Here is a 56688-nt window from a genome sequence, read left to right as displayed (position 1 = left end):
TGATTTGAGCGTCAATCTTCCGACTAGCGAGCGCCTTCATGGATCATTCCGTCCCGGTCACCCCGCCCACTCCCCACCGCGCGTTGTTCGCCAGACGCCCCCACCCGTACTACATCATCGCCGCCGACTACCGGCGCAACTCCGCCGGCATCCGCGTCCTGCACATGCTCTGCGATGCGCTGATCCGCTCCGGCCACGAGGCCTACATCTACGCCCAGGTGATGAGCCCGGAGCTGATGACCCCGCGCCTCACCGACTTGGTGGTGGAGCTGCACAAGACCGCTGGCGTCGAGCCCATCGTGATCTACCCGGAGATCGTCGACGGCAACCCGCTGGATGCCAACGTGGTGGTGCGCTACCTGCTGAACAAGCCAGGCTTCATCCAGGGCAGCGGGGTGTACGGCCCGGACGACCTGCTGTTCGCCTACGCCAAGGGCCTGCTGCAGTACTGCGCCGACCCGCGCAACGTGCTGTACCTGCCTGCGGTGGACCTGCGGGTATTCCAGCCGCCCAAGGACCCGGCGACCCGCATCCCGGGCAAGGTCTGCTACTACCTGGGCCGCCGCGGCCATGCCGAGATCGACCCGGCGCTGTTGCCGCCGGACGCGGTGCAGATCACCCCGCAGTGGCCGGATTCCTGGGAAGGGCTGGCAGAATTGTTCCAGCAGTGCGAGTACCTCTATTGCGGCGAGGCCTCGGGCCTGGTGGTGGAAGCCGCGCTGTGCGGCTGCCTCGGGGTGATCGTGCCCAACACCGCCGCGCCGCACCTCATCGCGCCCGACGAGACCGGCATGTACGGCCTGGCCTGGGGGCTCGCTGCGCATGAACTCCAGCGCGCCCGGGAAACCCTGCCGCTGCTGCGGGAAAAGCTGGAAAGCGAGGCACGGGCGTTCTGGCCGCAGCTGGACCATTTCATCGAGACCACCCAGGCTGCGGCTGCCGAGTACGCCCGCCACGGCAAGCAGATGCGCTTCCAGCGCAATCTCCAGCGCTGGCTGGCGTCCCGGGAGCCGTCGGCGGACCAGCAGCGGCTGATCGAGCGCCACCTGCTGCGCCCCGGCGACGCGCCGCGGATCGGCATCCTGCTGCCGGCCCGCGCCGAGGACGCCACGGCATTGGCCGATACCCTGGAGAGCCTGGAGCAGAGCCATTACTCGCCCACCGTGCACCTGCTGGCCGGGCCCGGCCTGGCGATTCCCGCGAGCCCTCTGGCGATCCGCGTGATCCCCTGGGATGGCGCGGACCCGCTGCCGGCGCTCAACGTCGCGGCGGCCTCCAGCGAGGACGAGTGGCTGATGGTTGCCCGTGCCGGTGATCGCTTTACCCCCAGCGGCCTGCAACTGGTCGCGGTGGAGCTCACCCAGGCGCCGGATTGCCGGGCGGTGTTCGCCGACGAATTCCATCGCGGTGGCGAAGGCTTCGTCGGCGCGGCGTTCCGCCCGGGATTCAACCTCGACCTGCTGCTGAGTTTCCCCGGCGCCCACGCCCGCCACTGGCTGTTCCGCCGCGACCTGCTGACAGGCCTGGGCGGCTTCGACGCGGACTACGGCGAAGCGGCCGAACTGGACGTGATCCTGCGCCTGGTGGAGCAGGGCGGCCTGGTGGGGCTGGGCCACGTGGACGAGGTGCTGCTCAACACCGAGGCGCCGCGCCTGGTGGACAGCCCGGCCGAGCGCCGCGCCATCCAGCGCCACCTGGACGCACGCGGCTATCAGGCCGACGTGCTCAGCGAGCGGCCCGGCCGCTACCGCATCGACTACCACCACGGCGATACGCCGCTGGTATCCGTCCTGGTGGTCGCCGATAAGCCCCTGGCGGCCTTGCGGCAGTGCGTCGAGAGCGTCCTGGAGAAAACCGAGTACCCCTGCTTCGAGCTGCTCCTGGTTGATCCGGGCGAAGCGGCCGACGGCACCCGGGAGGCGGACCGGGACGAATGGCTGGGCGGCATCGCCGGGCTGGGCAGCGACCAGGTACGGGTCGTGGCCGCCGGCGAGGGTCCGTCCTTCTCCGCCGCGGTGAACCAGGGCGCCCGCGAGGCGCGGGGCGACTACCTGGTGCTGCTGACGGGGGACGGCATCGTGCTCCACGGGCACTGGCTGCAGCAACTGGTCAACCATGCTCAGCGGCCCGAGGTGGGGATCGTCGGTGGCAAGGTGCTGACGTCCGATGGCCGCGTGCAGCAGGCCGGCCTAGTCCTGGGGCTCAATGGCCCGGTGGGCCGGCCCTTCGTCGGCGAGCCGCTGGAAACCCCGGGCTACATGCAGCGGCTGGAAGTGGACCAGGACTACAGCGCGGTGAGCACCAGCTGCCTGGTCATCCGCCGCAGCCTGTTCGACCAGTTGGGCGGCCTGGACACCGCGCTGACCGACGAGCGCCGCGATGCGGACCTGTGCCTGCGGGCGCGGGATGCCGGCTTTCTCACGGTCTGGACACCCTATTGCGTGGTGGTTACCGAGGCCGGGCTGCGCCAGGAGTCGCCGGACGACTGGTCCGACGAGACCCGCGAACGCATGGAGCGGGAAGGCGCGCTGATGTACCAGCGCTGGCTGCCCCTGCTGGCCAGCGACCCGGCCTATAACCGCAACCTGTCGCTGCTGGGCAGCGGCTTCGACTTCGACCACGGCCGGGACCGCAGCTGGGACCCGCTGCCCATCGCCGGGCTGCCGCGGGTACTGGCTTACCCGGCGGACCATTTCGGCTGCGGCCACTACCGGGTCATCCAGCCGCTGAAGGCCCTGCAGGCCGAGGGTTTGGCCCAGGGGCGGATCAGCGACCGCTACCACACCATCGTCGAACTGGAGCGCTTCCAGCCGGATGTCCTGCTGCTGCAGCGGCAGATCGGCGACGAGAACATCAAGGGCATCGCCGAGGCCGGCGAGTTCTCCCGGGCCTTCAAGGTGTTCGAGCTGGACGATTACCTGCCCAACCTGCCACTGAAGAGCGTTCACCGGGCGACCATGCCCAAGGACATCGTCAAGTCCCTGCGCCGCGCGTTGGCCCTGAGCGATCGCCTGGTAGTGTCCACCGAGGCGCTGGCGGAAAGCTTCTCCGACCTGCACCCGATGATCCGCGTCGTCCACAACACCCTGCCGGTGCCCTGGTGGGGGCACCTGCAAAGCCAGCGCGGCGTGGGCCCGCGGCCGCGGGTCGGCTGGGGCGGCGGCGCCAGCCACACCGGCGATCTCGAGCTGATCTTCGACGTGGTGCGGGACCTGGCCGACCGGGTGGACTGGGTGTTCTTCGGCATGTGCCCGCCCAAACTGCGGCCTTACGTGAAGGAGTACCACGAAGGCGTGTCCATCGAGGCCTACCCGGCCAAGCTCGCCAGCCTCAACCTGGACCTGGCCCTGGCGCCGCTCGAACAGAACCTGTTCAACGAGTGCAAGAGCAACCTGCGGCTCCTGGAATATGGCGCCTGCGCCTACCCGGTGGTGTGCAGCGACGTGCGCTGCTTCCGCGGCGACCTGCCGGTGACCCGGGTGAAGAACCGCTTCAAGGAGTGGATGGACGCGATCCAGGCCCATCTCGCCGACCCCGAGGCATCCGCCCGCCAGGGCCTCGCGCTACGCGAGGCGGTGTACCGGGACTGGATGCTTGCCGGCGAAAACCTGCAACGCTGGCGGCGCGGCTGGCTGCCGGATTAAGAGAGCGTCGGAACGGTGGCGCCAGAAATCAGAAGATTTACGGTCTGGAACTAAAGTTGTGTGGTTTCGGGTCGATAGTCTTGGACGACGGTTTTCACCGCTTCGCTTGTCAAGGCGGGACGGTGAAAAAAATCTCCCAGGAGCCCTAAAGGTCCCTGGGAGAACGCCGATAAAGACTACGAATGCGAACTCTAGGTGCGCCTGAGCAACAGGCCCGGGGTCGCAAGCTCAGGCAACCAGCTCGGTCCTTCGGAGGACATCATCATGGCCTTGACAGTCAACACGAACATCTCCTCGCTGAACACTCAGCGCAACCTGACTACCTCGTCGAACTCGCTGGCCACCTCGCTGCAGCGCCTGTCCACCGGTAGCCGTATCAACAGTGCCAAGGACGACGCGGCCGGTCTGCAGATCTCCAACCGTCTGTCCAACCAGATCAGCGGCCTGAACATCGCTTCGCGCAACGCCAACGACGGTATCTCCCTGGCGCAAACCGCTGAAGGTGCTCTGCAGCAGTCCACCAACATCCTGCAGCGGATCCGTGACCTGTCCATCCAGTCGGCCAACGGTTCCAACAGCGACACCGACCGTGCCGCGCTGCAAAAAGAAGTGTCTGCCCAGCAGGCCGAGCTGACCCGTATCGCCGATACCACCACCTTCGGTGGTCGCAAGCTGCTGGACGGTTCCTTCGGTACTTCGAGCTTCCAAGTGGGTTCCAATGCCTATGAAACCATCGACGTCAGCCTGAAGGATGCGTCCTCCACCGCCATCGGTTCCTATCAACTGGGTTCCGCCAGCGGCGCATCGTCCGGTTCGGTTGCCGGTAGCGTGACCACTGCTTCGGGCGCGCTGTTCAGCGGTGCCAGCGGCGTGACCGTGACCGGTGGCGGCAAGACCCAGAGCGTCGACCTGACCTCGGCCACCAGCGCCAAGGATGCTGCCAAGCTGCTCGATGGTTCCGTGCAGGGCCTGAGCGCTACCGCGCGCACCGTGTTCACCGCGTCGGTTTCCGGCTCGGCGTCCGGTACGCCGATCGACCTGACCATCAAGGTGGGCGATCGTGACGAAATCAACCTGTCGGGCATCACCTCGACTTCCGATCTGGCTGATCAGCTGAACTCCAACGCGTCCAAGCTCGGCCTCACCGCCAACCTGGACAGCAAAGGCACGCTGACCATCACTTCCAGCTCGGGCGAGAACGTCCAGATTGGTGGTGGCGGTGCGACCAGCGTGAGCGTGGCGGTGCAAGGTGCCGACGGCAAAGCGATGACCAGCGGTGCAGCCCTGTCCTCGGGTACCAACACCATCGTCGGGACCGTGCAGCTGAACTCGTCGTCCTCCTACTCGGTTTCCGGTGCCACCGAACTGTTCGGTAACAGCGCAGCGACCAAGAACACCGTCGACAAAGTGGACATCTCCACTGCTGCCGGTGCTCAGTCCGCCATCGCGGTGATCGACCAGGCCTTGGCGGGGATCGACTCACAAAGGGCGGACCTCGGTGCGGTACAGAACCGGTTCACCAACACCATCGACAACTTGACCAACATCGCGCAGAACGCGGACGCCGCTCGTAGTCGGATCAAAGACACCGACTTCGCAGCAGAAACCGCTACCCTGTCGAAAAACCAAGTGCTGCAACAAGCTGGCACGGCGATCCTGGCCCAGGCCAACCAGTTGCCGCAGTCGGTCCTGAGCCTCCTGAGATAAGGGCTCGCGACTCGCCTGAAGCCAAGGGGGAAGGGGAAACTCTTCCCCCTCTTTTGGTCATTCTGAGGTAGAAGAAAATGGACGTTGCGAATATCACCGGTCTCTCTACGTTCAAGGCCTCGACTCCGACGTTACCCGTTGCGACCGGCCTTTCGCTGACGCCCGGCCAGACGGATGCCGGCCTCAAGTCACAGGATGGATCGTCCAAGCGCGATGCGTCCCAGGAAGAAGTGAAGGGCGCCGTCGCCGATATCCAGTCGTTCGTACAGAACGTCAACCGCTACCTCGCCTTCAACGTGGACGAGTCCAGTGGCGATATCGTCGTGAAGGTCATGGATGCCGATTCCGGACAGTTGATCCGACAGATTCCCTCGGAAGAGGTCCTCCGGCTCGCGGAGCGTCTCGATGACGTTCGCAGCCTGATGTTCGAAACAAAAGCTTGATTGGCACGCTTATTGATGTTTTCGTCCTACGACGCCAGTGACGGCTGACGAAGACAAAATCCTGACGGAGGTGAATCATGGCTGGTATCAGTGGATTGGGTGGCTCGGGCATCGACATCGACAGCATCGTGTCGGCGTCCGTAGCGGCCGAGAAGGCGCCCAAGTACAACCAGATCACCAAGGTCCAGTCGCAATCCACCACCAAGCTGACGGCCCTGGGTACGCTCAAGAGCGCTATCAGCACGTTCCAGACCGCGCTCTCCGCGCTCAACAGCCCGAGTTCGTTCCTCGCTCGGACTGCCACGTCGTCCAACACGACGTCATTGACCGCCGATGCCACTCAGAGCGCCGTGGCGGGCTCCTACAAGATCCAGGTCAGCCAACTGGCTTCCAGCAGCAAGGTGGCCTTGAGCGCCGTTGCGTCCAGCGCGACCAAATTCAACGAAGGCACGCTGAAGATCGACGTGGGCGGCACCGAGGCCATCAGCGTCGCGGTGGACAGCACTAACAACACCCTGGCTGGCATGCGCGATGCCATCAACAAGCAGGGCAGTTCCCAAGGCATCACCGCCACCATCGTGACCGACAGCCAGGGCGCACGCCTGGTGCTGAGCAGCAACAAGATGGGCGAGGGCAAGGACATCACGGTCACCGGCACCAGCACTTCGGGCACCGATACTTCACTGGAAAGCCTGACGTTCCCCGGTACCACGCCGACGGCGCCCAATGCCGGCGACTACGCCTCCACCGATGACTACAACGCCGCCAAGGCCAGCTACGATGCAGCGGTGGCGAAAGGGGGCAAGACGTTGTCCTCCGCCCAGAGTGCCAAGTTGACCATCGACGGGCTGCCGGTGGTGAGCGACAGCAACACGGTCACCACTGCACTGGACGGCGTGAGCCTCAACCTGAAGGCCACCACGGCGGAGAACACTCCGTTGACGCTGACCGTTGCCCAGGACACCGGCACCGTCAAAACCAACGTGCAGAAGTTCGTGGACGCCTACAACGCCATGATCGACGTGGTGAATACACAGACCAAGGTGACCACGGTCGCCAATAGCACCCCCGTGGTCGGCGCACTGGTGGGTGACGCCACTGCGCGTACCCTGGTCAGCACCGTGCGTAACGAACTGGTGGCCTCCCAAGGCAAGGGGACCTTCACTGCACTGGCTCAGTTGGGCATTACTACCAAGGCCGATGGCAAGCTATCCCTGGACAGCGACAAGCTCGATGCTGCGATCAGCAAGGACTTCGCTGGGGTGGCCAGCTATTTCACCGGCGACAACGGCCTGGCCAGCCGGCTGACCGACAAGCTTTCACCGTTCACTTCCACAAACGGGGTGATCGATCAGCGCACCACCATTCTGCAGAATAATCTCAAGAGCGCCGATGCGGAGCTCAAGGACCTGAACACGCGCATGACGGCCCTCAGCGCGCGGCTCTACGAAAAGTACAACACCATGGACTCGTTGATCTCCAAGCTGACGTCGACCTCGTCCAGCCTGGCATCCTCCCTCGCGGCACTGCCAGGCGTCGTGAAAAGCTAATCCGCCAGGGACTTCACCCGACGCGAGCCGGCACTTTTGCCGCCTCGCGTTTTCTCATTTTTACCGATCGTCACTTTCCGTGAATCTTCCAAAAAACCCTTAAAGCTCCTCACGGTACGGCCGATATCTGGAATATCGAAATTGCAGCGGCCAACCACAAGGGGCGGGAAATGAGCGCGATGATGGCTATCAAGCAATACCAACAAGTTGGTGTACAGGCGCAGGTCGCCGAAGCCACCCCGCACCGGTTGATCCAGATGCTCATGCAGGGCGGTCTGGAACGTCTGGCCCAGGCACAAGGTGCCCTGCAACGCGGTCAGGGCGCCCTGAAAGGCGAGCTGATCGGCAAGTCCATCAGCATCATCGGTGGCCTGCGCGAAGCGCTGGACCTGGGCAAAGGTGGCGAGCTGGCTGCCAACCTCGATGCTCTGTACGACTACATGATCGCTCGTCTGCTGGAAGCCAACCGGGTCAACGATCCCGCTCTGCTCGAAGAAGTCTCGGGCTTGCTGCGCGAAGTGAAGACCGGCTGGGATGGGATCGCATCGTGAGCCTTGGGAGCCTTCGGATGGACACCTCTGTGCAACACATTGAAGAAACGCGCCTTGCCCTCACCGAGGCCCTGGACCGCTCCGACTGGGATCGCATCGGTGATCTCGACCAGCTCTGCCGGCGCCAAGTGGAAGATGCACTGGTCGCCAGCGCCGGGCAGGAAGAAGCCCTGCGCACGCAGCTGGAAATGCTGATGGACGTGTATCGGCAGCTCACTAAGGCCTGCATCGATGCCCGGGAAGAAGTCGCCAGCGAACTGGTGGCACTGCAAAAAGCCAGTCACGGCGCCAAGGTTTACCAACTCTTCGGCTGATCGGGGCGCCCGCCCCGAGGCCTGCGTTGTTCCGCCACGGGCAAATCCCCGTCATAAAATTGACTAATCGCAAACTTTTGACTTTACTGGTGGCCTATTACTGGCGTTCACCGAGGTTCGGTTGAACGTGATTGCCCCAAGGGCGACCGGCTGCGAGTCCGAGTTACGATGTGGCGTGAAACCAAACTCCTTCTGATCGATGACGACAGCGAGCGCCGCCGCGAGCTGACGATCATCTTCAATTTCCTCGGCGAAGATCACCTGTCGTGTTCCAGCAGCGACTGGCAGACCCAAGCCGCCGCCCTCAGCTCGAGCCGTGACATCCTCGCGGTGCTGCTGGGCGACGTCACCCTCAAGGGGGGGCAGGCGGAGGTGCTCAAGCAACTGGCGGCCTGGGACGAATTCCTGCCACTGTTGCTGATCGGCGAGCCGGCTTCCTCGGACTGGCCGGAGGACGTACGTCGACGCATCCTAGGCAACCTGGTCATCCCGCCCAGCTACAGCAAGCTGCTGGATCTGCTCCACCGTGCCCAGGTCTACCGCGAGATGTACGACCAGGCCCGGGAGCGGGGTCGCCAGCGCGAGCCCAACCTGTTCCGCAGCCTGGTGGGCACCAGCCGTGCGATCCAGCAGGTCCGGCAGATGATGCAGCAGGTGGCCGATACCGACGCCAGCGTGCTGATCCTCGGCGAGTCGGGCACCGGCAAGGAAGTGGTCGCCCGTAACCTCCATTACCACTCCAAGCGCCGCGAGGGACCCTTCGTACCGGTCAACTGCGGCGCGATCCCGGCGGAATTGCTGGAGAGCGAGCTGTTCGGCCATGAGAAGGGCGCCTTCACCGGCGCCATCACCAGTCGGGCCGGGCGTTTCGAACTGGCCAACGGCGGCACGCTGTTCCTCGACGAGATTGGCGACATGCCGCTGCCGATGCAGGTCAAGCTGCTGCGGGTACTGCAGGAGCGCACCTTCGAGCGGGTCGGCAGCAACAAGACCCAGAACGTCGACGTGCGGATCATCGCGGCCACCCACAAGAACCTGGAGAAGATGATCGAGGAGGGCAGTTTCCGCGAGGACCTGTATTACCGCCTCAACGTATTCCCCATCGAGATGGCGCCGCTCCGGGAGCGCAGCGAAGACATCCCGCTGCTGATCAACGAATTGATCTCCCGCATGGAGCACGAGAAGCGCGGCTCGATCCGCTTCAACTCCGCCGCCATCTTTTCGCTGTGCCAGCACGACTGGGCCGGCAACGTGCGCGAACTCGCCAACCTGGTGGAGCGCATGGCGATCATGCACCCCTATGGGGTGATCGGCGTGACCGAGCTGCCAGGGAAATTCCGGCACATCGAGGATGAGGACGAGCAGCTGGCCGCCACCCTCCGGGAGGAACTGGAGGAGCGCACCGTCATCACCTCGAGCCTGGCCAGCACGGTCAGCGCCAACACCGCGATGCTGCCCCCCGAGGGGCTCGACCTAAAGGACTACCTGGGCAACCTCGAGCAGGGGTTGATCCAGCAGGCCCTGGACGACGCCAATGGCGTGGTGGCCCGAGCAGCCGAGCGTCTGCGCATCCGCCGCACCACCCTGGTGGAGAAGATGCGCAAGTACGGCATGAGCCGCCGGGATGACGAGGAGGGCGCCGGCGAATGAGCCGGCGTCTTGACGCCCCCGCATTTGGTATTATGCAATCCGTTGAAAAATAAGGACTTTAATTCTAGGCACGGCGCTTGCTAAGTCTCTCGCATCCCGACCGTCTTCTGACGTTCGCCGCGAGAGAGAATCATGAAGCAAGCCGCCAAGCCCATGTCCGCCGACCGCAGCGCCGCCGACGACTCCGCCTCCAACGGGCTGGAACATACCCTGGCGTTGTTCAACCAGATGTCTACCCAGCTCAGCGAGTCCTACAACTTGCTGGAAGCGCGGGTGAGCGAGTTGAAGGGGCAACTGGCGCTGGTCAGCGCGCAGCGCATGCAGGAGCTTGCGGAAAAGGAACGCCTGGCCCATCGCCTGCAGAGCCTGCTGGACCTGCTGCCCGGTGGCGTGATCGTCCTGGACGGGCAGGGGGTGGTGCGCGAAGCCAACCCGGTTGCCCGGCACCTGCTGGGCCAGCCCCTGGTCGGCATGCTCTGGCGTCAGGTGATCGCCCGCTGCTTCTCGCCCCGTGAGGATGATGGTCACGAAATTTCTCTCAAGGATGGTCGTCGGCTGTCCATCGCCACCCGCTCCCTGCATGGCGAACCCGGGCAACTGGTGCTTCTTACCGACCTCACGGAAACCCGCCGCCTGCAGGACCAGCTGTCGCGAAGCGAACGCCTGTCGGCCCTCGGCCGCATGATGGCTTCCCTGGCCCACCAGATACGCACGCCGCTGTCCGCCGCGCTGCTGTATGCCAGTCATCTCCACGAACAGGCCCTGCCGGTGGAACAACAGCAGCGCTTCGCCGGTCGCTTGAAGGAGCGCCTGCACGACTTGGAACACCAGGTGCGCGACATGCTGGTATTCGCACGAGGCGAACTGCCCCTGCCGGATCGTCTGTCGCCGAGGCTCTGGTTCGAAGCTCTGCGCCGGGCCGCCGAACCCCACGTGAGCGGCCTGTCGATTCGCTGGCAGTGCGACGTCCACCAGGGTGAACTGCTGTGCAACCGGGACACATTGGTGGGCGCCGTGCTGAACCTGGTCCACAACGCGATCCAGGCGGCCGGGCGCGAGGTTAGGCTCAAGGTCCACCTGTACGGGCGCGGTAATGAGCTGCGGCTGTGCGTGAGCGACGACGGCCCCGGCATCGAGCCGCAGACCCTGGCCCGCCTGGGCGAGCCGTTCTTCACCACCCGTACCGCCGGCACCGGCCTGGGCGTCGCCGTGGTGAAGGCCGTCGCCCGGGCCCACCAGGGCGACCTGCAACTGCGTTCGCGAGTCGGACGCGGCACCTGTGCCATCCTGACGCTGCCGCTGCTGCCCGCGGTGGACGCGTCGGCCAACCAGGAGTGACAACCATGGCTGCCAACGTTCTGCTGGTGGAAGACGATCACGCGCTGCGCGAGGCGCTGGCCGATACCCTGTGCCTCGCGGGCCACCGCTTCCAGGCCGTGGCCTCCGCGGAAGCGGCCTTGGAGGCGCTGTCCAAGGCCAGCTTCAGCCTGGTGGTCAGCGACGTGAACATGCCCGGGATGGACGGACATCGCCTGCTGGCCGCGGTGCGCGCGCGTCATCCCCACCTGCCGGTGCTGCTGATGACTGCCCACGGCACCGTGGAACGGGCGGTGGATGCGATCCGTCAGGGCGCGGCGGATTACCTGGTCAAGCCTTTCGAGCCGCGGACCCTGCTGGAACTGGTGGACCGCCACGCCCTGGGCCGCCTGGGCGAGGAGGAGGGCCCGGTGGCCGCCGACCCCTCCAGCCGGCACCTGCTGGAGCTGGCGGCCCGGGTTGCCCGCAGCGACTCCACCGTGCTGATTTCCGGCGAGTCCGGCACTGGCAAGGAGGTGCTGGCCCGCTACATCCACCAGCAATCCGCGCGGGCGGACAAGCCCTTCATCGCCATCAATTGCGCGGCGATCCCGGACAACATGCTGGAGGCCACCCTGTTCGGCCACGAGAAGGGGGCCTTCACCGGCGCCATCGCGGCCCAGCCCGGCAAGTTCGAACTGGCCGATGGCGGCACGCTGCTGCTGGACGAGATTTCCGAGATGCCCCTGGGCTTGCAGGCCAAGCTGCTCAGGGTGTTGCAGGAGCGCGAGGTGGAACGGGTCGGGGCGCGCAAGCCCATTGCCCTGGATATCCGGGTGCTGGCCACCACCAACCGTGACCTGGCCGGGGAGGTCGCCGCCGGCCGCTTCCGTGAAGACCTCTACTACCGGCTGTCGGTGTTCCCCCTGGCCTGGCGCGCCTTGCGCGAGCGGCCGGCGGACATCCTGCCTCTGGCCGAGCGCCTGCTGGCCAAGCATGCCCGCAAGATGAACCACGGCTCGGTGCAGTTCTCCGAGGCGGCGCGGGCCAGCCTGGTGGCTTATCCCTGGCCGGGCAACGTGCGCGAGCTGGACAACGCGATCCAGCGGGCGCTGATCCTCCAGCAGGGCGGTTCGATCCAGCCGGAGGACCTGTGCCTGGGGACACCCATCGGCCTGTCGCCGCCGGCCGTTTCCCCGCCCCGCAGTACCGCGGCGGTACCGGTGGCGACGCCGCCCTTGCCGGTGGCCGACGCCGGTGCGCTCGGGGAAGACATGCGCCGCCACGAGTTCCAGATGATCATCGATACCCTGCGGGCCGAGCGGGGGCGGCGCAAGGAAGCGGCCGAACGCCTGGGCATCAGCCCGCGGACGCTGCGCTACAAGCTTGCGCAGATGCGCGATGCCGGCCTGGACGTGGAGGCCTATCTCTACGCCAGTTGAGTTTCCCCGCCCCGGGTGCCGTCCGGCGCCCGGCGGTCTCGCCCGGGTCTTGGCGTGGCCACCCTTCGATACACCGCGCCCTCATCGTCCCCGACGCGCCAGAGCCCACGGCTGGCGCGGCCTGGCGGCTATCACGCCCTCGCATTCCCTGATTGGCACCCTAGTTGCAAATACCCTTGCAAACACCGCGTATCGTCAAAAAACCGCGGTCAGCTGGAGGCAAAGGGTCATGAGCCAGGGTGTCGAATTCAATCGCCTGATGTTGGAAATGCGTGCCATGCAGATGGATGCCCTGGCGCGTCCGAAGCCCGCCGCGCCCAGCACGCCCGAGGTGAGTGCGCCGAACTTCGCCGAGATGCTCGGCCAGGCCGTGAACAAGGTGAACGAGACCCAGCAGGTGGCTGGCCAGTTGGCCAACGCCTTCGAGATCGGCCAAAGCGGCGTCGATCTCACCGACGTGATGATCGCGTCGCAGAAAGCCAGCGTGTCGTTCCAGGCCGTGACCCAGGTGCGCAACAAGCTGGTCCAGGCCTATCAAGACATCATGCAGATGCCGGTTTGAGGTGAGGTGAGAAAATGGCCGAAGCCGCTGTAGCCACCAACGTTCCCGTCACCACCGGGGATGCCGACCAGCCGAAGAAGCCGCTGTTCGGGCTGGCGTTCCTGGAAAACCTCTCCGAGATGTCGATGCTGCGGCAGATCGGCCTGCTGGTCGGCCTCGCCGCCAGCGTGGCCATCGGCTTCGCCGTGGTGCTCTGGTCCCAGCAGCCGGATTACCGCCCGCTCTATGGCAGCCTTGCCGGGATGGACGCCAACCAGGTGATGGACGCCCTGACCATGGCCGACATCCCCTACAAGATCGAGCCCAACACCGGCGCACTGCTGGTGAAGTCCGAGGACGTGGCGCGGGCACGGCTGAAGCTGGCCGGCGCCGGCATCGCCCCCACCGACGGCAACGTCGGCTTCGAAATCCTCGACAAGGAACCGGCGCTGGGCACCAGCCAGTTCATGGAAGCGGCGAATTACCGGCGCGGCCTGGAAGGCGAGCTGGCCCGCACCATTTCCAGCCTGAACAACGTCAAGGGTGCCCGTGTGCACCTGGCCATCCCGAAGAGCTCGGTATTCGTTCGCGACGAGCGCAAGCCCAGCGCCTCGGTCCTGGTGGAGCTGTACCCCGGGCGCAACCTTGAGCCCAGCCAGGTAATGGCCATCGTCAACCTGGTGGCCTCCAGCGTGCCCGAGCTGAACAAGGCCCAGGTGGCCGTGGTGGACCAGAAGGGCAACCTGCTGTCCGACCAGCAGGAACTGTCCGAACTGACCATGGCCGGCAAGCAATACGACTACACCCGGCGCATGGAAGGCCTGCTCACCCAGCGCGTACACAGCATTTTGCAACCGGTGCTGGGCAACGGCCGCTACAAGGCGGAAGTGTCCGCCGACGTGGATTTCAGCGCGGTGGAGTCCACCGCCGAGATGTTCAACCCGGACCAGCCGGCGCTGCGCAGCGAGCAGAAGGTCAGCGAGGAGCGGCAGAACGGCCAGGGCCCGCAAGGTGTACCGGGGGCTCTGTCGAACCAGCCGCCGGGCGCCGCCAGCGCGCCGCAGCAGGCCGCAGCCGCCGCTGCGCCGGCGGGTGTAGCCCCCGGCCAGCCGATCCTCAACGATGCTGGCCAGCAGATCATCGACCCGGCCACCGGCAAGCCGCTGCTGGCGCCGTACCCCAGCGACAAGCGCGAGCAGGCCACCCGCAACTTCGAGCTGGACCGGTCCATCAGCTACACCAAGCAGCAGCAGGGTCGCCTGCGCCGGCTGTCGGTGGCGGTGGTGCTGGACGACCAGGTCAAGCTGGGCACCAACGGCGAAACCAGCCACGTGCCCTGGACCGCTGACGAGATCGCCCGCTTCACCCGCCTGGTGCAGGACGCGGTGGGCTTCGATGCCAGCCGCGGGGACAGCGTCAGCGTGATCAACACGCCATTCATCGGAGACAGCAGCGAACCTGTCGACGAAATCGCGTTCTACCAGCAGCCTTGGTTCTGGGACCTGCTGAAACAGGGGCTGGGCGCGCTGTTCATCCTGATCCTGGTGCTGTTCGTGCTGCGTCCGGCGTTGAACAACATCACCGGCGGTGGCAAGGGTCGCGAACTGGCCGGTGGCCGTGGCAGCGACGTGGAACTGGGCGAGATGGGCGGCCTGGAAGGCGAGCTGTCCGATGACCGGGTCAGCCTTGGCGGGGCCCAGAGCATCATGCTCCCCAGCCCCAGCGAGGGGTATGATGCACAACTGAACGCCATCAAGAGTCTGGTGGCGGACGATCCGGGCCGTGTGGCCCAAGTAGTCAAAGACTGGATCAACGCCGATGAGTGACAACCGTGCTCCCGCCAAGCTGACCCGGGTCGACAAGGCCGCCATCCTCCTGCTCTCCCTGGGCGAGACGGACGCGGCCCAAGTGCTGCGCCACCTCGGGCCCAAGGAAGTGCAGAAGGTCGGCGTGGCGATGGCACAGATGCGCAACATCCACCGCGAGCAGGTGGAGCAGGTCATGGGCGAGTTCGTCGAGATCGTCGGCGACCAGACCAGCCTTGGCGTCGGCGCCGACGGCTACATCCGCAAGATGCTCACCCAGGCCCTGGGCGAGGACAAGGCAGGCAACCTCATCGACCGCATCCTGCTGGGCGGCAGCACCAGCGGCCTCGACAGCCTCAAGTGGATGGAGCCGCGGGCGGTGGCGGACGTGATCCGCTACGAGCACCCGCAGATCCAGGCCATCGTCGTCGCCTACCTCGATCCGGACCAGGCCGGCGAGGTCCTGAGCCACTTCGATCACAAGGTGCGCCTGGACATCATCCTGCGGGTCTCCTCCCTCAACACCGTGCAGCCGGCGGCGCTGAAGGAACTCAACCAGATCCTCGAGAAGCAGTTCTCCGGCAGCGCCAACACCACCCGCGCCACCATGGGCGGCGTCAAGCGCGCGGCGGACATCATGAACTACCTCGACAGCTCCGTCGAAGGCGCGCTGATGGATTCCATCCGCGAAGTGGACGAAGACCTCTCCTCGCAGATCGAAGACCTCATGTTCGTCTTCGACAACCTGGCGGAGGTGGACGACCGCGGTATCCAGGCGCTGCTGCGGGAAGTGTCGTCGGACGTACTGGTGATCGCCCTCAAGGGGGCCGACGACGCCATCAAGGAAAAAGTCTTCAAGAACATGTCCAAGCGGGCGGCCGAGTTGCTGCGCGACGACCTGGAGGCCAAGGGTCCGGTCCGGGTCAGCGAAGTGGAAACGGCGCAGAAAGAAATCCTCACCATCGCCCGTCGCATGGCCGAAGCCGGAGAGATTGTTCTCGGTGGCGCCGGTGGCGAGGCGATGATCTAACCGAGCGGTACGGACATGCCCAACAAGGATGCGACCAGCGAACTGATCCGCGCGAAGGATATCGGGGCCTTCGACCGCTGGTCATTGCCCAGCTTCGACCCGGAGGGCACGCACCCGGTGGAGCCGGGTGCCCCGTCTGGCGCTGCTGCGGCGCCCGCCACCGCTTCGCCCGAGCCGGCTCCGGCGTCCCATGCCACGCCGGCCGCGGCCCATACCGAACCACCGCCGATGCCCATCTCCGAGGATGTCCTGCTGGAGAACGTCAAGCCGTTGACGCTGGACGAACTCGAGGCGATTCGTCAGGACGCCTACAACGAAGGCTTTGCCACGGGTGAGAAGGATGGCTTCCGCGCCGGCCAGTTGAAGGCCAAGCAGGAGTCCGACCTGACCCTGGCGTCCAAGCTGCAGCGCCTGGAAACCCTCATGGGCCACCTCATGGCGCCCATCGCCGAGCAGGACAAGCTGATCGAGCATGGCCTGGTGCTGCTCGTGGGGCAGATCGTCAAGGAAGTGATCCAGCGCGAGGTCAGCGTAGACTCCAGCCAGGTCCGTCTGGTCCTGCGCGAAGCGCTCAAGGTCCTGCCCATGGGGGCGGAGAACGTGCGCATCTACGTCAATCCCCAGGACTTCGAGCTGGTGAAGTCGGTGCGCGAGCGGCATGACGAGAAATGGCGCATCGTCGAGGACGAGACGCTGCTGCCGGGCGGCTGTCGGGTGGAAAGCGAGCAGAGCCGCATCGACGCCAGCGTCGAGACGCGCCTGACCCAGGCCCTGAAGCAACTGGCCGAGCAGCAGCGCGAGCAGGCCACCCAGCCCCAGAGCCCGGACATGTCCATCGACCTGAGTGCCCACGCGGATTCCCATGCGACTTGAACGGATCAGCTTCACCAAGCGCCTGAGCGGCTACAAGGACGCCGTGCACCTGCCCAGCCAGCCCATCGTGGAGGGCCGCCTGCTGCGCATGGTGGGCCTGACCCTGGAAGCGGAAGGCCTGCGCGCTGCCATCGGCAGCCGCTGCGTGGTGATCAACCAGGACAGCTACCACCCGGTGCAGGTGGAGGCCGAGGTGATGGGCTTCGCCGGCGACAAGATCTACCTGATGCCAGTGGGCAGCCTGGCCGGCATTGCCCCGGGGGCGCGGGTCGTCCCGCTGCCCGACACCGGGCGCCTGCCCATGGGCATGTCCATGCTCGGGCGGGTGCTGGACGGCGCCGGCCGCGCCCTCGACGGCCGTGGGCCGATGCGCGCCGAGGACTGGGTGCCCATGGACGGTCCCATCATCAACCCGCTGAACCGGGACCCCATCAGCCAGCCCCTGGACGTGGGCATCCGCTCCATCAACGGGCTGCTGACCGTGGGCCGTGGCCAGCGCCTGGGCCTGTTCGCCGGTACAGGCGTGGGCAAGAGCGTGCTGCTGGGCATGATGACCCGTTTCACCGAGGCGGAGATCACCGTGGTCGGCCTGATCGGCGAGCGGGGCCGCGAGGTGAAGGAATTCATCGAGCACATCCTCGGCGAGGAAGGCCTCAAGCGTTCGGTGGTGGTGGCCTCACCGGCGGACGATGCGCCGCTGATGCGCCTGCGGGCCGCCATGTACTGCACGCGGATCGCCGAATACTTCCGTGACAAGGGCAAGAATGTCCTGCTGCTGATGGACTCCCTGACCCGCTTCGCCCAGGCGCAGCGTGAAATCGCCCTGGCCATCGGCGAGCCACCGGCCACCAAGGGATATCCGCCGTCGGTGTTCGCCCGCCTGCCCAAGCTGGTGGAGCGCGCCGGCAACGGCGAGAAGGGCGGCGGCTCCATCACCGCCTTCTATACCGTGCTGTCCGAGGGCGACGACCAGCAGGACCCCATCGCCGACTCCGCCCGGGGCGTGCTCGACGGCCACTTCGTGCTGTCGCGCCGGCTGGCCGAGGAAGGCCATTACCCGGCCATCGACATCGAGGCTTCCATCAGCCGGGTCATGCCCCAGGTGGTCAGCCCCGAGCACCTGCACCTGGCCCAGCGCTTCAAGCAACTGTGGTCGCGCTACCAGCAGAGCCGCGACCTGATCAGCGTCGGTGCCTACGTCGCCGGCGGCGATCCGGAGACCGACCAGGCCATCGCCCGTCAGCCGGCCATGGCGCAATACCTGCGCCAGGCGCTGCGAGAGAAGGTCGCCCTCGCCGAGAGCGCCCACGGGCTGGCCCAGGTGCTGGGCGCCGAGACGGGCTGATAAGCGGTGGCCACGAGTCGCGCGGCGCGCCTGGCGCCGGTAGTGGACATGGCCGAGCGCGCCGAGCGCGAGGCCGCACGCCAGCTGGGCCATTTCCAGGGCCAGCTGAACCAGGCCGAAGGCAAGCTCAACGACCTGCAACGGTACCTGACCGACTACCAGCAACAGTGGATGGAAGAGGGGCGGCGTGGCGTATCCGGCCAGTGGCTGATGAACTACCAGCGCTTCCTCAGCCAGCTCGAGTCGGCCATCGTCCAGCAGCGGCAGAGCGTCGAGTGGCACCGAGGCAACCTGGACAAGGCCCGGGACGCCTGGCAGCAGCGCTATGCGCGCCTCGAGGGGCTGCGCAAGCTGGTGCAGCGCTACCAGGACGAGGCGCGCCAGGCGGCGGACAAGCGCGAACAGAAACTCTTCGACGAACTCGCCCAGCGCCTGAAAAGACGAGAGGAGCCCTGAACGCGGTTGCCCTAGTCCCAAGCGGGTGCTACATCTTGGGAACGCGCTTTCGCATCTGAGCTACAAAGGAGCTTCACATGGCCATCACCTCGCTGCCCTCGGCGGACGGGAAAGAGCTGACCATATCCATCCAGGGACGTTTCGATTTCGGCGCGCATCAGGATTTCCGCGACTCCTACGAGCGAGTCGGCACCACGCCGGAGCGCTACGTCATCGACCTGAAAGGCACCACCTACCTCGACAGCTCAGCCCTGGGCATGCTGCTGCTGCTGCGGGACCACGCCGGCGGCGATTCCGCCGAGATCAAGCTGATCAACTGCAGCCCGGACGTGCGCAAGATCCTCGCCATCTCCAACTTCGAACAGCTCTTCAGCATCCAGTGAGGCGGTCGCCGTGGCCGATCGCCTGTCCATCCTGATCGCCGAGGACAACGCGGCCGATCGCATGCTGCTGTCCACCATCGTCAATCGCCAGGGGCACCGCGCCCTGACCGCCAGCAATGGGCTGGAGGCGGTGGCGCTGTTCCAGGCGGAGCGGCCGCGGCTGGTGCTGATGGATGCGCTGATGCCGGTGATGGACGGCTTCGAGGCGGCCCGGCGCATCAAGCTGCTGGCCGGCGATGCGCTGGTGCCGATCATCTTTCTCACCTCCTTGAGCGAGGACGAGGCCCTGGTGCGCTGCCTGGACGCCGGCGGCGACGACTTCCTCGCCAAGCCCTACAACCGGGTGATCCTGGAGGCCAAGATCAAGGCCATGGATCGCCTGCGCCGGCTGCAGGAAACGGTGCTGCACCAGCGCGACCTGATCGCCCGGCACAACGAGCACCTGCTCACCGAGCAGCGGGTGGCGAAGGCGGTGTTCGACAAGGTGGCCCACTCCGGCTGCCTCAGCTCGCCCAACATCCGCTACCTGCAATCGCCCTATGCGCTGTTCAACGGCGACCTGCTGCTGGCGGCCTTCAAGCCGTCCGGCGGCATGCACGTGCTGCTGGGGGACTTCACCGGCCACGGCCTGCCGGCGGCCATCGGCGCCATGCCCCTGGCCGAGGTGTTCTACAGCATGACGGCCAAGGGCTATGCCATGGCCGACATCCTCCGCGAGGCCAACGCCAAGCTGAAGCGCATTCTGCCGGTGGGGGTGTTCTGCTGTGCCACGCTGCTCAACCTCAGCTTCCAGCGCCGGGTGCTGGAGGTGTGGAACGGCGGCCTGCCCGATGGTTACCTGCGGCGGGGAGAGCAGGGCGACCTGGTGCCGCTGGTGTCGCGGCACCTGCCCCTGGGGGTGCTGGAGCCTACCACCTTCGACGACAAGTACGAGGTGTACCCGCTGGAAACCGGCGACCGGGTCTTCCTCTGGTCCGACGGGGTGCTGGAAACCTGCAACGTCGACGGCGAGGCGTTCGGCGAGGAGCGCCTGCGGGCGGTATTCCGGGCCAACCAGGAGCCGGAGAAGCTGTTCGACGAGATCCAGCAGGCGGTGGTGGATTTCCGCGGCGAGGCCCATGACGACATCAGCATGCTGGAAGTGACCCTGGTGGAGGAGGAGTCCCTGAACCGGCCTCCGCAGACCTTCACCGACAGCGGCCTGATGGGCGCGCTGGACTGGTCGGCCAGCTTCGAGTATCGCGCCCGCACCCTCAAGCGCTTCAACCCGCTGCCCTACCTCATGCAATTGCTGCTGGACGTACAGGGCCTGCGTGCCCAGGCGGGTGCGCTGTACACCGTATTCGCCGAGCTGTATTCCAATGCCCTGGAGCACGGGGTGATCGGCCTGGATTCCTCCCTCAAGCGTGACGCCCTGGGCTTCGCCCGCTATTACCAGGCCCGCAGCGAACGGCTGGCGAAGCTGGAGGACGGCTACGTGCGCTTTCACCTGGAAGTGCAGCAGGCCGAGGATGGCAGCGGACGCCTGGCGGTGCGGGTGGAGGACAGCGGTCCGGGCTTCGACGTCGCCACTGCCCTGAAGGCGCAGCCCTCCAACGAGTTGCTCTGCGGACGCGGCCTGCGGCTGATCAGCCAGCTCAGCTCCAACTGCGACTGGCCGGAGGATGGCAAGGGCCTGCGCGTGGAGTTCGTCTGGCCCGCTCAGGCATAATCGCCGGCTTTTCTTTCAACGCTCAACCGAGGATGCCATGTCCATTGTCCACGTCGACGCGACGGTACTGGCCGCACTGCAGGACTTCATGGGCGAGGAATACCCGGTGCTGCTGGACACTTACCTACTGGATTCCGAGGAGCGCCTGCGCATGCTGCGCGAGGCCCAGCGCGACGGCGACATGCAGGCGCTGCGCCTGACCGCCCACAGCTTCAAGGGCAGCTGCAGCAACGTCGGTGCGCTGCACCTGGCGGCACTGTGCAAGGAACTGGAAGAGATCGGCCGGCGCGGCCAGCCCGACGAGGCGCCCACCTGGATCGCCCAGGTGGAAGAGGAGTTCGCGCGGGTGAAATCGCTGTTCCAGGCCGAACGGGCACGCTTCACCGGCTGATCGTCTCTTCATGTACCGTCTGCCGCGAACTTGGCCCGTGGCTTGCAGTCGTTCCTGCACGATTCAGCCAAACGGTCAGTCCGACGGAGACTCCTCTTATGCCCGTTGCTCCCGATCTGCTCCTGCAGACGACGCCCGACGTGAAGTCGAAGAGCGCCGCCAAGACCCCGTCGCGCCCCGCCCAGAGCGGTCGCGACGAGTCTTCCAGCTTCGCCAACGTGTACGCCCGGGAGCGTCAGGCGAAGCCCGCCGAACGCAACGAGGGACCGGCCAAGCCCGCTGCCGACAAGGGTAAGGACGTCAAGCGCAAGGACGGCACGGCCGATGACAGCAGCCAGGCGCAGCCGGCGGTTGCCGATAGCGGCAAACCCTTGCCGACGGACCCGGCCACGCCGTCCGGCAGCGGCGATGCCGTGGTCGCCACGGAAGAAGGGACGCCGACGCCCACCGAGCCGACCCTCGATCCCCTGCTGATGATGGCCATGAGCGGGCAGACACCGCCCCCGACCCCGCCGGTGGTGGCGGATTCGCCTGCCGTCGACGACGTGCCGGAACCGACCCTGGACCCGGCGCTCTCCCTGCCCACCACGGTGACACCCGGCGTGCTGGGGAGCGCCACCGGCATGACCGAGGCCAGCCATGACCCCACCCAGGACGACCTGAACAGCGCCCTGACCGTCAAGCTGACCCTGGAGCAGGGCGTGCAGGCGCAGCCGACCCCCGGCGCCAATGTTCAGACCGCTGCCAGCGCCGCGTCGGCGCAGCCGGGCAGCCAGACCCAGGCGGATTTCAGCGCGGCCATGGCCAACCTGATGGGTCAGTCCACTCAGGCGACCGAGGAGGCCTCCCTGGAAAGCGAGCCGGGACTGGGCGAGCTCAAGAGCGACGCCGCTGACGGCAGCGCCAGCAGCACCCCGACGGATTTGCGCAGCGAATCCTTTGCCAACCGGTTGAGCGCGCTCAGCCAGGCCATCGGCCAGCAGAACGCGACGGTGCAGAAGGCATTGCCGCTGGTACCGGGCCAGGCTGTGTCCATGCAGCAGGGCAATTGGAGCGAGGCGGTGGTGGACCGGGTGATGTGGCTGTCCAGCCAGAACCTCAAGTCCGCGGAAATCCAGCTCGACCCGGCCGAACTGGGGCGCTTGGAGGTGCGGGTCAACCTGGCCCAGGACCAGTCTGCCCAGGTGACCTTCGTCAGCCCCAACGCCAACGTCCGCGATGCCCTGGAAGGGCAGGTCCATCGCCTGCGGGAACTGTTCTCCCAGCAGGGCATGAACCAGTTGGACGTGAGCGTCTCGGATCAATCGCTGTCGCGCAACTGGCAGGGCCAGCAGCAGTCGGGCGGCGACGGCGGACGCCGCGGTGGGCGCGGTGATGACGGTGGTAGCGGCGCCGGCGACGACCTCTCGGTGAGCGTCAGCGAGATCCGCCACAATCCCGCCACCGGTGCCCGCAGCCTGGTGGATTATTACGCCTGACCTGCGCCTCGACGCCTCCCTGAACTAGACTGGAGCATGCCCGGCCACCTGGAAACAGGCGGCCGGGCGTTCGCGCATGGGATGACAGCGCGCGGGGACACTGGTATATCCGCATCCCCCGCCCGACATCTCGGTGCGGCGTCCTGCACCGGCTGGTCCGTGGCACGCCGCTTGCTCCGAGGTACTCATTGCGGATCGACGACTCCTTCAGCGACGGATTATTGGCATGGCGAAGAAAAACGCGGATGCGCCGCCCGGCGAAGAAAAGCCCGCCGGCAAGAGCAAGCTCAAGCTGATCATCCTCATCGTGGTGGTCCTGCTGCTGGCGATCGGCCTGTCGGTGGGCGGCACCTGGTTCTTCCTCAGCCGCGGCCACAAGGCGGAAGACGCCAAGGACGAAGCCAAGAACGCCGAAGCGGCGACCCCGGTCAAACAGGTGGCGCTCTACGAACCCATCGCCCCGGCCTTCGTGGTCAACTTCAACCAGAACGGGCGCCAGCGCTACATGCAGGTCAGCCTGGCCCTGATGGGCCGTGACAAGGGCGAGCTGGATGCGCTGAAGGTCTACATGCCGCAGATCCGCAACGAGATGGTCATGCTGTTCTCCAGCCAGGACTTCGACGCCCTGGCCGCCCCGGTGGGCAAGGAAATGCTCCGCCAGCAAGCGACCGCCAAGGTCCAGGAACTCTCCAAGAAGGAGACCGGCAAGCTGGCGGTGGAACAGGTGCTTTTCACTAACTTCGTACTGCAGTAAGGCACGACACGATGGCCGTACAAGACCTGCTGTCACAGGATGAGATCGACGCGCTTTTGCACGGTGTCGACGATGGCCTGGTGGAAACCGAGGCCGATAGCGACCCGGCCAGCGTCAAGAGTTACGACCTCACCAGCCAGGACCGCATCGTCCGCGGACGCATGCCCACCCTGGAGATGATCAACGAGCGTTTCGCCCGCTACACCCGCATCAGCATGTTCAACCTGCTGCGGCGCTCCGCCGACGTGGCGGTGGGCGGCGTGCAGGTGATGAAGTTCGGCGAGTACGTGCATTCCCTGTACGTGCCCACCAGCCTCAACCTGGTGAAGATGAAGCCGCTGCGTGGCACCGGCCTGTTCATCCTCGACGCCAAGCTGGTGTTCAAGCTGGTGGACAACTTCTTCGGCGGCGACGGCCGTCACGCCAAGATCGAGGGCCGCGAGTTCACCCCCACCGAGCTGCGGGTGGTACGCATGGTGCTGGACCAGGCGTTCGTCGACCTGAGCGAGGCCTGGCACGCGGTGCTGGACATCAACTTCGAGTACATCAACTCGGAGGTGAACCCGGCCCTGGCGAACATCGTCAGCCCCAGCGAAGTGGTGGTGGTCTCCACCTTCCACATCGAGCTGGATGGCGGCGGCGGCGACCTTCACGTGACCATGCCCTACGCCATGATCGAGCCGATCCGGGAGATGCTCGACGCCGGCTTCCAGTCGGACGTGGACGACCAGGACGAGCGCTGGAACAAGGCCCTGCGCGAGGACATCCTCGATGTCAGCGTGCCGGTCAGCGCCACCGTGGTCCGCCGCCAGCTGCGCCTGCGGGACATCCTGCACATGCAGCCCGGCGACGTGATCCCGGTGGAGATGCCCGAGCACATGATCATGCGCGCCAACGGCGTGCCGGCCTTCAAGGCCAAGCTGGGCGCCCACAAGGGCAACCTGTCCCTGCAGATCATCGACTCCATCGACCGTCAGCGCTGACGGTCGCCGTTTTCATCGCGGTCGCCGGGCGGCCGCACCGTATCGAAGAGCCAGACGAGGTCAGGAATGGCAGACGAACAGGAACAGACGTCCCCCGAGGAACAGGCACTGGCGGACGAGTGGGCCGCGGCGCTGGCCGAGGCTGGCGACAACGCCGACCAGGACGACATCGACGCCATGATGAACCAGGCGTCCGCGGCGCCTCCGGCCGCGCCGCGGGTGCCCATGGAGGACTTCGCCAGCGCGCCGCGCTCCAACGAGCCGGTCAGCCTGGACGGGCCGAACCTGGATGTGATCCTGGACATCCCGGTCTCCATTTCCATGGAAGTAGGCAACACCGACATCACCATCCGCAACCTGCTGCAGCTCAACCAGGGCTCGGTGATCGAGCTGGACCGACTGGCGGGCGAGCCTCTCGACGTGCTGGTCAACGGCACGCTGATCGCCCATGGCGAGGTGGTGGTGGTGAACGAGAAGTTCGGCATACGCCTGACCGACGTCATCAGCCCCAGCGAACGCATCAAGCGGTTGCGCTGACCATGCGCGCCGCCGTCGTTCTGACCGCCGCACTGGCCGCCACACTGACCGCCGTACCCTTCGCCGCCTGGGCGGCCGATCCGGCCAAGACACCGGCCCTGGCCGGTACCAGTGGCACTGGCGTCGGCGGCCAGCTGGCGCAGATGGGGTTGGGCCTGCTGCTGGTGGTCGGGCTGATCTTCCTGCTGGCCTGGCTGATGCGCCGGGTCCAGCAGATCGGGCCGCGTTCCGGTGGCCAGGTGATCAAGCTGGTGGCCAGCCAGGCCCTCGGCCCGCGGGACCGCCTGGTGCTGGTCCAGGTGGGCGGCGAGCAGGTGCTGCTGGGCCTGACCACCGGGCGCATCACGCCGCTGCACGTGCTGAAGGAGCCGGTGTTGCTGCCCGATGCCGAGCCGGCTTCCGCGGAGTTCGCCCAGCGCCTGATGGAGCTGCTGGGCAAGGATAAGGACAAGACCTGATGCGCGTCTGGCGCTTGCTTCTCGCCCTGCTGCTGGTGGGGTGCGCACCGTTGGCGCTGGGCGCCGACAACCCGCTGTCGATCCCGGCGATCACCCTGAGCACCAACCCTCAGGGTCAGCAGGAATACTCGGTGAGCCTGCAGATCCTACTGATCATGACGGCCCTGAGCTTCATTCCGGCGTTCGTCATGCTGATGACCAGCTTCACCCGGATCATCATCGTCTTTTCCATCCTGCGTCAGGCGCTGGGCCTGCAACAGACGCCGTCCAATCAGATCCTGCTGGGGCTGGCGCTGTTCCTGACGATGTTCGTCATGGCCCCGGTGTTCGACCAGATCAACCGGGAGGCCCTGCAGCCCTACCTCAACGAGCAGCTCACCGCGCCGGCGGCCATCGACCGCGCCCAGGTGCCGCTGAAGAATTTCATGCTGGCGCAGACCCGGGAATCCGACCTGGACCTGTTCGTCCGGCTGTCCCGGCGCACCGACATCGCCAGCCCCGCCGATACGCCGCTGACCATCCTGGTGCCGGCCTTCGTCACCTCCGAGCTGAAGACCGCCTTCCAGATCGGCTTCATGATCTTCATCCCGTTCCTGATCATCGACCTGGTGGTGTCCAGCGTGCTGATGGCCATGGGCATGATGATGCTGTCGCCGCTGATCATTTCCCTGCCGTTCAAGATCATGCTGTTCGTCCTGGTGGATGGCTGGGCGCTGATCATCGGCACCCTGGCCAGCAGTTTCGGCACTCTATGACCCGCCCCCCTGACGGAGCCCCGCGATGACGCCCGAAGTAGCGATAGACCTGTTTCGCCAGGCGCTCTGGCTGACCGTGGTGATGGTCACGGTGCTGGTGATCCCCAGCCTGCTGGTGGGCCTGGTGGTGGCCATGTTCCAGGCGGCGACCCAGATCAACGAGCAGACCCTGAGCTTCCTGCCACGCCTGCTGGTGATGTTGTTCACCCTGATGTGGGCCGGTCCCTGGCTGACGCGCCAGTTCATGGAATACATGCAGACGCTGATCCAGAACATCCCGCAGTTGATCGGCTGACGCGGCGATGCTAGAGCTGACCAACGCGCAGATCGGCGGCTGGGTCGGCAGCTTCACGCTGCCGCTGTTCCGCATCGCGGCGTTGCTGATGACCATGCCGCTGATCGGCACGACCCTGGTCCCCGTGCGGGTGCGGCTCTACCTGTCCTTGGGCTTCTGCATCGTGCTGATGCCGGTGCTGCCGCCCATGCCGCAGGTGGACGCGGTCAGCGTGCGGGCGTTCATGCTGGTGGGCGAGCAGATTCTGGTGGGGGCGATGATGGGCTTCACCCTGCAACTGTTCTTCCACATCTTCGTGGTGGCCGGGCAGATCATCGCAGTGCAGATGGGCCTGGGCTTCGCCTCGATGATCGACCCCACCAACGGCGTCTCGGTGCCGGTGATCGGGCAGTTCTTCACCATGCTGGTGACCCTGCTGTTCCTGGCCATGAATGGCCACCTGGTGGCCTTCGAGATTCTCGCGGACAGCTTCGTCACCCTGCCGGTGGGGAGCGGGCTGACCGTCCAGCACTACTGGGAGGTAGCCGGCAAGCTCGGCTGGGTGCTCGGCGCGGGGCTGCTCCTGACGCTGCCGGCCATCACCTCGCTGCTGGTGATCAACCTGGCCCTGGGGGTGATGACCCGGGCCGCGCCGCAGCTGAACATCTTCAGCATCGGTTTCCCGGTGACCCTGGTGCTGGGCCTGGTGGTGGTCTGGCTGACCCTGGGGGACATCCTCGGCCGCTACCAGACGATCGCCAGCGAGGCCCTGCGCCTGCTCAGCGAGCTGGCGCGTTCTCCATGATTAACGTCGATCCTGTCTTCCACGAGGTGCGCTGAGCCATGGCGGAAAGCGAAAGCGGCGGCGACAAGAGCGAGGAACCCACAGAGAAGCGGCGTCGAGAGACCCGCGAGAAAGGGCAGGTGGCGCGTTCCCGGGAGCTCAACACCCTGGCGGTCACCCTGGCCGGTGCCGGCGGCGTGCTGGCCACCGGCGGCACCCTGGCCGACATGATGATGCGGGTCATGCGCTTCAACTTTTCCTTCAGCCGCGAGGCGTTGCTGGACAACGGCTCGATGGTCCTGTGGTTAATGGACTCCGGCAAGATGGCCCTGGATGCGGTGATGCCGCTGCTGATCACGCTGCTGGTGGCGTCCATCCTTGGGCCCATCGCCCTGGGTGGCTGGCTGTTCTCGGCGCAGTCCATGGCGCCCAAGTTCAGCCGCATGAATCCCCTGGAGGGCATCAAACGGATGTTCTCCATGAAGGCCCTGGTGGAGCTGGTGAAGGCCTTGGGCAAGTTCCTGGTGGTCCTGATGGTGGCCCTGGGCGTGCTGGCGTCCGACAAGCAGGCGCTACTGGCCCTGGGCAACGAGCCGCTGGACCAGGCGATCCTGCATGCGGTCCAGGTGGTGGGCTGGAGCGCGGTGTACCTGGCCTGCGGGCTGATGCTGATCGCCGCGGTGGATGTGCCGTACCAGCTCTGGGACAACAAGCAGAAGCTGATGATGACCAAGCAGGAAGTCCGCGACGAGTACAAGGACAGCGAGGGCAAGCCCGAGGTCAAGTCGCGGATTCGCCAGTTGCAGCGGGAAGCGTCCCAGCGCCGGATGATGGCGGCGGTGCCCGAGGCCGACGTGGTCATCACCAACCCGACCCACTTCGCCGTGGCCCTGAAGTACGACCCCAGCAAGGGCAACGCCCCGGTGTTGCTGGCCAAGGGCGGTGATTTCGTCGCGCTGAAGATTCGCGAAGTGGCCCAGGAGCACAAGATCATGCTGCTGGAGTCGCCGGCCCTGGCGCGGGCGGTGTATTACTCCACCGAACTCGACCGGGAGATTCCTGCGGGGTTGTACCTGGCGGTGGCCCAGGTGCTGGCCTACGTGTACCAGCTCAAGCAATACCGCGCGGGCAAGGGCAAGCGGCCGGCACCGCTGCGGGAACTGCCGATCCCGTCCGATCTGCGCCGCGACACCTAGAGCGGTTCGTCTCGCGCCGCGGCGGGCGAGGAGGGCAAGGGGAGGAGGGAAGCGGGGCGGTGGCGACCGCCCCGGACGACTTACTGGATCACGCCGCAGGCGACCCGGGCGCCGCCGCCGCCCAGCGGGTTCGGATGGTCGGAGTGGTTGTCGCCACCCGCGTGGACCATCAGGGCATGGCCCTTGATCGCGTCGAGGTCCTTCAGGCGCGGCGCCAGCACCGGCTGGCTGGACTTGCCATCGGCGGTCACTAGCAGTGCCGGCAGGTCACCCATGTGGCCGACGCCCCAGGGCTCGCCATGCGCGCCGGTGTTCTTCGGGTCCCAGTGGCCACCGGCCGCCTCGGCCGCGGACGGCTTGCCATCCTTCTCGGCCGACGCGCAGCTGGCGTTGGCGTGGATGTGGAACCCGTGGACGCCAGGCTTGAGGCCGGACAGCTCGGGTCGGAACACCAGGCCGTAGTCGGTCTGCTCGATAGTGACGTTGCCGACCAACTTGCCGACGCCCTTGGCGTCCACCGCGTTGAGCGGAACGGTCAGGGTCGCCGCGTGGGCGGTCATCACCGAGCAGCCGGCCAGGGCCGCGATCATCCATTTCTTCATCGAAGAGGCTCCCGTTCGAGGTTCGGGCGTCCGGGTGGAAGCCCGCGTGCAGTGTGACTCGGATTCGCCAGCAGGGTTCGGCCAGGGGCCGTGGCCAAGGTGTTTCAGCGAGTTGGAAAGGTTCTTGCAAACCACCCCGTGGGCGCACTGTTCGCGTCAAAAGTTTGATCCGGGGTATCCACGTGGCGATAGATCGTAGTCAGCTCATCAGTCAAGTCCGCACCGGCGCCCTGGGCCTCGGTCGTGGCAACCTGGGGGTGCCGCTGCTGGTGCTGGTGATGCTGGGCATGATGACCCTGCCGGTGCCGCCGTTCCTGCTGGACGTGTTCTTTACCTTCAACATCGCCCTGTCGATCGTGGTGCTGCTGGTCAGCGTCTACGCCCTGCGTCCCCTGGACTTCGCCGTCTTTCCCACCATCCTGCTGGTGGGCACCCTGTTGCGCCTGGCGCTGAACGTAGCGTCCACCCGGGTCGTACTGTTGCACGGCCAGGAAGGCCACGCCGCCGCGGGCAAGGTGATCCAGGCGTTCGGCGACGTGGTGGTGGGCGGCAACTACGTGGTCGGTGCGGTGGTGTTCGCGATCCTGATGATCATCAACTTCGTGGTGGTCACCAAGGGTGCCGGCCGGATCTCCGAGGTGAGCGCGCGCTTCACCCTGGATGCCATGCCCGGCAAGCAGATGGCCATCGACGCCGACCTCAACGCCGGCCTCATCGACCAGGCGGAGGCCAAGCGCCGCCGCAGCGAAGTGGCCCAGGAGGCCGACTTCTACGGCTCCATGGATGGTGCCAGCAAATTCGTCCGCGGCGACGCCGTCGCCGGCCTGCTGATCCTGTTCATCAACCTGATCGGCGGTATCGCCATCGGCATGCTCCAGCACGACCTGAGCTTCGGTGACGCCGGGCGCATCTACGCGCTGCTGACCATCGGTGACGGCCTGGTGGCGCAGATTCCTTCCCTGCTGCTGTCCACCGCGGCGGCGATCATGGTGACCCGGGTCTCCAGCTCCGAGGACATGGGCCAGCAGATCAGCCGGCAGATGTTCGCCTCGCCCAAGGCGCTGCTGGTGTCCGCAGCCATCCTGATCGCCATGGGGCTGGTCCCCGGCATGCCCCACGTGTCGTTCCTCGGCCTGGGCCTGGTGGCCGTGGGCGGTGCCTACTGGATCTGGGACAAGAAGCGCAAGGCGGCTACCGCCGCTGTCGAGGACACCCAGCGCCAGCAGGAACTGTTGCCGGCCCAGCGCCCCCAGGAAACCAAGGAACTGGGCTGGGACGATGTCACCCCGGTGGACATGGTGGGCCTGGAAGTGGGCTACCGGCTGATCCCGCTGGTGGATCGCAACCAAGGCGGCCAGCTGCTGGCGCGGATCAAGGGCGTACGCAAGAAGCTGTCTCAGGAAATGGGCTTCCTGATGCCGTCGGTGCATATCCGCGACAACCTCGACCTGCTGCCCAACGCCTACCGCCTGACCCTGATGGGGGTGAGCGTCGCCGAGGCCGAGGTCTACCCGGACCGGGAGCTGGCCATCAACCCGGGCCAGGTGTTCGGGTCCCTCAACGGCATCCCCGCCAAGGACCCGGCGTTCGGCCTGGAGGCGGTGTGGATCGACGGCAACCAGCGCGACCAGGCCCAGACCCTTGGCTACACCGTGGTAGACGCCAGCACCGTGGTCGCCACCCACCTGAACCAGATCCTGCACAAGCACGCCCATGAGTTGCTGGGCCACGAGGAAGTCCAGCAGCTCATGCAGCTGCTGGCGAAGGGCTCGCCGAAGCTGGCGGAAGAGCTGGTGCCGGGGCTGGTCTCCCTGTCCACCCTGCTCAAGGTGCTGCAGGCGCTGCTGCAGGAGCAGGTGCCGGTGCGGGACATCCGCACCATCGCCGAGGCGATCGCCAATGTCGCGCCGAAGAGTCAAGATCCCGCCGCGATGGTGGCGGCGGTTCGGGTCTCGCTGTCCCGGGCCATTGTCCAAGGCATTGTGGGACTAGAGCCGGAGCTGCCTGTGATCACCCTCGAGCCCAGGTTGGAACAGATCTTGCTCAGTAGTCTGCAGAAGGCCGGTCAGGGCGCGGAGGATGGCATCCTCCTCGAACCGGGCATGGCCGAGAAACTGCAACGTTCTCTGGTGGATGCGGCCCAACGGCAGGAGATGCTCGGCAAGCCGGCGATCCTTCTGGTGGCCGGCCCGATCCGCGCGATGCTCTCGCGGTTCGCCCGCCTCGCGGTACCGACCATGCACGTGCTGGCGTACCAGGAGATACCGGACAACAAGCAGGTCACCATCGTCGCCACCGTGGGTCAGAGTTAATCGAGGTTCCAGGCCATGCAAGTCAAACGCTTCTTTGCCGCCGATATGCGTCAAGCCATGAAGCTGGTCCGCGACGAGTTGGGCGCGGACGCGGCCATCATCGGCAACCGCCGGGTTGCCGGCGGCGTGGAACTGACCGCCGCGCTGGACTACCCGGAGGCCGCTCCGGTCGCTGCCAAGCAGCGCCCGAACCCGGCCCTGGAAGCCGAGCTGCGTAAGACTCAGGCGAAGATCGCCGGTGCCAAGGCGGAACTCAGCCAGCGCACCCAGGCGCCCGCGGCCAAGGATCGTCAATTGTTCGGCGCCGCCGATGAGCGTACGCCGCCGGACAGCCTGGCCGCCGTGCTGCGCCAGCAGCGCGCGCCGGTGGCACCGGTCGCCGCCAGCGAACCGTCCGTCGACCAGCGCGCCCTGGATGCCATGCGCAGCGAGCTGCTCGGCCTGCGGGAGCTGATCGAGGTGCAACTGGGCTCCATCGCCTGGGGGCAGGTGCGCAACCGCCGGCCCCAGGAAGCCGGCCTGTGGCGTCGCCTGCAGCGCATGGGGCTTCCCGCCGACCTGTCGCGCCTGCTGCTGGACCGGGTGAACGGCATCGAAGATCCCAAGGCGGCCTGGCGCATGCTGCTGGCCCATCTGGCCCGGGCGATCCAGACGCCGGACCAGGAGCCGCTGGAGGAGGGCGGAGTGATCGCCCTGGTCGGCCCGGCCGGCATGGGCAAGACCACCACCCTGGCCAAGCTCGCGGCCCGTTATGTCCTCAAGTACGGTGCGCAGAACATCGCCCTGGTCAGCATGGACAGCTACCGCATCGGCGCCCAGGAGCAGCTCAAGACCCTGGGCCGCATCCTCAATGTCTCGGTCACGCCGGTCGATCCGGGTGCTTCCCTGACCCAGGCGCTGGCGCCCCTGGCCCGCAAGCGCGTGGTACTGATCGACACCGCGGGCCTGCCCGCCAGCGATCCGGCGTTGCGCATGCAGTTGGAAAGCTTGGCCGCTCGCGGTGTCAAAGCGAAGAATTATCTGGTTTTGGCCACCACCAGCCAGAGCCAAGTGCTCAAGGCCGCCTACCATAGTTACAAGCGGTGTGGCCTTGCCGGCTGCATCCTGACCAAGCTGGACGAGGCGGCCAGCCTCGGCGAAGCGCTGGCTCTGGCCATGAGCCAGCACCTGCCGGTAGCCTATATGGCGGATGGTCCGCGGATTCCGGACGACCTGCACGTGCCGCGCAGTCATCAACTGGTCAGCCGGGCGGTGAGCCTGCAGACCCCGGAGGAACCGAGCGAGGACGCCATGGCCGATCTGTTCGCCGGTTTGTACGAAAAGTCGGCACGGCGTGTCGGATGAACGATCCCGCCCTTTCATGACGAAGGGGCTCAATGAGCCAACAGGCCAGTCGACGTTACAAGGTGTGTAGAACCATGGGTAGTGTGCATCCCGTACAGGTGATCGCAGTGACCGGCGGCAAGGGCGGCGTCGGCAAGACCAACGTGTCCGTCAACCTGTCCCTGGCGCTGGCCGATCTCGGTCGCCGCGTCATGTTGCTCGACGCCGACCTCGGGCTGGCGAACGTCGACGTGCTGCTCGGCCTGAGCCCCAAGCGGACCCTGGCCGACGTCATCGACGGCGCCTGCGACCTGCGCGATGTGTTGATCCAGGGCCCGGGCGGCGTCCGCATCGTGCCGGCGGCCTCCGGCACCCAGAGCATGGTGCAGCTTTCGCCCATGCAGCACGCCGGCCTCATCCAGGCGTTCAGCGACATCAGCGAGAACCTCGACGTGCTGGTCATCGACACCGCGGCCGGCATCGGCGACGCGGTGGTCAGCTTCGTCCGCGCTGCCCAGGAAGTGATCGTGGTGGTGTGCGACGAGCCCACGTCCATCACTGATGCCTATGCCCTGATCAAGCTGCTCAACCGCGACTACGGCATGAATCGCTTCCGGGTACTGGCGAACATGGCGCACAGCCCCCAGGAGGGGCGCAATCTGTTTGCTAAGCTCACCAAGGTGACCGACCGTTTCCTCGATGACGTCGCGCTCCAGTACGTCGGTGCGGTGCCGTATGACGAATCAGTGCGCAAGGCGGTGCAGAAGCAGCGGGCGGTCTATGAAGCATTTCCGCGCTCGAAGTGCGCACTGGCGTTCAAGGCGATCGCCCAGAAGGTCGACAGTTGGCCCCTCCCGGCCAACCCGCGCGGCCACCTGGAGTTCTTCGTCGAGCGTCTGGTGCAGCAACCGGCCGCGGGAACGGCGGTATGACAGCAGCCAATGGACACCTTATGTACAACAAGGCCCGGGCGCAGGACTCACAACACCAACTGATCGAGCGTCATGCGCCGCTGGTCAAGCGCATCGCTTACCACCTGCTGGCGCGGCTGCCTGCCAGCGTGCAGGTGGAGGACCTGATGCAGGCAGGCATGATCGGCTTGCTGGAAGCCTCGAAGAAGTACGACGGCAGCAAGGGCGCCAGCTTCGAGACCTATGCCGGCATCCGCATCCGCGGCGCCATGCTGGACGAGGTGCGCAAGGGCGACTGGGCGCCCCGTTCGGTCCATCGCAACAGCCGCATGGTCAGCGATGCCATCCGGGCGGTGGAGGCGCGCACCGGCCGGGATGCTAAAGATCATGAGGTTGCCGCCGAACTTAAATTGAGTCTCGAGGATTACTACGGCATTCTGAGCGACACGTTGGGCAGCAAGCTGTTCAGCTTCGACGACCTGCTGCAGGACGGCGAGCACGGCGGCGTTCACGAAGACAGCGGAATCACCCACCTCGAGCCATCACGCGATCTGGAAGACGACCGTTTCCAGGCGGCGCTGGCTGACGCCATCGCCAACCTGCCTGAACGCGAGCGGCTGGTGTTGTCGCTGTATTACGACGAAGAGCTGAATCTCAAGGAAATCGGTGAAGTGCTGGGGGTCAGCGAGTCGCGGGTCAGCCAGTTGCACAGCCAGTGCGCGGCTCGCCTGCGCGTACGCCTGAGCGAGTGGCGCGCGAGCTGAATGGGCACGACCGGTTTCACGATTGATCGGCGCAGTCAGATAATGAGTGCGTTTAGGACTGTACGGAGGTCGACTTGGACAAGAACATGAAAATCCTCATCGTTGACGATTTCTCGACGATGCGACGGATCATCAAGAACCTCTTGCGCGATTTGGGTTTCACCAATACCGCCGAGGCCGATGACGGCACCAGCGCGTTGCCGATGCTGCACAGCGGTAACTTCGATTTCCTCGTTACCGACTGGAACATGCCCGGTATGACCGGCATCGACCTGCTGCGCGCGGTACGCGCCGACGAGCGCCTGAAGAGCCTGCCGGTGCTGATGGTTACCGCCGAGGCCAAGCGCGACCAGATCATCGAGGCGGCACAAGCCGGGGTGAATGGCTATGTGGTCAAGCCGTTCACCGCCCAGGTGCTTAAAGAGAAGATCGAGAAGATCTTCGAGCGGGTAAACGGCTGATGTCTCCGGTGAGGGCGCTATGGTGCAAAACGATTCGCAACCGGGCGACTTCGAGTCGACCCTGAAAGTCCATGCCCGCCAACTGGTCGACAGCCTGGAAAAAGGCAATTTCGGCGAGGCGGTGCAACTCATTCATGAACTCAATCAAGCACGCGACCGCGGGCTCTACCAAGAGGTGGGCAAGCTGACGCGGGAACTGCACAACGCGATCGTCAACTTCCAGCTCGATCCCCGTCTACCCCATGCCAGCGAGATCTCGCAGATCAGCGACGCGACCGATCGCCTGGCGTACGTGGTGAAGATGACCGAGAACGCGGCCAACCGCACCATGGACTTGGTGGAGGAAAGCGCGCCCCTGGTGAGCGGCATCGTCGAGGAAGCCCGCGCCCTCAGCGAAGACTGGGGCCGCTTCATGCGCCGCGAACTGGGGCCCGACGCGTTCCGCGACCTGGCCAAGCGCGTGGAGCAATTCTTTGCCCGCAGTCAACGCGACAGTGAACAACTTTCCGCTAGGCTGAACGATATCCTCCTGGCCCAGGACTACCAGGACCTCACGGGGCAGGTGATCAAACGGGTGACCAAGCTCGTCACGGAAGTGGAAAGCAATCTGCTCAAGCTGGTCCTCATGGCCAGCCAGGTCGATCGTTTCGCCGGTATCCAGCATGACCACGAGCAGTTGCGCGTCGAACAAGAAATGCAGCAGGGGCCGTCCCACGGCGAGGGTCCGCAAATCCATGCCGACACGCGCGAAGACGTGGTTTCCGGCCAGGACGATGTCGACGATCTGTTATCCAGCCTTGGGTTCTAGGGGAGCACGCACATGAGCTTCGGCGCCGATGAAGAAATCCTCCAGGATTTCCTGGTAGAGGCCGGCGAGATCCTCGAGCAGTTGTCCGAGCAACTGGTAGAGCTGGAAAGCCGACCGGATGACATGGACCTGCTCAACGCGATTTTCCGTGGCTTCCACACGGTGAAGGGCGGGGCGGGCTTCCTCCAGCTCAACGAGCTGGTGGAGTGCTGCCACATCGCGGAAAACGTGTTCGACGTCCTCCGCAAGGGCGAGCGTCGCGTGGACGCCGAGCTGATGGACGTGGTGCTGGAAGCGCTGGATGCCGTTAACGGCATGTTCAGCCAGGTGCGCGAGCGAGCCGAACCCACTCCGGCCTCGCCCGAATTGCTGGCGGCCCTGGCGCGCCTGGCCGAGCCAGCGGGCGCCGAGCCTGCCCCCGCGCCCGAACCAATTCCCGAACCCGAGCCACAACCCGCGCCGGTCCAGGCTGCGCCCACCGTGGGTGCTTCCAACGACATCACCGACAGCGAGTTCGAACAGCTTCTCGACGCCCTGGGCGACCAGCCTTCCGCGGTTCCCGCGGTGCAGGCCCCGGCTGAGGGTGGCGGGGATGAGATCACCGACGACGAATTCGAGGCCTTGCTGGATCAATTGCACGGCAAGGGCCAGTTCTCCGGTCCGGCCGCTGCTCCCGAGCCGGCCCCTTCCGCGGCACCTGCCGCGGAAAACGCCAGCGACGACATCACCGACGACGAATTCGAAGCGTTGCTGGACCAGTTGCACGGCAAGGGCAAGTTCGCTGCAGAGGCCGCACCCGTGGCCGCGCCGGCGCCTGCACCTGCCGCTCCAACACCCGGGACCCCCTCGGCGTCGAGCGATACCATCACCGAGGATGAGTTCGAGGCCCTGCTGGACCAATTGCATGGCAAGGGCAAGCCAGCGGCGGTGGCACCGCCTGCGCCAGCTCCGGCACCCGTGGCTCCGGCCAAGCCGGCCGCACCGGTACGCGCCGCTGCCCCGGTGCCTGCGCCCGCTCCTGCTGCCACTGCTGCGAAACCCGCCGCTGCGCCGGCCGCGCATCCCGCCGGTGACAAGGCAGCCGCGAGCGACACGGAAACCACCGTCCGGGTGGATACCGCGCGCCTCGACGAGATCATGAACATGGTCGGCGAGCTGGTGCTGGTGCGGAACCGCCTGGTCCGCCTGGGGTTGAACAGCGGCGACGAGGCCATGGCCAAGGCGGTCTCTAACCTGGATGTGGTGACGGCCGATCTGCAGACCTCGGTGATGAAGACCCGGATGCAGCCGATCAAGAAAGTCTTCGGCCGCTTCCCGCGTCTGGTCCGTGACCTGGCGCGCAACCTGAAGAAAGAAATCAACCTCGAGCTGGTGGGCGAGGAAACCGACCTCGACAAGAACCTGGTGGAGGCGCTCGCCGACCCGCTGGTCCACTTGGTGCGCAATGCCGTCGACCACGGCATCGAGACACCCGAGGAACGCGAGGCGGTGGGTAAGTCGCGTACTGGCCGGGTCGTGCTGTCGGCGGAGCAGGAGGGTGACCACATCCTGCTGATGATCACCGACGACGGCAAGGGAATGGACGCCAACATCCTGCGCGCCAAGGCCGTGGAAAAGGGCCTGCTGGACAAGGACGCGGCGGACCGCCTGACCGATCTGGAAAGCTACAACCTGATCTTCGCCCCGGGTTTTTCCACCAAGACCGAGATTTCCGACGTGTCCGGCCGTGGTGTCGGCATGGACGTGGTGAAGACCAAGATCTCCCAACTGAACGGCACGGTGAACGTGTTCTCGGTCAAGGGCCAGGGGTCGAAGATCGTCATCAAGGTACCGTTGACCCTGGCGATCATGCCGACGCTGATGGTGATGCTGGGCAACCAGGCCTTCGCGTTCCCGCTGGTCAACGTCAACGAGATCTTCCACCTCGACCTGTCCCGGACCAACGTGGTGGACGGCCAGGAAGTGGTGATCGTCCGGGACAAGGCGCTGCCGTTGTTCTACCTCAAGCGCTGGCTGGTCCGCGACGCGGCCTACGAGGAACAGGGCGAGGGCCACGTGGTGATCCTCTCGGTGGGGACCCAGCGCATCGGCTTCGTGGTCGACCAGCTGGTGGGGCAGGAAGAGGTGGTGATCAAGCCCTTGGGCAAGATGCTGCAGGGCACTCCGGGAATGTCCGGCGCCACCATCACCGGCGACGGGCGCATCGCGCTGATTCTCGACGTGCCGAGCATGCTCAAGCGTTACGCGCGTCGGGTCTGATCGTTAACGGCCGGCTCGGGGAGCCGGCCGCCTAGGAGTGTGTATGCCAGTCAAGGTTCTGGTGGTGGACGATTCGGGTTTCTTCCGCCGCCGCGTATCGGAAATCCTTTCCGCGGATCCCAACATCACCGTGGTCGGCACCGCGACCAACGGCCGCGAAGCCATCGACCAGGCGATGACGCTCAAGCCGGACGTCATCACCATGGACTACGAGATGCCGATGATGGACGGCATCACGGCGGTACGGAACATCATGCAGCGCTGTCCGACGCCGGTGCTGATGTTCTCGTCCCTCACCCACGAAGGTGCGCGGGTGACCCTGGATGCCCTGGATGCCGGGGCGGTGGACTACCTGCCGAAGAATTTCGACGACATCTCCCGCAACCCGGACCGGGTGCGGGCGCTGCTGTGCGAGAAGGTCCATACCATTGCCCGCAGCAACCGCCGGTTCAGCACGCCGACGCCCCCGCCTGCAGCGACCAGCCACGCCCCGGCCGCCTCGCCGGCCCCGGCACGTCCCGCGCCGACGCCTTCCGCTTCGTCCGGCGCCAGTATCAGTGCAGCTCCGAAGCGCAAGTCCTACAAGCTGGTGGCCATCGGGACGTCTACCGGCGGGCCGGTCGCCCTTCAGCGGGTACTGACCCAGCTGCCAGCCAATTTCCCGTCTCCCATCGTGCTGATCCAGCACATGCCCGCGGCGTTCACCAAAGCCTTCGCCGAGCGCCTGGACAAGCTGTGCCGGATTTCCGTGAAGGAAGCGGCGGACGGCGACGTGCTGCGCCCCGGGCTGGCGTTGCTGGCCCCGGGTGGCAAGCAGATGATGATCGACCCGCGTGGCGTGGTGAAGATTCTGCCGGGCGACGAGCGCCTGAACTACAAGCCCTGCGTGGACATCACCTTCGGCTCGGCCGCCAAGTCGTTCAACGATAAGGTCCTGGCGGTGGTGCTCACCGGCATGGGGGCCGACGGACGCGAGGGCGCCCGCCTGCTCAAGCAGGGCGGCAGCCAGGTGTGGGCCCAGGACGAAGCCAGCTGCGTAATCTACGGCATGCCCATGGCGGTCGTGAAAGCCAACCTCGCCGATGCGGTCTATGGGCTCGATGACATCGGCAGGCACCTGTCCGAGGCCTGCGTCTGATGGATGTACTCAGCCTTATCGGGTTGATCCTTGCGTTCGTCGCCATCGTTGGCGGCAATTATCTCGAAGGCGGACACGCCGGGGCGTTGTTGAATGGCCCGGCAGCCTTGATCGTCATTGGCGGGACCCTGGCGGCTGCCTTCCTGCAGATGCCGATGAACGTGTTCAAGCGGGCGCTGACCGTGCTGCGCTGGATCTTCTTTCCTCCCGCGGTGGATCTCGCCGGCGGTATCGCGCGGGTCGTGGGCTGGAGCCTGACCGCGCGCAAGGAGGGCCTGCTGGGCCTGGAGTCCGTGGCGGATGCCGAGCCGGACAGCTATGCACGCAAGGGCCTGCAGTTACTGGTGGATGGTGCCGAGCCGGAAGCCATTCGCAGCATCCTCGAAGTCGATCTCTACACGCAGGAAAGTCGTGACATCCAGGCCGCCAAGGTGTTCGAGAGCATGGGGGGCTACGCGCCCACCATCGGCATCATCGGGGCGGTGATGGGCCTGATCCATGTGATGGGCAACCTGGCCGACCCGAGCCAGCTGGGCAGCGGCATTGCCGTCGCCTTCGTCGCCACCATCTACGGCGTGAGCTTCGCCAACCTGCTGTTGTTGCCGATGGGCAACAAGCTCAAGGCCATCGTCATGCGTCAGTCGCGGTATCGGGAGATGCTGCTGGAAGGCATCCTGTCCATCGCCGAAGGCGAGAACCCGCGCTCCATCGAGTTGAAGCTGCAAGGCTTCATGGACTGACCATGGCTCGCCGGCGTCGCGAAGAAGAACACGAGAACCACGAGCGTTGGCTGGTCTCCTATGCCGACTTCATCACCCTGCTGTTCGCGTTCTTCGTGGTGATGTATTCGATTTCCTCCATCAACGAAGGCAAGTACAAAGTGCTGTCCGAGAGCCTGGTGGGGGTGTTCAGCGAGCCACAGCGCTCCATCAAGCCGATCCCGGTGGGAGACGAGCGACCACGGACCACCGAGCCGGACCGTTCCCTGGTGGAGGACAACGAGCAGACCCAATCGGCCATCGACGAACCGGGCGCCGACCCCCTGGAGAAGATCGCCTCCAGCGTGCGCGACGCCTTCGGCGACATGATCATGAGCGACCAGCTCACCATCCGCGGCAACGAGCTGTGGGTGGAGATCGAGCTGAGTTCCAGCCTGCTGTTCCCCAGTGGCGACGCCATCCCCACCAACGCCGCTTTTTCCATCATCGAGAAGGTCGCCAAGATCCTGGCGCCTTTCGAGAATCCCATCCACGTAGAAGGCTTCACCGACAACCTGCCGATCAAGACTTCCCAGTACCCCAGCAACTGGGAGCTATCGGCGGCGCGCTCGGCGAGCATTGTCAGGCTGCTGTCGATGTACGGCGTCAACCCGGGACGCCTGGCCGCGGTAGGCTATGGCGAGTTCCAGCCGGTGGCGGATAATGGCACGCCTGAGGGCCGGGCCAAGAATCGCCGAGTGGTCCTGGTGATTTCCCGCAACCTTGAAGTCCGCCGCAGTGTCAGTGGAGTAGGAAGCGCCCATGCCCAGCCGGATGCCGCGCTCAAGCGCGCTGGCACGCAACCTGCACCGGCCTCGGCGGGGCCGGCACCGGCAGAAGGTGCCGTCAATTCTCCGTCGTCTGCTCCCTGAGGGGCGGACGCCAGGTCTCGGTCGCCACGGCGCGGCCGGGAGGAAGTGAACGATGAGAGTCTGGGCAGTAGCCAATCAGAAAGGCGGGGTCGGCAAGACCACTACGTCCATCGCGCTGGCCGGCCTGCTGGCCGATTCCGGCAAGCGGGTGGTGGTGGTGGACCTCGATCCCCATGGGTCGATGACCAGCTATTTCGGCCATGATCCGGATTCGCTTGAACACAGCAGCTTCGACCTGTTCCTGCATCAGGGCGCGGTGCCCGATGGCTTGCCGCAGCAGTTGCTGCGGGAGACCAGCCACGAGCGCATCGCCCTTTTGCCGTCGAGCACCGCGCTGGCCACCCTGGAGCGCCAGTCGCCTGGGCAGAGCGGCCTGGGCCTGGTGGTGTCGAAGAGCCTGGCGCAGCTCTGGCAGGACTTCGATCACGCCATCATCGACAGCCCGCCGCTGCTGGGGGTGCTGATGGTGAATGCCCTCGCGGCAAGCCAGCAGTTGGTGATCCCGGTGCAGACGGAGTTCTTGGCGGTGAAGGGCCTGGAGCGCATGGTCAGCACCCTGGCGATGATCAATCGCTCCCGGCGCCAGGCATTGCCCTACACCATCGTCCCGACCCTGTTCGACCGGCGCACCCAAGCGTCGCTGAATACCCTGCGCCTGCTGCGCGACACCTACCCGGATCACCTGTGGCCGGCCTACATCCCCATCGACACGCGCTTGCGGGATGCCAGCCGGGCGGGCCTGACGCCGTCCCGCTTCGACGGCAACAGCCGGGCGGTCCTGGCCTACCGGGCGCTACTCAAGCACCTGCTGAACCAGCAGGTCGCCGCGCAGGTGGCCTGAAATGCCGTCTTGTGGTGAACTGGTCCGCTCAAGCTGCGCCGTGACCGGCCGATAGGCTGTTCGACTCTTTTTCGCAGGTCCTCATCATGAGCCGCACTCTCACCGCCACCCGTCCGCAAGTCGCGCTGCAGAACTACCTGGACGCGCTGTTGCAAGAAGCGTCGGTCGAGTTCGAGCCGGTGGCCGAACCGAAGACCGTGACGCCTGCGCCGGCCGTGGCACCGAAGCCGGTGGAGCGCGAAGTCGAGCCGAGCACGAAGCCGGACGTCCAGCAGAGCATCAGTCTCGACGAGTTCGAGGCGGCCGTGCTCGAAGAGCAGGTCCGCGATGCCCGCCTGGCCCCGGCACCGGCGCCGGTCGGGAAGCGCCGGTCGGAGCCGCCGCGCCCGGTCATCGAGACGCGGGTCGCGGAACCTACTCCGCTGGTGATTCCTATCGCCTCGCCGCTGCAACTGGTGGTGGAGCCGGTCGCCGACGTGGGCACGCAGGTCGAGACGCCGCCTGTGCCCGTGCCCGCCGCCGTCCGCGAGGATGGGCGACCCGCCTGGGCCGACGAGCCCTTCGAGTGCCTGTTGTTCGACGTGGCCGGCCTGACCCTGGCGGTACCGCTGGTGTGCCTGGGTTCCATCTACCCCTTGGAGGGCTCGGAGCTCACCCCGTTGTTCGGACAGCCGGACTGGTTCCTCGGTATCCTTCCGTGCCAGGCGGGCAACCTCAAGGTGCTGGACACCGCCCGCTGGGTGATGCCCGACCGCTACCGCGACGATTTTCGCGCCGGTCTGCAGTACGTGATTTCCGTGCAGGGCTACGAATGGGGCCTGGCGGTGCATCAGGTGAGTCGTTCGATCCGCCTCGACCCCAACGAGGTCAAGTGGCGCAGCCAGCGCAGTCAACGCCCCTGGCTGGCCGGCACGGTGATCGAACACATGTGCGCGCTGCTGGACGTATCCGCCCTGGCCGAACTGATCGCCAGCGGCGCCATCAAGCGCATGAGCCTGAATTGATCGAAAGCGAGCCTGCCCGCCCGGGGGGCTCTATAGTGATGACAACGGGGCAACCCCGCGCATGCCGCGACGGCGGTTCTAGACGAGGCTAGGGAACATGAAGAAAACGTCCGCACAGGGTTCCGAAGATCCGATTCTGCAATGGGTGACCTTCCGCCTGGACAACGAGACCTATGGCATCAACGTGATGCAGGTCCAGGAAGTCCTGCGCTACACCGAGATCGCGCCGGTCCCGGGCGCGCCCAGCTACGTGCTGGGGATCATCAACCTGCGCGGCAACGTGGTCACGGTGATCGACACCCGCCAGCGCTTCGGCCTGTCCTCGGCGGCTGTGACCGACAATACCCGCATCGTCATCATCGAAGCGGACAAGCAGGTGGTGGGGATACTCGTCGACAGCGTCGCCGAAGTGGTCTACCTGCGCCAGTCCGAGGTAGAGACTGCGCCCAACGTGGGCAACGAGGAGTCGGCCAAGTTCATCCAGGGCGTCTGCAACAAGAATGGCGAACTGCTGATCCTGGTCGAGCTGGACAAGATGATGAGCGAGGAAGAGTGGTCCGAGCTGGAGAGCATCTGACTTGCTGGAGTACGCGCTCATCGGCCTGGCGCTCGTCTGCATCGTGGCGCTGGGCGGTACCTGCATGTGGTTGGCCATGAGCCTGCGCCAGCAGGCCCACCTGCAGCACGAGCGCGATGCCTTGCGGGACCAGCGCCTCAAGGAGCTTTCCAAGCGGCTGGATGCCTACCTGACCGGTAGCGTGCGGATGGGCGAAGAATTGCAGGAGCTGCGCCGGGTCGTCGCGCCGCTGCCGGACAAGCTGCACCAGATCGAGCAGCGCGACCCCAGCAGCCTGTCCTTCACCCAGGCGGCGCGCCTGGTGGGTCTGGGCGCCAGCGTCGACGACCTCACTCAATCCTGTGGGCTGTCCAAGGCCGAAGCGGAGCTGGTCAGCAAGCTGCATCAGGCCCGGCACTGAGGCTTTTCAGCGCGGCGGCTCCAGCATCGGCAGGGGCGGCGGACTGACGTCCCGCTCGCCGGGTTCGGTCGCACTGAAGCCTTCCGGGCATTTCCCTTTCAGATACCAGGCGAACGCGATGATTTCCGCGAGGGTGCGATACAGTGCCTCGGGAATCGCATCGCCCAATTCGAGCTTCGCCAGCAAGCGCACCAGGTCCGCGTTCTCGTAGATCGGTACTTCGTATTCCCGGGCGATGGCGAGGATTTCCTCCGCCAGGGTATCGTCTCCCTTGGCGCTGAGGGTCGGGGCGTTCTGCCCGTCGTAGGCCAGGGCGATGGCCTGGCGGGGGGGCTGGCTGCTCATGCGGTTTCGTCGATCCAGCGGTGGTCTAGCACGGTACGCCGGCCCTGGGGCGGAACACCCTGGCGACAGTCCAGGTCGCCCACCGCGAGCCCGGCGGCCAGCAGCCGTTCCCGCAGGGTCGACAGTTCACCGTCGATCAGGGTGGCGGTATCCGACCGCTCTGCCCAGATCTGGCTCGACACACTGCCTCGCAGCAACTGCGCCTGAACCTGCATGGGCCCCAGGGGCGACAGGTCGAAGGCCAACTCCACCCGCCACAGGGCGTCCTGTTGCTCGCCCTTGGCGGCGCCGTCCTCCTCTCGCTGGACTTTTACCTGCAGCGGCACGATGTCCTGATGCTGGCGCATGGGCAGCTCCAGTTGCCAAGTGGTCAGCACCGTGCCGTCGGGGCCGACCTGGCTCTGGGCCAGGCTGGACAACTGGTGGGTCTGCAGCCGCGACACCGCAGCCGCGGCCAGTTTCAGCAACCCCTCCAGGTCGCCTTCCTTTTCCAGGGTTTGCACCAGTCGCGCTGGGAGCGGAAAGGTGATGCCTTGCTGGCGTAGGCCATTCTGGCCCAGCGCGCCGAGGGCGTTGCGGACGAAGGCTGGCAGCGCCTGGGTCAGGGCGGCGGCGACGTTCGCGGCGGCGGGCAGCGAACCCGCACCATTGGGCAGGCTGGGCGCCATCTGTGCGATCAGTCGCAGCAGGTTGGCCTTGAGGTCCTGGGCCAATGCACCGGTCTGGCCTGCCAGCAGCTTGGCCTCCAGCAATAGCCCGCTGTCGCCCATGGCCTTGGACAGGCCCGAGGGGTCGCTCAGTTTCTGCAGATCGGGGAGGGCGTCCAGCAGGTCGTCCAGGGATGCCTGCATGTCGCCCGGCAGGTTGCTGCTCAGCCCTTGCAGCGCCTTGAACAGGGCGTCCAGGGAACCCTGGCGGCTTTGCTGCCCGCTGAGTTGCTGGGTGACCTCTAGCTGATCCAGCTGCAGGCTCAGGGGAATGAACTGGAGGGACTGGGCGCCCCGGACCTGCGCAGTGAGCAGGCTCCCCAGGGGCAGCGGCTGGCTGCTGTCCATCGCGATGCGCTGGCCACCGAGTGGCCCGTTGAGCAATTGGGCAACGATGCGGAAAAGGGTCTTCTGGGTCTGCTCCTGGACCATCTGCTGGCTGGCCACCACCTTGCCTTGCAGCAGAGTGCCGACCGGCACCTGGTCGAGGTCCAGGCTCTCCAGGGGCAGGCCGGCACCGGCCTGGGCGATGACTGCCAGACGGGTCTCCGACAATGCCGTGACATTCACCGCGCTGCCCGGTGGTAAAGCCCGGGGGCTTTCGGCCTCCACGGTGGTTTCGCGGCCATTGTCCAGGGTCAGCTTCAACAGGACCTGAAAGCTCTGGGCGGTTTCCTGCACCGCGACCACTTCGGCCTTGGCGCTCTGGCCGGGGCCGAGCAGGCCGTCCAGCGGTTGCAACAGCTTCAGCGCCAGGTCGGCGCCGGCGTTGCTGCGGTTCGCCGGCAGGTTAGGGGGGAGGGGGCGGGTTCCGCTGATTTCAGACATTACCGGCTACAACCTGTCGAAAATGCCCGCTTCGGGGTCGGGACATGCCATGTATAATGCCGCCCCGTCCGGACGACCGCGTCGACCTGTCCAGTATAGCGGCCGTCATCCCACCGACTTGAATGCGTAAGCGGTGCAGCGCGCTGGCCGATCCGGCTGCCGCTTTGTCCACCGCGCCTCGTTGGATAGCCATGCCGTGAGCGTTCCCTTCCTCGAAACCCTGGATCTCGCCTGTGAGCGCGACTGGCGCCTGCTGTTCGAGCATCTGGACGTGCGCCTGGAACCGGGGGAGATGCTTCAGGTGAGCGGGCCCAACGGCAGTGGCAAGACCAGCCTGTTGCGCCTGCTCGCCGGGCTGATGCAGCCCAGCATGGGGGAAGTGCGCCTGCATGGCCAGCCGGTCCGCCGCGCGGCCCTGGCCGACGAATTGCTGTGGATCGGTCACGCCGCCGGGATCAAAGGCCTGCTCAGTGCCGAGGAAAACCTCGCCTGGCTGTGCGCGCTGCACCGTCCCGCCTCCCGCGAGGTCATCTGGAACGCCCTGGCCGAGGTGGGCCTGCGGGGCTTCGAGGACGTCCCCTGCCATACCCTGTCGGCGGGCCAGCAACGGCGCGTGGCTCTGGCGCGCCTGTACCTGGATGTGCCGCCGCTGTGGATCCTCGACGAACCCTTCACCGCCCTGGACCGCCACGGCGTGGCACAGCTGGAGCGTCATCTGGTCCGGCATTGCGAGCGAGGCGGCCTGGTGGTGCTGACCACCCACCACCATCTGACGGAACGCCCTGCCACCCATCGCGAGCTTGACCTGGGGCAGCGCGCCGCATGACCGGGCCGTTTATTCTCCTGATCGCCCGCGAGGCCCGGTTGTTGTGCCGTCGGCCGGCGGACGTGGCCAACCCGCTGGTGTTCTTCGCCATCGTCGTCGCCCTGTTCCCCCTGGCGGTAGGGCCGGAGACCCAGCAGTTGCAGAACCTGTCGCCAGGCCTGGTGTGGGTCGCGGCGCTGCTGGCGGTGCTGCTGTCCCTGGATGGCCTGTTCCGCAGCGATTTCGAGGACGGCTCCCTCGAGCAGTGGGTCGTTTCGCCGCACCCCCTGCCGCTTCTGGTGTTGGCCAAGGTGCTGGCACACTGGCTGTTTTCCGGTCTGGCGCTGGTGGTACTGGCGCCGTTGCTGGCCTTGATGCTGGGCTTGCCCGGGCGCTGCCTGCCGGTGCTGCTGCTGTCGCTGTTGCTGGGCACCCTGACCCTCAGCCTGCTGGGGGCGGTGGGCGCGGCGCTGACCGTCGGGCTCAAGCGGGGCGGCCTGTTGCTGGCGCTGCTGATCCTGCCGCTGTACATCCCCGTGCTGATCCTCGGCAGCGGGGCCTTGCAGGCGGCCTTGCAGGGAATGCCCAGCGTTGGCCACCTGCTCTGGCTGGCCAGCCTCACCGCCCTTGCGGTGACCCTGACACCCTTTGCGATAGCCGCCGGCCTGACCATCAGCGTCGGCGAATGATAACGACCGGATCGACCTGATGAATTGGACGTGGTTTCACAAGCTGGGCTCGCCCAAATGGTTCTACGAGATCAGCGGCTGCTGGCTGCCGGGCCTGGCCTGGGCAGCCGGGCTGCTGATCGTCGTCGGCACCGTCTGGGGCCTGGCCTTCGCGCCGCCGGACTACCAGCAGGGCAACAGCTTCCGGATCATCTATATCCACGTGCCGGCGGCGATCCTGGCCCAGTCCATCTACGTGATGCTGGCCGTGGCCGGTCTGGTGGGCCTGGTCTGGAAGATGAAGCTGGCCGACGTCGCCCTGCAGCAGGCCGCGCCCATCGGCGCCTGGATGACCTTCATCGCCCTGCTCACCGGCGCGGTGTGGGGACGCCCCACCTGGGGCGCCTGGTGGGTCTGGGACGCGCGGCTCACCTCGATGCTGATCCTGCTGTTCCTGTACTTCGGTGTGATCGCCCTGGGTCAGGCCATCGGCAACCGCGACAGCTCGGCCAAGGCCTGCGCGGTCCTGGCGCTGGTGGGCGTGATCAACATCCCGATCATCAAGTACTCGGTGGAGTGGTGGAACACCCTGCACCAGCCGGCCACCTTCAAGATCACCGAGAAGCCGGCGATGCCGATGGAGATGTGGCTGCCGCTGCTGGTGATGGTGCTGGGGTTCTACTGTTTCTTCGCCGCCGTGCTGCTGGCGCGGATGCGCCTGGAGGTGCTGCGCCGGGAAGCCCGCAGCAGCTGGGCCAAGGCCGAGGTGAAGGCCCGGGTGGAGGCGTCGCGATGAGCTTCTCGACCTTCGCCGAGTTCCTCGCCATGGGTCACCATGGCCTCTACGTCTGGTCCGCCTACGGCATCACCGCCGTGGTCCTGGTCCTCAACGCCGTCCTGCCGGTCCTGGCCCGGCGGCGTTATCTGCAAGACGAGGCGCGACGTCTGCGCCGGGAGAACACACCGTGAACGCCGTTCGCAAGAAACGCCTGTACATCGTCCTCGGCATCCTCGCCGGGGTCGCCGTGGCCGTGGCCCTGGCGCTGTCTGCTTTGCAGCAGAACATCAACCTGTTCTACACGCCGAGCCAGATCGCCAACGGCGAGGCGCCCACCGATACCCGCATCCGTGCCGGCGGGATGGTGGAGGAGGGGTCACTGAAACGCTCCGGGGATTCCCTCGACGTGCAGTTCGTGGTCACCGACTTCACCAAGGAAGTGACCATCCGCTACCGCGGCATCCTGCCCGACCTGTTCCGCGAGGGGCAGGGCATCGTCGCCCTGGGCAAGCTGGGCACCGACGGCGTGCTGGTGGCCGACGAGGTGCTGGCCAAGCACGATGAGAAATACATGCCGCCGGAAGTGACCAAGGCGCTCAAGGACAGCGGCCGCCTGCCGCCGACGAAGGAGGGCTGAGTATGGTCCCCGAACTGGGCCACTTGGCCCTGATCCTCGCCCTGTGCTTTGCCGTGGTGCAGGCCAGCCTGCCGCTGATCGGCGCCTGGCGTGGCGACCGCCAGTGGATGGGCCTGGCCCAACCGGCCGCCTGGGCGCAATTCGCCTTCCTGGCCTTCGCCTTCGCCTGCCTGGCTCACGCCTTCCTCACCGACGATTTCTCGGTGGGTTACGTGGCGAGCAACTCCAACAGCGCGCTGCCCTGGTACTACAAGCTCAGCGCGGTGTGGGGCGCCCACGAGGGCTCGTTGCTGCTGTGGGCGTTCATCCTCGGCGGCTGGACTTTCGCCGTGTCGATCTTCTCGCGGCAGTTGCCCGAGGTGATGCTGGCCCGCGTCCTGGCGGTGATGGGTATGATCAGTACCGGCTTCCTGCTGTTCCTCATCATCACCTCCAACCCGTTCAGCCGCCTGCTGCCCCAGACCCCGGCGGACGGCAATGACCTCAACCCGCTGCTGCAGGACTTCGGCCTGATCGTCCACCCGCCGATGCTCTACATGGGTTACGTAGGCTTCTCCGTGGCCTTCGCCTTCGCCATCGCCGCGTTGCTGGGGGGCCGCCTCGACGCCGCCTGGGCGCGCTGGTCGCGGCCGTGGACGCTGGTGGCCTGGGGCTTCCTCGGCGTCGGCATCGTGCTGGGCTCCTGGTGGGCCTACTACGAACTGGGCTGGGGCGGCTGGTGGTTCTGGGACCCGGTGGAGAATGCCTCCTTCATGCCGTGGCTGGTGGGCACCGCGCTGATCCACTCCCTGGCCGTGACCGAGAAGCGCGGGGTGTTCAAGAGCTGGACCGTGCTGCTGGCCATCGCCGCGTTCTCCCTGAGCCTGCTGGGCACCTTCCTGGTACGTTCCGGGGTCCTCACCTCGGTGCACGCCTTCGCCTCCGACCCGGCCCGCGGGGTGTTCATCCTGGCATTCCTGCTGGTGGTGGTGGGCGGCTCCCTGACGCTGTTCGCCATCCGCGCCCCCGTGGTGAAGAGCCAGGTAGGCTTCGCCCTCTGGTCGCGGGAAACCCTGCTGCTGGTGAACAACCTGGTGCTGGTGGTAGCGGCCTCCATGATCCTGCTGGGCACCCTGTACCCGCTGATCCTCGATGCCCTGAGCGGCGCCAAGCTGTCGGTGGGGCCGCCGTACTTCAACGCCTTGTTCCTGCCGCTGATGGCCGTGCTGATGGCGGTGCTGGCCATTGGCGTCCTGGTGCGCTGGAAAGACACCCCTCTCACCTGGCTGGCCGGCATGCTCACGCCGGTGCTGCTGGGCAGCGTGGCCCTGGGGGCGCTGGGCGCCTTCGTCCTGGGGGATTTCCACTGGGCGGTCCTGGCGGTCTGCCTGCTCTGCGCCTGGGTGGTACTGGCGGGTGCCCGCGACCTGCTGGACAAGACCCGACACAAGGGTTTCATCGCCGGTGTGCGGGGCTTGGGACGCAGCTACTGGGGCATGCAACTGGCCCACGCCGGCATCGCCGTGTGCGCCCTGGGTATCGTGCTGTCCAGCCAGTACAGCGCCGAGCGCGACCTGCGCATGGCGCCGGGGGAATCGGTGGAACTGGCCGGGTATCGCTTCGTCTTCGACGGGGCGAAGCACCACACCGGGCCGAACTACACCTCGGACCGCGGCACCATCCGGGTCTTCGAGAGCGACCGCGAGGTGGCTGTCCTGCACCCGGAGAAGCGCCTGTACAGCGTGCAGCGCTCGATGATGACCGAAGCGGGCATCGACGCCGGCTTCACCCGCGACCTCTACGTGGCCCTGGGCGAACCTCTGGATGACGGGGCCTGGGCGGTGCGCGTGCACGTGAAGCCTTATGTGCGCTGGATCTGGATCGGCGGCCTGCTGATGAGCGGTGGCGGCCTGCTGGCGGTGCTGGACCGTCGCTACCGGCTGCGCATCAAGACCCGCGTACGCGACACCCTGGGGCTGGCGAACGCCTGACCTCGATGACCTGGGCGGAGATGGCCTCTTGAAACGTTTGATCCTGTTGCTGCCGCTGGCGATCTTCCTGGGGATCGCCGTATTCCTTTACCGCGGCCTGTTCCTCGACCCTGCCGAACTGCCCTCGGCGCTGATCGGCAAGCCGTTGCCGGCGTTCTCCCTGCCATCGGTGGATGAGCCGGGACGGACCTTCACCGTCGCCGACCTGAAGGGGCCGGCCCTGGTGAACGTCTGGGCCACCTGGTGTGTGGCCTGCAAGGTGGAACACCCGGTCCTCAACGACTTGGCCGGCCGGGGCGTGACCCTTTACGGGGTGAACTACAAGGACGACACCGCTGCCGCCCAGAAATGGCTGAAGGAGTTCCACAACCCCTACCGTCTCAACGTCAGCGACACCCAGGGCACCCTGGGGCTGGATCTGGGGGTGTACGGTGCACCGGAGACCTTCCTCATCGACAAGCACGGGGTGATCCGCCACAAATACGTCGGCGTGATCGACGAGCGTGTCTGGCGCGAGCAGATCGCGGCCCTCTACCAGGGGCTGGTGGACGAATGAGGCGCCTGCTGATCGTCCTGTTGCTGGGAATCGGGCTGGCGGGTGGTGCCCGGGCTGCCATCGATACCTACACCTTTTCCAGCGACGCCGAGCGCGAGCGCTTCCACGACCTGACCAAGGAACTGCGCTGCCCCAAATGCCAGAACCAGGACATCGCCGACTCCAACGCGCCGATCGCCGCCGACCTGCGCCGGGAAATCCACCGGATGCTGCAGGACGGCCAGAGCGATCAGCAGATCGTCGATTACCTGGTGGCCCGCTACGGTGACTTCGTCCGCTACAAGCCGCCACTGAACGCCCGCACCGCGTTGCTCTGGTACGGGCCGGCCGGCCTGCTGCTGGGGGGCCTGCTGGTGCTCGGGGTGATCGTCGTGCGTCGGCGTCGGGTCGAGCGCACGCCCTCGGCGGCCCGCCTCGACGACGACGAACGCGCGCGCCTGGCGGCGCTGCTGGCTCACGAAGAACGGGATACCCCTTATCCATGATCGATTTCTGGCTCCCCGCCGGCCTGATGCTGCTGGTGGCCCTGGCGTTCCTGGCGCTGCCCGCGGTACGCGGCCGCCGTGCCCAAGTCGAGGAAGACCGCACCGCCCTGAATGTGGCTCTGTACCAGGAACGCCAGGCTGAACTCCGTGCCCAGCATGCGGCGGGCACCCTGGATGCGGAGCGGCTGGACGCAGGCCTGGCGGAAGCCGCCCGCGAGCTGCTGGCCGATACCGACGACAGCGCCGAGCCCCGTGCCACGGCTCGGCTCGGCCGCTGGGTCCCGCTGCTCGCCGCGCTACTGGTGCCGCTCTGCGCCCTCGGCCTTTACCTGCACTGGGGCTCCAGCGCCAAGGTGGAACTGGCCCGGGAACTGCGGGAAGCGCCGCGCTCCCTGGACGACATGACCTCGCGCCTGGAGCGGGTGGTGCAGGTGCAGCCGGACTCCGCCGATAGCTGGTACTTCCTCGGCCGTGCCTACATGGCCCAGGAGCGTCCGGCGGATGCGGCGAAGGCCTACGAACGTGCGGTCGCCCTGGCCGGGCGCCAGCCCGAACTGCTGGGCCAGTGGGCCCAGGCTCTGTATTTCGCGGCCAACAAGCGCTTCGAGGAGCCGGTGCGGGTGCTCACGGAGGAAGCCTTGCGGGCCGATCCCCGGGAGGCCACCAGCCTCGGCCTGATGGGCATCGATGGCTTCGAGCGGGGTGATTATCGCCAGGCGGTGGAATACTGGACACGCCTGCTGGCGGCCTTGCCGCCCGAGGACCCCTCCCGGGATTCGATCCAGGGCGGTATCGAGCGGGCCCGGGAGAAACTCGGCGAGACCGCTGCCACGGCCCAGGTGGATGACGGGAAACCGTCAGCCGCGGCCGAGGGGCCGACCCTCAAGGCGCGGGTTTCCCTCTCGGCGGACCTGCAGGGCAAGGTGCAACCAGGCGACAGCGTGTTCGTCTTCGCCCGGGCCGCGTCGGGCCCGCCGATGCCCCTGGCGGCGAAGCGGCTGACGGTGGCCGACCTGCCGGTGGACGTCAGCCTGAGCGATGCCGACGCGATGATGCCGCAGCTGCGCCTGTCGCAGTTTCCTCAGGTCCAGCTGGTGGCCCGGGTCTCCCGCGCCGGCGATGCGACCCGCGGCGAGTGGATCGGTCGCAGCGCGACGCTGTCGAACGCCACTGCGGAACCCCAGAACCTGATCATCGACAGTCCCGACGCCAAGTGAAGGCCGGCGGGACCCGAACCGGAGCCCGCCATGCCCACCGCCAACCGTGTCCTGCTTTGCTGCCTGCTGTCCCTGGGCCTGAGCGCTTGTACCGTCCACCGCGCGCCGTCGCCCGGTGGCGAGCCACCCCCTCCGCCGGTGCCCAGCCAGCCGGCACCCGGCACCCCGTCCGGTACTCCATCCGGGCCGGTGACCGATACGCCGCCGCCGGCGCCCACTCGCATGAAGACCCACTCCCGCTACGCGCCTCCCCCAAGCGGGTCGAGCTACTGGGACAATGCCCTGGGCGTGTACGTACTGGAGAACACGCCAGGCCTGTACTACCGGGAACGGGTGTACTATCGCTGGCAGGAAGGCTGGAGCTATTCAGAGAGCCCCAATGGCCCCTGGCACCCGACGGATGTCAGCGGCGTGCCTGCCGGCCTGGGCAGTCACTACGGGAATTGAACGCGTCGCGCCCCGGGAGCGCTGCAGCGAGCGAGCCAGCCGCCTGGAGAAGGAACGGAAGTGCGCCGCGGTCATGCGGCGCCTGAGTCCCGTGAGAAGGGATGCCGCCGTCGGCGGCATCGCCCGGGTCACTGCGGCGTATAGAGCTGGTCGAACAGCCCGCCATCGTTGAAGTGGGTCTTCTGGATCTCGCGCCAGTCGCCGAAGGTCTTTTCCACCGGCAGGAAGTCCACTTTCGGGAAGCGATCGGCAAATTCGGCAAGGATCTGCGGGTTGCGCGGCCGCAGGTAGTTCTTCGCGGCGATACGCTGCCCTTCGTCGCTCCACAGGTACTTCAGGTAGGCCTCGGCCTGCTTGCGGGTGCCTTTCTTGTCGACCACCTTGTCCACTACGGTCACCGGCGGCTCCGCCTCGGCGGACACGCTGGGGTAGACCACCTCGAAACCGCCCCGGCCGAATTCGCGGGCGATCATCTCCGCCTCGTTCTCGAAGGTCACCAGCACATCGCCGATCTGGTTCTGCATGAAGGTGGTGGTGGCGGCACGGCCGCCGGTGTCCAGGACCGGCGCATGCTTGAACAGCTCGCCGACGAAGGCCTTGGCCTTGTTCTCGTCACCGCCGTTCTTCAGCACATAGCCCCAGGCGGACAGGTAGGTGTAGCGACCGTTGCCGGAGGTCTTGGGGTTGGGTACCACCACCTGCACGCCGTCCTTCACCAGATCCGGCCAGTCCTTCAGGCCTTTGGGGTTGCCCTTGCGCACGATGAACACCGTGGCGGAGGTGAAGGGCGCGCTGTGGTCCGGCAGGCGTGTGGCCCAGTCCTGGGGAATCAGGCTGCCGTTGTCCGCCAGGGCATTGATGTCGGTGGCCATGTTCATGGTGATGACGTCGGCCGGCAGGCCGTCGATCACCGCCCGGGCCTGCTTGCTGGAGCCGCCATGGGACATCTGCAGGGTGATCGCCTCGCCTGCCGTCTGCTGCCAGTACTTCTGGAACGCCGGGTTGTACTCCTTGTAAAAGTCCCGCATCACGTCGTAGGAGACGTTGAGCAGGGTGGTGGCGGCCGAGGCGGTGGTGCCCAGGGCGAGGCCGGTGGCTAGCAGGGAAGCGGCGAAGATGCGTTTCACGTCGGTTTCCTTAACGGTTCGCTGAACGAAAGCGTCGACTATAGCAATCGGCCATATCGCGCCTAAAGATCGAAAACGCCTGTGGTTATACCTCATCCAGCGCGTCCAGTGCCCAGGCGAGGTTGCGCCGCGCCGGCGCCTCCCAGCGCTCGCGGATTTCCCCATGCCAGTAGAGCGCCGGCATCGCCAGCAACTGGCGCAGCAGCGCGCCGCGACCGGTCCTGAACAGCGGTTCCGGCACCCAGGCGTATTCGGCGCGGATCGCCGTTTCGTAATGGCGGTAGGTCGTCGGTTCGCTGGCGAGGATCGCCAGGTCCAGGTCCACCACCAGGCCGGCATCGCCGTGAAGCGGTGGCTCGCGATGGCAGGTGGCGATGATCAGCTCGCTCACCGGCGCCACGTACCGGGTGAGTCCGGCCTCGGTCAGCCAGCCGGCGGCCACGTCGGCGCTAGCGGCCTCGTTGTCCTGCCGATGGGTGTCGTAGACCAGGTCATGGGTCCACAAAGCCAGTTCCACCTGGTCCGGTTGCCGGGCGAGGTGACGCCAGTCATCGAAGTGGGCGAGGCAGGCGAGAATGTGCACGGCGCCGTGGTAATGCCGCTCGGGCGCGTCATAGGCGGCTTCCAGGGCGGGAAATGCATGGAGTGGGGCGGCCGCGCCGAGCCGTCGCCACAGGGCCGCCCACCGCCGCGGGTCCAGGCGTGGTTCAGTCATGCCGGGCGTCCCGTGGGAACAGGGCGCTGCCGCAGCGGCTGCAGAAGGCGGCATTGCCCTCGTGGCTCGACTTGGCGCAGTTCGGGCAATCGTGCCTGAGACCGCTGTCCTGGCGCATGGCGTTGGCCAGTTCGGCGGTGAAAATGCCGGTGGGCACGGCGATGATGGAGTAGCCGGTGATCATCACCAGGGCCGCCACGCCCTGGCCCAGGGGCGTCTTCGGGGTGATGTCGCCGAAGCCCACAGTGGTCAGGGTCACCACCGCCCAGTAAATGCTGATGGGAATGCTGGTGAAGCCGTGGCGTGGCCCCTCGATCACGTACATCAGCGCCCCGAAGACGATCACCAGGGTGGTCACGCTGAGCAGGAACACCACGATCTTCTGCCGGCTGCCGCGCAGGGCATTGAGCAGGTAGTTGGCCTGGTTCAGGTACTGGCGCAGTTTGAGCACCCGGAACACCCGCATCAGGCGCAGGGCGCGGACGATGGTCAGATACTGGGCGTCCGGGTAGAGCAGGCCGATGAAGGCCGGCAGGATCGCCAGCAGGTCTACCAGGCCGAAAAAGCTCAGCGCATAGCGCCACGGGCTGGGTGCGCTGTACAGGCGCATCAGGTATTCCACGGTGAACAGCGTGGTGAAGCACCATTCCAGTCCGTACAGCGGCCCGCCGTATTGGCGGTGGAGGGGCTCGATGCTGTCCAGCAGCACCACCACGAGGCTGCTGACGATCAGCCCGATGAGCCAGGTATCGAAGCGGCGGCCGGCGTCCGTGTCGGATTCGAAGATGATGCGGTACAGGCGTTGGCGCCGGCCGCTGGGGTGATGCATCCGTTTCTCCTCGTGCCAGTCCCGCGAACGGCGTGGCCGCGGGGTGAAGCGTTCCGTTTTGAGCGCGCCGGTCGGGTTTGGTTGCGGCGGGTAACGCTAGTCTCCATGGCCGTCGGGCGTCACCCGGGCCGTCACCAGCACGGCGCGGAAATCGTTGACGTTGGTCCGGGTCGGGCCGGTGATCACCAGGTCGTCCAGGGCGGCGAAATAGCCGTAGCCGTCGTTGTCCGCCAGGGCATCGGCCGTGCACAGCCCCAGCGCTTCGGCCCGGGCCGCGGTGGTTGGCGACAGGTAGGCGCCGGCATTGTCTTCCGAGCCATCGATGCCATCGGTATCCGCCGCCAGGGCATGGACGCCGGGAAACCCTTTCAGGCTGTCGGCGAGACCCAGGAGGAACTCGGCGTTGCGCCCGCCCCGACCCTGGCCTCGCACGGTGACCGTGGTCTCGCCGCCGGAGAGGATCACGCAGGGCGGCTCCATCGGCTGGCCATGCCAGGCGATCTGCCGGGCGATGCCGGCGTGGACCTTCGCCACCTCCCGGGCCTCCCCCTCCAGGTCGCCGAGGATCAGCGGGGTGACGCCGGCGGCGCGAGCGCGCGCGGCGGCGGCCTCCAGGGAGCGTTGGGGGCGAGCGATCAGTTGATAGTGGCTGCGGGAAAACGCCGGATCGCCTGGCTTGGGGGTTTCCGAGCGGACGTCGCGCAGCCAGGCGGTCACCGCCGCCGGTGGGTCGATGGCGTAGCGGGCGAGGATCTCCAGGGCGTCGGTGGACGTGGTGAGGTCGGGCACGGTGGGCCCGGAGGCAATCACGCTGGGGTCATCGCCCGGGACATCGGAAATGGCATAGGTGTATACCGTGGCCGGCCAGCAGGCCTTGGCCAGGCGGCCGCCCTTGATGGCCGACAGGTGCTTGCGCACGCAATTCATCTCGCCGATGGTGGCGCCGGACTTCAGCAGCGCGCGGTTGATCGCCTGCTTGTCCGCCAGGCTGACACCTTTCGCCGGCAGCGCCAGCAGGGACGAGCCCCCTCCCGACAGCAACACGATCACCCGGTCCTGCTCGCTCAGCCCGCTCACCCGTTCCAGTGCCCGTCGGGCGAAACGCTCGCCGGCATCGTCCGGCACCGGGTGGGCGGCTTCCACCACCTCGATGCGCCGGCACGCCTCGCCATGCCCGTACCGGGTGACCACCA

At 66.4% G+C, this 56688-nt stretch carries 58 protein-coding genes (1 of these 58 running past the window's edge); 51 read left to right on the top strand and 7 right to left on the bottom strand.

Going from position 1 to position 56688, the window contains the following annotated elements; all coding sequences use genetic code 11:
* The first annotated feature begins 38 nt into the window (after positions 1–38).
* The 27 genes from FM069_RS13010 to flhB all read left to right on the top strand — a co-directional run bounded on the left by FM069_RS13010 (position 39) and on the right by flhB (position 28351).
* Entirely contained in the window at positions 39–3644 is a 3606-nt protein-coding gene (locus tag FM069_RS13010) for a glycosyltransferase (protein ID WP_233282032.1), read from the top strand.
* A gap of 264 nt (positions 3645–3908) precedes the next feature.
* Entirely contained in the window at positions 3909–5351 is a 1443-nt protein-coding gene (locus FM069_RS13005) for a flagellin (RefSeq protein ID WP_143488783.1), read from the top strand.
* 77 nt (positions 5352–5428) lie between these two features.
* On the top strand, positions 5429–5794 hold the full coding sequence (locus tag FM069_RS13000; RefSeq protein WP_143488782.1) for a flagellar protein FlaG: 366 nt from the start codon (positions 5429–5431) through the stop codon (positions 5792–5794).
* A gap of 77 nt (positions 5795–5871) precedes the next feature.
* Positions 5872–7344, top strand: coding sequence for a flagellar filament capping protein FliD (fliD, locus tag FM069_RS12995; RefSeq protein WP_143488781.1), 1473 nt, complete (start codon positions 5872–5874; stop codon positions 7342–7344).
* Between the two features lie 170 nt (positions 7345–7514).
* A complete protein-coding gene (fliS, locus tag FM069_RS12990) occupies positions 7515–7895 on the top strand; it encodes a flagellar export chaperone FliS (RefSeq protein WP_143488780.1) in 381 nt (126 codons plus the stop codon).
* 17 nt (positions 7896–7912) lie between these two features.
* Positions 7913–8209: a flagellar protein FliT gene (locus FM069_RS12985; protein WP_143488779.1), complete on the top strand. Its 297-nt coding sequence runs from the start codon at positions 7913–7915 to the stop codon at positions 8207–8209.
* 168 nt (positions 8210–8377) lie between these two features.
* Positions 8378–9859, top strand: coding sequence for a sigma-54 dependent transcriptional regulator (locus FM069_RS12980; RefSeq protein ID WP_143488778.1), 1482 nt, complete (start codon positions 8378–8380; stop codon positions 9857–9859).
* A gap of 132 nt (positions 9860–9991) precedes the next feature.
* Complete coding sequence (locus FM069_RS12975; RefSeq protein ID WP_143488777.1) at positions 9992–11197, top strand: sensor histidine kinase; 1206 nt, start codon at positions 9992–9994, stop codon at positions 11195–11197.
* A gap of 5 nt (positions 11198–11202) precedes the next feature.
* A complete protein-coding gene (locus FM069_RS12970; RefSeq protein ID WP_143488776.1) occupies positions 11203–12597 on the top strand; it encodes a sigma-54-dependent transcriptional regulator in 1395 nt (464 codons plus the stop codon).
* Between the two features lie 229 nt (positions 12598–12826).
* Positions 12827–13159: a flagellar hook-basal body complex protein FliE gene (gene fliE, locus FM069_RS12965; protein WP_143488775.1), complete on the top strand. Its 333-nt coding sequence runs from the start codon at positions 12827–12829 to the stop codon at positions 13157–13159.
* A 14-nt stretch (positions 13160–13173) separates the two neighbouring features.
* Entirely contained in the window at positions 13174–14964 is a 1791-nt protein-coding gene (gene fliF, locus FM069_RS12960) for a flagellar basal-body MS-ring/collar protein FliF (protein WP_143488774.1), read from the top strand.
* Entirely contained in the window at positions 14957–15973 is a 1017-nt protein-coding gene (gene fliG, locus FM069_RS12955) for a flagellar motor switch protein FliG (RefSeq protein WP_143488773.1), read from the top strand. The genes fliF and fliG overlap by 8 nt, the downstream gene beginning before the upstream one ends.
* Positions 15974–15988: 15 nt before the next feature.
* Positions 15989–16846, top strand: a complete 858-nt coding sequence (fliH, locus tag FM069_RS12950; RefSeq protein WP_143488772.1) for a flagellar assembly protein FliH — start codon at positions 15989–15991, stop codon at positions 16844–16846.
* Positions 16836–18191, top strand: coding sequence for a flagellar protein export ATPase FliI (fliI, locus tag FM069_RS12945; RefSeq protein WP_143488771.1), 1356 nt, complete (start codon positions 16836–16838; stop codon positions 18189–18191). The genes fliH and fliI overlap by 11 nt, the downstream gene beginning before the upstream one ends.
* 6 nt (positions 18192–18197) lie before the next feature.
* Positions 18198–18647, top strand: coding sequence for a flagellar export protein FliJ (fliJ, locus tag FM069_RS12940; protein WP_143488770.1), 450 nt, complete (start codon positions 18198–18200; stop codon positions 18645–18647).
* A 77-nt stretch (positions 18648–18724) separates the two neighbouring features.
* Positions 18725–19030, top strand: a complete 306-nt coding sequence (locus FM069_RS12935) for an STAS domain-containing protein (protein WP_143488769.1) — start codon at positions 18725–18727, stop codon at positions 19028–19030.
* A 10-nt stretch (positions 19031–19040) separates the two neighbouring features.
* The gene (locus FM069_RS12930; RefSeq protein ID WP_143488768.1) at positions 19041–20741 is read left to right on the top strand and encodes a fused response regulator/phosphatase; all 1701 of its coding nucleotides are present in this window, start codon (positions 19041–19043) and stop codon (positions 20739–20741) included.
* Between the two features lie 37 nt (positions 20742–20778).
* Positions 20779–21132 carry an Hpt domain-containing protein gene (locus FM069_RS12925; RefSeq protein WP_143488767.1) on the top strand — a complete coding sequence of 118 codons (354 nt, stop codon included), beginning with the start codon at positions 20779–20781 and terminating at the stop codon, positions 21130–21132.
* Positions 21133–21230: 98 nt separating this feature from the next.
* A complete protein-coding gene (locus tag FM069_RS12920) occupies positions 21231–22610 on the top strand; it encodes a flagellar hook-length control protein FliK (RefSeq protein ID WP_143488766.1) in 1380 nt (459 codons plus the stop codon).
* A 226-nt stretch (positions 22611–22836) separates the two neighbouring features.
* Positions 22837–23364, top strand: coding sequence for a flagellar basal body-associated protein FliL (gene fliL / locus FM069_RS12915; protein ID WP_143488765.1), 528 nt, complete (start codon positions 22837–22839; stop codon positions 23362–23364).
* Between the two features lie 11 nt (positions 23365–23375).
* Positions 23376–24347, top strand: a complete 972-nt coding sequence (gene fliM / locus FM069_RS12910) for a flagellar motor switch protein FliM (protein ID WP_143488764.1) — start codon at positions 23376–23378, stop codon at positions 24345–24347.
* A 66-nt stretch (positions 24348–24413) separates the two neighbouring features.
* Complete coding sequence (fliN, locus tag FM069_RS12905) at positions 24414–24884, top strand: flagellar motor switch protein FliN (protein ID WP_143488763.1); 471 nt, start codon at positions 24414–24416, stop codon at positions 24882–24884.
* Between the two features lie 2 nt (positions 24885–24886).
* A complete protein-coding gene (gene fliO / locus FM069_RS12900; RefSeq protein WP_143488762.1) occupies positions 24887–25342 on the top strand; it encodes a flagellar biosynthetic protein FliO in 456 nt (151 codons plus the stop codon).
* Positions 25342–26097 carry a flagellar type III secretion system pore protein FliP gene (gene fliP / locus FM069_RS12895; RefSeq protein ID WP_143488761.1) on the top strand — a complete coding sequence of 252 codons (756 nt, stop codon included), beginning with the start codon at positions 25342–25344 and terminating at the stop codon, positions 26095–26097. The genes fliO and fliP overlap by 1 nt, the downstream gene beginning before the upstream one ends.
* Before the next feature lie 25 nt (positions 26098–26122).
* Positions 26123–26392, top strand: a complete 270-nt coding sequence (gene fliQ / locus FM069_RS12890) for a flagellar biosynthesis protein FliQ (protein ID WP_143488760.1) — start codon at positions 26123–26125, stop codon at positions 26390–26392.
* A gap of 7 nt (positions 26393–26399) precedes the next feature.
* Positions 26400–27176, top strand: a complete 777-nt coding sequence (gene fliR, locus FM069_RS12885) for a flagellar biosynthetic protein FliR (protein WP_143488759.1) — start codon at positions 26400–26402, stop codon at positions 27174–27176.
* A gap of 38 nt (positions 27177–27214) precedes the next feature.
* The gene (gene flhB / locus FM069_RS12880) at positions 27215–28351 is read left to right on the top strand and encodes a flagellar biosynthesis protein FlhB (RefSeq protein WP_143488758.1); all 1137 of its coding nucleotides are present in this window, start codon (positions 27215–27217) and stop codon (positions 28349–28351) included.
* Positions 28352–28431: 80 nt separating this feature from the next.
* Here the strand turns inward: flhB and sodC are convergent, their stop codons facing one another.
* Entirely contained in the window at positions 28432–28953 is a 522-nt protein-coding gene (sodC, locus tag FM069_RS12875; RefSeq protein WP_143488757.1) for a superoxide dismutase family protein, read from the bottom strand.
* Positions 28954–29141: 188 nt separating this feature from the next.
* On the opposite strand from sodC, the gene flhA reads away from it, so the two are divergent.
* The 14 genes from flhA (at position 29142) to FM069_RS12805 (ending at position 43381) form a co-directional block, all read left to right on the top strand.
* Positions 29142–31265, top strand: coding sequence for a flagellar biosynthesis protein FlhA (gene flhA, locus FM069_RS12870; protein ID WP_143488834.1), 2124 nt, complete (start codon positions 29142–29144; stop codon positions 31263–31265).
* Positions 31266–31280: 15 nt separating this feature from the next.
* On the top strand, positions 31281–32609 hold the full coding sequence (flhF, locus tag FM069_RS12865) for a flagellar biosynthesis protein FlhF (RefSeq protein WP_143488756.1): 1329 nt from the start codon (positions 31281–31283) through the stop codon (positions 32607–32609).
* 32 nt (positions 32610–32641) lie between these two features.
* The gene (gene fleN, locus FM069_RS12860) at positions 32642–33520 is read left to right on the top strand and encodes a flagellar synthesis regulator FleN (protein WP_407681583.1); all 879 of its coding nucleotides are present in this window, start codon (positions 32642–32644) and stop codon (positions 33518–33520) included.
* Positions 33517–34263 carry an RNA polymerase sigma factor FliA gene (gene fliA, locus FM069_RS12855; protein ID WP_143488755.1) on the top strand — a complete coding sequence of 249 codons (747 nt, stop codon included), beginning with the start codon at positions 33517–33519 and terminating at the stop codon, positions 34261–34263. The genes fleN and fliA overlap by 4 nt, the downstream gene beginning before the upstream one ends.
* 86 nt (positions 34264–34349) lie before the next feature.
* Positions 34350–34724: a chemotaxis response regulator CheY gene (locus tag FM069_RS12850; RefSeq protein ID WP_178106732.1), complete on the top strand. Its 375-nt coding sequence runs from the start codon at positions 34350–34352 to the stop codon at positions 34722–34724.
* A 19-nt stretch (positions 34725–34743) separates the two neighbouring features.
* Positions 34744–35532 (top strand): protein phosphatase CheZ, encoded by a 789-nt coding sequence (locus tag FM069_RS12845; RefSeq protein WP_143488753.1) that lies wholly within the window; start codon positions 34744–34746, stop codon positions 35530–35532.
* A gap of 12 nt (positions 35533–35544) precedes the next feature.
* Positions 35545–37791, top strand: coding sequence for a chemotaxis protein CheA (locus FM069_RS12840; RefSeq protein ID WP_143488752.1), 2247 nt, complete (start codon positions 35545–35547; stop codon positions 37789–37791).
* 43 nt (positions 37792–37834) lie between these two features.
* Entirely contained in the window at positions 37835–38929 is a 1095-nt protein-coding gene (locus FM069_RS12835) for a protein-glutamate methylesterase/protein-glutamine glutaminase (RefSeq protein ID WP_143488751.1), read from the top strand.
* On the top strand, positions 38929–39669 hold the full coding sequence (locus tag FM069_RS12830) for a flagellar motor protein (RefSeq protein ID WP_143488750.1): 741 nt from the start codon (positions 38929–38931) through the stop codon (positions 39667–39669). Before FM069_RS12835 ends, FM069_RS12830 begins: the two co-directional genes overlap by 1 nt.
* A gap of 2 nt (positions 39670–39671) precedes the next feature.
* Entirely contained in the window at positions 39672–40559 is an 888-nt protein-coding gene (gene motD / locus FM069_RS12825; protein ID WP_143488749.1) for a flagellar motor protein MotD, read from the top strand.
* Between the two features lie 52 nt (positions 40560–40611).
* The gene (locus FM069_RS12820) at positions 40612–41400 is read left to right on the top strand and encodes a ParA family protein (protein ID WP_143488748.1); all 789 of its coding nucleotides are present in this window, start codon (positions 40612–40614) and stop codon (positions 41398–41400) included.
* Positions 41401–41486: 86 nt separating this feature from the next.
* The gene (locus FM069_RS12815; protein ID WP_143488747.1) at positions 41487–42404 is read left to right on the top strand and encodes a CheW domain-containing protein; all 918 of its coding nucleotides are present in this window, start codon (positions 41487–41489) and stop codon (positions 42402–42404) included.
* A 97-nt stretch (positions 42405–42501) separates the two neighbouring features.
* On the top strand, positions 42502–42981 hold the full coding sequence (locus FM069_RS12810; protein WP_143488746.1) for a chemotaxis protein CheW: 480 nt from the start codon (positions 42502–42504) through the stop codon (positions 42979–42981).
* A 1-nt stretch (position 42982) separates the two neighbouring features.
* Positions 42983–43381 carry a DUF2802 domain-containing protein gene (locus tag FM069_RS12805; protein ID WP_143488745.1) on the top strand — a complete coding sequence of 133 codons (399 nt, stop codon included), beginning with the start codon at positions 42983–42985 and terminating at the stop codon, positions 43379–43381.
* 6 nt (positions 43382–43387) lie between these two features.
* On the opposite strand, the gene FM069_RS12800 is transcribed toward FM069_RS12805, so the two are convergent.
* Both FM069_RS12800 and fliK read right to left on the bottom strand, forming a co-directional pair.
* Positions 43388–43726 carry an EscU/YscU/HrcU family type III secretion system export apparatus switch protein gene (locus FM069_RS12800; protein WP_143488744.1) on the bottom strand — a complete coding sequence of 113 codons (339 nt, stop codon included), beginning with the start codon at positions 43724–43726 and terminating at the stop codon, positions 43388–43390.
* On the bottom strand, positions 43723–45261 hold the full coding sequence (gene fliK / locus FM069_RS12795; RefSeq protein WP_143488743.1) for a flagellar hook-length control protein FliK: 1539 nt from the start codon (positions 45259–45261) through the stop codon (positions 43723–43725). The genes FM069_RS12800 and fliK overlap by 4 nt, the downstream gene beginning before the upstream one ends.
* Positions 45262–45457: 196 nt before the next feature.
* Between fliK and ccmA the strand changes: the two genes are divergently transcribed.
* From ccmA to FM069_RS12745, 10 genes are read left to right on the top strand one after another with little or no spacing between them, the layout of a single operon-like run.
* The gene (gene ccmA, locus FM069_RS12790) at positions 45458–46087 is read left to right on the top strand and encodes a cytochrome c biogenesis heme-transporting ATPase CcmA (protein WP_143488742.1); all 630 of its coding nucleotides are present in this window, start codon (positions 45458–45460) and stop codon (positions 46085–46087) included.
* Complete coding sequence (ccmB, locus tag FM069_RS12785) at positions 46084–46755, top strand: heme exporter protein CcmB (RefSeq protein WP_143488741.1); 672 nt, start codon at positions 46084–46086, stop codon at positions 46753–46755. The genes ccmA and ccmB overlap by 4 nt, the downstream gene beginning before the upstream one ends.
* A 16-nt stretch (positions 46756–46771) precedes the next feature.
* The gene (locus FM069_RS12780) at positions 46772–47530 is read left to right on the top strand and encodes a heme ABC transporter permease (protein WP_143488740.1); all 759 of its coding nucleotides are present in this window, start codon (positions 46772–46774) and stop codon (positions 47528–47530) included.
* Entirely contained in the window at positions 47527–47703 is a 177-nt protein-coding gene (ccmD, locus tag FM069_RS12775) for a heme exporter protein CcmD (protein ID WP_143488739.1), read from the top strand. Before FM069_RS12780 ends, ccmD begins: the two co-directional genes overlap by 4 nt.
* Complete coding sequence (ccmE, locus tag FM069_RS12770) at positions 47700–48149, top strand: cytochrome c maturation protein CcmE (RefSeq protein ID WP_143488738.1); 450 nt, start codon at positions 47700–47702, stop codon at positions 48147–48149. The genes ccmD and ccmE overlap by 4 nt, the downstream gene beginning before the upstream one ends.
* A gap of 2 nt (positions 48150–48151) precedes the next feature.
* A complete protein-coding gene (locus tag FM069_RS12765) occupies positions 48152–50119 on the top strand; it encodes a heme lyase CcmF/NrfE family subunit (protein WP_143488737.1) in 1968 nt (655 codons plus the stop codon).
* A gap of 28 nt (positions 50120–50147) precedes the next feature.
* Positions 50148–50675: a DsbE family thiol:disulfide interchange protein gene (locus FM069_RS12760; RefSeq protein WP_143488736.1), complete on the top strand. Its 528-nt coding sequence runs from the start codon at positions 50148–50150 to the stop codon at positions 50673–50675.
* Positions 50672–51160 carry a cytochrome c-type biogenesis protein gene (locus FM069_RS12755; RefSeq protein WP_143488735.1) on the top strand — a complete coding sequence of 163 codons (489 nt, stop codon included), beginning with the start codon at positions 50672–50674 and terminating at the stop codon, positions 51158–51160. The genes FM069_RS12760 and FM069_RS12755 overlap by 4 nt, the downstream gene beginning before the upstream one ends.
* On the top strand, positions 51157–52377 hold the full coding sequence (gene ccmI, locus FM069_RS12750) for a c-type cytochrome biogenesis protein CcmI (RefSeq protein WP_143488734.1): 1221 nt from the start codon (positions 51157–51159) through the stop codon (positions 52375–52377). The genes FM069_RS12755 and ccmI overlap by 4 nt, the downstream gene beginning before the upstream one ends.
* A 30-nt stretch (positions 52378–52407) precedes the next feature.
* The gene (locus FM069_RS12745) at positions 52408–52824 is read left to right on the top strand and encodes a hypothetical protein (RefSeq protein WP_143488733.1); all 417 of its coding nucleotides are present in this window, start codon (positions 52408–52410) and stop codon (positions 52822–52824) included.
* Between the two features lie 128 nt (positions 52825–52952).
* On the opposite strand, the gene FM069_RS12740 is transcribed toward FM069_RS12745, so the two are convergent.
* The 4 genes from FM069_RS12740 to FM069_RS12725 all read right to left on the bottom strand — a co-directional run.
* Entirely contained in the window at positions 52953–53951 is a 999-nt protein-coding gene (locus FM069_RS12740; RefSeq protein WP_143488732.1) for a sulfate ABC transporter substrate-binding protein, read from the bottom strand.
* 85 nt (positions 53952–54036) lie between these two features.
* Entirely contained in the window at positions 54037–54666 is a 630-nt protein-coding gene (locus FM069_RS12735) for an HD domain-containing protein (RefSeq protein WP_143488731.1), read from the bottom strand.
* A complete protein-coding gene (locus FM069_RS12730; protein WP_143488730.1) occupies positions 54659–55495 on the bottom strand; it encodes an ion transporter in 837 nt (278 codons plus the stop codon). The genes FM069_RS12735 and FM069_RS12730 overlap by 8 nt, the downstream gene beginning before the upstream one ends.
* Positions 55496–55591: 96 nt before the next feature.
* A protein-coding gene (locus FM069_RS12725) for a glycerate kinase type-2 family protein (RefSeq protein WP_143488729.1) crosses the window boundary here: on the bottom strand, positions 55592–56688 show its 3' portion. 190 nt of this gene lie beyond the right edge of the window; the window shows 1097 of its 1287 coding nt (coding positions 191–1287); its start codon lies off the right edge, out of view; its stop codon occupies positions 55592–55594.

Source organism: Pseudomonas mangiferae, assembly GCF_007109405.1.
GTDB lineage: Bacteria > Pseudomonadota > Gammaproteobacteria > Pseudomonadales > Pseudomonadaceae > Pseudomonas_T > Pseudomonas_T mangiferae.
This window is presented reverse-complemented; position numbering and strand designations above follow the sequence as displayed.

Bases quoted from the DNA above. Each gene is read 5' to 3' on its own strand.
- FM069_RS13010 (WP_233282032.1), top strand. From the start codon at position 39: ATGGATCATTCCGTCCCGGTCACCCCGCCCACTCCCCACCGCGCGTTG.
- FM069_RS13005 (WP_143488783.1), top strand. From the start codon at position 3,909: ATGGCCTTGACAGTCAACACGAACATCTCCTCGCTGAACACTCAGCGC.
- FM069_RS13000 (WP_143488782.1), top strand. From the start codon at position 5,429: ATGGACGTTGCGAATATCACCGGTCTCTCTACGTTCAAGGCCTCGACT.
- fliD (WP_143488781.1), top strand. From the start codon at position 5,872: ATGGCTGGTATCAGTGGATTGGGTGGCTCGGGCATCGACATCGACAGC.
- fliS (WP_143488780.1), top strand. From the start codon at position 7,515: ATGAGCGCGATGATGGCTATCAAGCAATACCAACAAGTTGGTGTACAG.
- FM069_RS12985 (WP_143488779.1), top strand. From the start codon at position 7,913: ATGGACACCTCTGTGCAACACATTGAAGAAACGCGCCTTGCCCTCACC.
- FM069_RS12980 (WP_143488778.1), top strand. From the start codon at position 8,378: ATGTGGCGTGAAACCAAACTCCTTCTGATCGATGACGACAGCGAGCGC.
- FM069_RS12975 (WP_143488777.1), top strand. From the start codon at position 9,992: ATGAAGCAAGCCGCCAAGCCCATGTCCGCCGACCGCAGCGCCGCCGAC.
- FM069_RS12970 (WP_143488776.1), top strand. From the start codon at position 11,203: ATGGCTGCCAACGTTCTGCTGGTGGAAGACGATCACGCGCTGCGCGAG.
- fliE (WP_143488775.1), top strand. From the start codon at position 12,827: ATGAGCCAGGGTGTCGAATTCAATCGCCTGATGTTGGAAATGCGTGCC.
- fliF (WP_143488774.1), top strand. From the start codon at position 13,174: ATGGCCGAAGCCGCTGTAGCCACCAACGTTCCCGTCACCACCGGGGAT.
- fliG (WP_143488773.1), top strand. From the start codon at position 14,957: ATGAGTGACAACCGTGCTCCCGCCAAGCTGACCCGGGTCGACAAGGCC.
- fliH (WP_143488772.1), top strand. From the start codon at position 15,989: ATGCCCAACAAGGATGCGACCAGCGAACTGATCCGCGCGAAGGATATC.
- fliI (WP_143488771.1), top strand. From the start codon at position 16,836: ATGCGACTTGAACGGATCAGCTTCACCAAGCGCCTGAGCGGCTACAAG.
- FM069_RS12935 (WP_143488769.1), top strand. From the start codon at position 18,725: ATGGCCATCACCTCGCTGCCCTCGGCGGACGGGAAAGAGCTGACCATA.
- FM069_RS12925 (WP_143488767.1), top strand. From the start codon at position 20,779: ATGTCCATTGTCCACGTCGACGCGACGGTACTGGCCGCACTGCAGGAC.
- FM069_RS12920 (WP_143488766.1), top strand. From the start codon at position 21,231: ATGCCCGTTGCTCCCGATCTGCTCCTGCAGACGACGCCCGACGTGAAG.
- fliL (WP_143488765.1), top strand. From the start codon at position 22,837: ATGGCGAAGAAAAACGCGGATGCGCCGCCCGGCGAAGAAAAGCCCGCC.
- fliM (WP_143488764.1), top strand. From the start codon at position 23,376: ATGGCCGTACAAGACCTGCTGTCACAGGATGAGATCGACGCGCTTTTG.
- fliN (WP_143488763.1), top strand. From the start codon at position 24,414: ATGGCAGACGAACAGGAACAGACGTCCCCCGAGGAACAGGCACTGGCG.
- fliO (WP_143488762.1), top strand. From the start codon at position 24,887: ATGCGCGCCGCCGTCGTTCTGACCGCCGCACTGGCCGCCACACTGACC.
- fliP (WP_143488761.1), top strand. From the start codon at position 25,342: ATGCGCGTCTGGCGCTTGCTTCTCGCCCTGCTGCTGGTGGGGTGCGCA.
- fliQ (WP_143488760.1), top strand. From the start codon at position 26,123: ATGACGCCCGAAGTAGCGATAGACCTGTTTCGCCAGGCGCTCTGGCTG.
- fliR (WP_143488759.1), top strand. From the start codon at position 26,400: ATGCTAGAGCTGACCAACGCGCAGATCGGCGGCTGGGTCGGCAGCTTC.
- flhB (WP_143488758.1), top strand. From the start codon at position 27,215: ATGGCGGAAAGCGAAAGCGGCGGCGACAAGAGCGAGGAACCCACAGAG.
- sodC (WP_143488757.1), bottom strand. From the start codon at position 28,953: ATGAAGAAATGGATGATCGCGGCCCTGGCCGGCTGCTCGGTGATGACC.
- flhF (WP_143488756.1), top strand. From the start codon at position 31,281: ATGCAAGTCAAACGCTTCTTTGCCGCCGATATGCGTCAAGCCATGAAG.
- fleN (WP_407681583.1), top strand. From the start codon at position 32,642: ATGAGCCAACAGGCCAGTCGACGTTACAAGGTGTGTAGAACCATGGGT.
- fliA (WP_143488755.1), top strand. From the start codon at position 33,517: ATGACAGCAGCCAATGGACACCTTATGTACAACAAGGCCCGGGCGCAG.
- FM069_RS12850 (WP_178106732.1), top strand. From the start codon at position 34,350: ATGAAAATCCTCATCGTTGACGATTTCTCGACGATGCGACGGATCATC.
- FM069_RS12845 (WP_143488753.1), top strand. From the start codon at position 34,744: ATGGTGCAAAACGATTCGCAACCGGGCGACTTCGAGTCGACCCTGAAA.
- FM069_RS12840 (WP_143488752.1), top strand. From the start codon at position 35,545: ATGAGCTTCGGCGCCGATGAAGAAATCCTCCAGGATTTCCTGGTAGAG.
- FM069_RS12835 (WP_143488751.1), top strand. From the start codon at position 37,835: ATGCCAGTCAAGGTTCTGGTGGTGGACGATTCGGGTTTCTTCCGCCGC.
- FM069_RS12830 (WP_143488750.1), top strand. From the start codon at position 38,929: ATGGATGTACTCAGCCTTATCGGGTTGATCCTTGCGTTCGTCGCCATC.
- motD (WP_143488749.1), top strand. From the start codon at position 39,672: ATGGCTCGCCGGCGTCGCGAAGAAGAACACGAGAACCACGAGCGTTGG.
- FM069_RS12820 (WP_143488748.1), top strand. From the start codon at position 40,612: ATGAGAGTCTGGGCAGTAGCCAATCAGAAAGGCGGGGTCGGCAAGACC.
- FM069_RS12815 (WP_143488747.1), top strand. From the start codon at position 41,487: ATGAGCCGCACTCTCACCGCCACCCGTCCGCAAGTCGCGCTGCAGAAC.
- FM069_RS12810 (WP_143488746.1), top strand. From the start codon at position 42,502: ATGAAGAAAACGTCCGCACAGGGTTCCGAAGATCCGATTCTGCAATGG.
- FM069_RS12800 (WP_143488744.1), bottom strand. From the start codon at position 43,726: ATGAGCAGCCAGCCCCCCCGCCAGGCCATCGCCCTGGCCTACGACGGG.
- fliK (WP_143488743.1), bottom strand. From the start codon at position 45,261: ATGTCTGAAATCAGCGGAACCCGCCCCCTCCCCCCTAACCTGCCGGCG.
- ccmB (WP_143488741.1), top strand. From the start codon at position 46,084: ATGACCGGGCCGTTTATTCTCCTGATCGCCCGCGAGGCCCGGTTGTTG.
- ccmD (WP_143488739.1), top strand. From the start codon at position 47,527: ATGAGCTTCTCGACCTTCGCCGAGTTCCTCGCCATGGGTCACCATGGC.
- FM069_RS12765 (WP_143488737.1), top strand. From the start codon at position 48,152: ATGGTCCCCGAACTGGGCCACTTGGCCCTGATCCTCGCCCTGTGCTTT.
- FM069_RS12755 (WP_143488735.1), top strand. From the start codon at position 50,672: ATGAGGCGCCTGCTGATCGTCCTGTTGCTGGGAATCGGGCTGGCGGGT.
- ccmI (WP_143488734.1), top strand. From the start codon at position 51,157: ATGATCGATTTCTGGCTCCCCGCCGGCCTGATGCTGCTGGTGGCCCTG.
- FM069_RS12745 (WP_143488733.1), top strand. From the start codon at position 52,408: ATGCCCACCGCCAACCGTGTCCTGCTTTGCTGCCTGCTGTCCCTGGGC.
- FM069_RS12735 (WP_143488731.1), bottom strand. From the start codon at position 54,666: ATGACTGAACCACGCCTGGACCCGCGGCGGTGGGCGGCCCTGTGGCGA.
- FM069_RS12730 (WP_143488730.1), bottom strand. From the start codon at position 55,495: ATGCATCACCCCAGCGGCCGGCGCCAACGCCTGTACCGCATCATCTTC.